Source organism: Kribbella sp. NPDC056345 (genome assembly GCF_042262745.1).
Lineage (GTDB): Bacteria > Actinomycetota > Actinomycetes > Propionibacteriales > Kribbellaceae > Kribbella.
Genome location: NZ_JBHJQQ010000002.1, coordinates 507,576 through 565,246, shown reverse-complemented (window position 1 = coordinate 565,246; position 57,671 = coordinate 507,576). Strand labels below are relative to the sequence as shown.

Annotated in this window: 44 protein-coding genes (1 of these 44 only partly in view); 21 read left to right on the top strand and 23 right to left on the bottom strand. The window is 67.7% G+C overall.

The features are described 5' to 3' along the window. Positions 1–598: the 5' portion of a Na+/H+ antiporter NhaA gene (gene nhaA / locus ACFCV3_RS08355; protein WP_376027533.1), read on the bottom strand. It extends 1,283 nt beyond the left edge of the window; 598 of the gene's 1,881 nt are visible here — the first part of the coding sequence; the start codon lies at positions 596–598; its stop codon lies off the left edge, out of view. A gap of 104 nt (positions 599–702) precedes the next feature. Between nhaA and ACFCV3_RS08350 the strand changes: the two genes are divergently transcribed. Genes ACFCV3_RS08350 through ACFCV3_RS08340 form a run of 3 tightly spaced genes read left to right on the top strand, consistent with a single transcriptional unit; the run spans position 703 to position 3,262 of the window. Continuing rightward, positions 703–1,404, top strand: coding sequence for a GAF and ANTAR domain-containing protein (locus tag ACFCV3_RS08350; RefSeq protein ID WP_376027530.1), 702 nt, complete (start codon positions 703–705; stop codon positions 1,402–1,404). Between the two features lie 17 nt (positions 1,405–1,421). Then, positions 1,422–2,558 carry an ROK family protein gene (locus ACFCV3_RS08345; protein WP_376027528.1) on the top strand — a complete coding sequence of 379 codons (1,137 nt, stop codon included), beginning with the start codon at positions 1,422–1,424 and terminating at the stop codon, positions 2,556–2,558. A gap of 32 nt (positions 2,559–2,590) precedes the next feature. After that, positions 2,591–3,262, top strand: a complete 672-nt coding sequence (locus tag ACFCV3_RS08340; protein WP_376027526.1) for a GNAT family N-acetyltransferase — start codon at positions 2,591–2,593, stop codon at positions 3,260–3,262. On the opposite strand, the gene ACFCV3_RS08335 is transcribed toward ACFCV3_RS08340, so the two are convergent. Continuing rightward, positions 3,206–3,748 (bottom strand): CGNR zinc finger domain-containing protein, encoded by a 543-nt coding sequence (locus ACFCV3_RS08335; protein ID WP_376027524.1) that lies wholly within the window; start codon positions 3,746–3,748, stop codon positions 3,206–3,208. The two genes, ACFCV3_RS08340 and ACFCV3_RS08335, sit on opposite strands and share 57 nt — an antisense overlap. A gap of 221 nt (positions 3,749–3,969) precedes the next feature. On the opposite strand from ACFCV3_RS08335, the gene alr reads away from it, so the two are divergent. The 5 genes from alr (at position 3,970) to ACFCV3_RS08310 (ending at position 8,467) form a co-directional block, all read left to right on the top strand. Continuing rightward, positions 3,970–5,106: an alanine racemase gene (alr, locus tag ACFCV3_RS08330; RefSeq protein ID WP_376027521.1), complete on the top strand. Its 1,137-nt coding sequence runs from the start codon at positions 3,970–3,972 to the stop codon at positions 5,104–5,106. After that, positions 5,103–6,071 carry a D-alanine--D-alanine ligase gene (locus ACFCV3_RS08325; protein ID WP_376027519.1) on the top strand — a complete coding sequence of 323 codons (969 nt, stop codon included), beginning with the start codon at positions 5,103–5,105 and terminating at the stop codon, positions 6,069–6,071. Before alr ends, ACFCV3_RS08325 begins: the two co-directional genes overlap by 4 nt. Further along, positions 6,068–6,694: a M15 family metallopeptidase gene (locus tag ACFCV3_RS08320; RefSeq protein ID WP_376027517.1), complete on the top strand. Its 627-nt coding sequence runs from the start codon at positions 6,068–6,070 to the stop codon at positions 6,692–6,694. The genes ACFCV3_RS08325 and ACFCV3_RS08320 overlap by 4 nt, the downstream gene beginning before the upstream one ends. Before the next feature lie 88 nt (positions 6,695–6,782). Beyond that, positions 6,783–6,944: a hypothetical protein gene (locus ACFCV3_RS08315; RefSeq protein ID WP_376027514.1), complete on the top strand. Its 162-nt coding sequence runs from the start codon at positions 6,783–6,785 to the stop codon at positions 6,942–6,944. Then, positions 6,944–8,467, top strand: coding sequence for an N-acetylmuramoyl-L-alanine amidase (locus ACFCV3_RS08310; RefSeq protein ID WP_376027513.1), 1,524 nt, complete (start codon positions 6,944–6,946; stop codon positions 8,465–8,467). Before ACFCV3_RS08315 ends, ACFCV3_RS08310 begins: the two co-directional genes overlap by 1 nt. Here the strand turns inward: ACFCV3_RS08310 and fdhD are convergent. The 6 genes from fdhD to ACFCV3_RS08280 are packed head-to-tail and all read right to left on the bottom strand — an operon-like array spanning position 8,457 to position 15,576. Continuing rightward, the gene (fdhD, locus tag ACFCV3_RS08305; protein ID WP_376027512.1) at positions 8,457–9,281 is read right to left on the bottom strand and encodes a formate dehydrogenase accessory sulfurtransferase FdhD; all 825 of its coding nucleotides are present in this window, start codon (positions 9,279–9,281) and stop codon (positions 8,457–8,459) included. The genes ACFCV3_RS08310 and fdhD overlap by 11 nt on opposite strands. Continuing rightward, positions 9,269–10,498, bottom strand: coding sequence for a molybdopterin molybdotransferase MoeA (locus ACFCV3_RS08300; protein ID WP_376027510.1), 1,230 nt, complete (start codon positions 10,496–10,498; stop codon positions 9,269–9,271). The genes fdhD and ACFCV3_RS08300 overlap by 13 nt, the downstream gene beginning before the upstream one ends. Then, a complete protein-coding gene (locus ACFCV3_RS08295; protein ID WP_376027508.1) occupies positions 10,495–10,722 on the bottom strand; it encodes a formate dehydrogenase subunit delta in 228 nt (75 codons plus the stop codon). Before ACFCV3_RS08295 ends, ACFCV3_RS08300 begins: the two co-directional genes overlap by 4 nt. Continuing rightward, positions 10,719–13,535, bottom strand: coding sequence for a formate dehydrogenase subunit alpha (fdhF, locus tag ACFCV3_RS08290; RefSeq protein ID WP_376027505.1), 2,817 nt, complete (start codon positions 13,533–13,535; stop codon positions 10,719–10,721). Before fdhF ends, ACFCV3_RS08295 begins: the two co-directional genes overlap by 4 nt. Beyond that, entirely contained in the window at positions 13,532–15,085 is a 1,554-nt protein-coding gene (locus ACFCV3_RS08285) for a formate dehydrogenase beta subunit (RefSeq protein ID WP_376027503.1), read from the bottom strand. The genes fdhF and ACFCV3_RS08285 overlap by 4 nt, the downstream gene beginning before the upstream one ends. Further along, positions 15,082–15,576, bottom strand: coding sequence for an NAD(P)H-dependent oxidoreductase subunit E (locus ACFCV3_RS08280; RefSeq protein WP_376027500.1), 495 nt, complete (start codon positions 15,574–15,576; stop codon positions 15,082–15,084). The genes ACFCV3_RS08285 and ACFCV3_RS08280 overlap by 4 nt, the downstream gene beginning before the upstream one ends. 311 nt (positions 15,577–15,887) lie before the next feature. Here ACFCV3_RS08280 and ACFCV3_RS08275 point away from each other — a divergent pair, with 311 nt between their 5' ends. After that, on the top strand, positions 15,888–17,168 hold the full coding sequence (locus ACFCV3_RS08275; RefSeq protein WP_376027499.1) for an FAD-dependent oxidoreductase: 1,281 nt from the start codon (positions 15,888–15,890) through the stop codon (positions 17,166–17,168). Here the strand turns inward: ACFCV3_RS08275 and ACFCV3_RS08270 are convergent. Both ACFCV3_RS08270 and ACFCV3_RS08265 read right to left on the bottom strand, forming a co-directional pair. Beyond that, entirely contained in the window at positions 17,128–17,559 is a 432-nt protein-coding gene (locus tag ACFCV3_RS08270; protein ID WP_376027496.1) for a MerR family transcriptional regulator, read from the bottom strand. The genes ACFCV3_RS08275 and ACFCV3_RS08270 overlap by 41 nt on opposite strands. A gap of 10 nt (positions 17,560–17,569) precedes the next feature. Beyond that, positions 17,570–18,601, bottom strand: a complete 1,032-nt coding sequence (locus tag ACFCV3_RS08265) for an aminotransferase class V-fold PLP-dependent enzyme (RefSeq protein WP_376027493.1) — start codon at positions 18,599–18,601, stop codon at positions 17,570–17,572. A 58-nt stretch (positions 18,602–18,659) separates the two neighbouring features. Here ACFCV3_RS08265 and ACFCV3_RS08260 point away from each other — a divergent pair, with 58 nt between their 5' ends. Next, positions 18,660–19,703, top strand: a complete 1,044-nt coding sequence (locus tag ACFCV3_RS08260; protein ID WP_376027490.1) for an aldo/keto reductase — start codon at positions 18,660–18,662, stop codon at positions 19,701–19,703. A gap of 44 nt (positions 19,704–19,747) precedes the next feature. Here ACFCV3_RS08260 and ACFCV3_RS08255 read toward each other — a convergent pair whose 3' ends face one another. Then, positions 19,748–20,872, bottom strand: a complete 1,125-nt coding sequence (locus ACFCV3_RS08255) for a peptidoglycan-binding protein (RefSeq protein ID WP_376027487.1) — start codon at positions 20,870–20,872, stop codon at positions 19,748–19,750. Between the two features lie 134 nt (positions 20,873–21,006). On the opposite strand from ACFCV3_RS08255, the gene ACFCV3_RS08250 reads away from it, so the two are divergent. After that, entirely contained in the window at positions 21,007–21,174 is a 168-nt protein-coding gene (locus ACFCV3_RS08250) for a hypothetical protein (RefSeq protein WP_376027485.1), read from the top strand. Here the strand turns inward: ACFCV3_RS08250 and ACFCV3_RS08245 are convergent. Beyond that, positions 21,171–21,617, bottom strand: coding sequence for a GNAT family N-acetyltransferase (locus tag ACFCV3_RS08245; protein ID WP_376027483.1), 447 nt, complete (start codon positions 21,615–21,617; stop codon positions 21,171–21,173). The genes ACFCV3_RS08250 and ACFCV3_RS08245 overlap by 4 nt on opposite strands. A gap of 15 nt (positions 21,618–21,632) precedes the next feature. Next, positions 21,633–22,346, bottom strand: a complete 714-nt coding sequence (locus tag ACFCV3_RS08240; RefSeq protein WP_376027481.1) for a siderophore-interacting protein — start codon at positions 22,344–22,346, stop codon at positions 21,633–21,635. 121 nt (positions 22,347–22,467) lie between these two features. On the opposite strand from ACFCV3_RS08240, the gene ACFCV3_RS08235 reads away from it, so the two are divergent. Then, a complete protein-coding gene (locus ACFCV3_RS08235) occupies positions 22,468–24,480 on the top strand; it encodes a penicillin acylase family protein (RefSeq protein WP_376027479.1) in 2,013 nt (670 codons plus the stop codon). Here ACFCV3_RS08235 and ACFCV3_RS08230 read toward each other — a convergent pair. The 4 genes from ACFCV3_RS08230 to ACFCV3_RS08215 are packed head-to-tail and all read right to left on the bottom strand — an operon-like array spanning position 24,468 to position 38,768. After that, a complete protein-coding gene (locus tag ACFCV3_RS08230; RefSeq protein ID WP_376027477.1) occupies positions 24,468–24,977 on the bottom strand; it encodes a hypothetical protein in 510 nt (169 codons plus the stop codon). The two genes, ACFCV3_RS08235 and ACFCV3_RS08230, sit on opposite strands and share 13 nt — an antisense overlap. Beyond that, a complete protein-coding gene (locus tag ACFCV3_RS08225; RefSeq protein WP_376027475.1) occupies positions 24,974–38,035 on the bottom strand; it encodes a hypothetical protein in 13,062 nt (4,353 codons plus the stop codon). The genes ACFCV3_RS08230 and ACFCV3_RS08225 overlap by 4 nt, the downstream gene beginning before the upstream one ends. Beyond that, positions 38,032–38,385: a hypothetical protein gene (locus ACFCV3_RS08220; RefSeq protein WP_376027473.1), complete on the bottom strand. Its 354-nt coding sequence runs from the start codon at positions 38,383–38,385 to the stop codon at positions 38,032–38,034. The genes ACFCV3_RS08225 and ACFCV3_RS08220 overlap by 4 nt, the downstream gene beginning before the upstream one ends. Continuing rightward, on the bottom strand, positions 38,382–38,768 hold the full coding sequence (locus ACFCV3_RS08215) for a YbaB/EbfC family nucleoid-associated protein (protein WP_376027470.1): 387 nt from the start codon (positions 38,766–38,768) through the stop codon (positions 38,382–38,384). The genes ACFCV3_RS08220 and ACFCV3_RS08215 overlap by 4 nt, the downstream gene beginning before the upstream one ends. Positions 38,769–38,886: 118 nt before the next feature. Between ACFCV3_RS08215 and mycP the strand changes: the two genes are divergently transcribed. Then, complete coding sequence (gene mycP, locus ACFCV3_RS08210; protein ID WP_376027467.1) at positions 38,887–40,194, top strand: type VII secretion-associated serine protease mycosin; 1,308 nt, start codon at positions 38,887–38,889, stop codon at positions 40,192–40,194. A gap of 50 nt (positions 40,195–40,244) precedes the next feature. Here mycP and ACFCV3_RS08205 read toward each other — a convergent pair whose 3' ends face one another. Both ACFCV3_RS08205 and ACFCV3_RS08200 read right to left on the bottom strand, forming a co-directional pair. Then, on the bottom strand, positions 40,245–40,544 hold the full coding sequence (locus tag ACFCV3_RS08205; RefSeq protein WP_376027464.1) for a hypothetical protein: 300 nt from the start codon (positions 40,542–40,544) through the stop codon (positions 40,245–40,247). Between the two features lie 46 nt (positions 40,545–40,590). Next, the gene (locus ACFCV3_RS08200) at positions 40,591–40,905 is read right to left on the bottom strand and encodes a hypothetical protein (protein ID WP_376027462.1); all 315 of its coding nucleotides are present in this window, start codon (positions 40,903–40,905) and stop codon (positions 40,591–40,593) included. A gap of 152 nt (positions 40,906–41,057) precedes the next feature. Here ACFCV3_RS08200 and eccCa point away from each other — a divergent pair, with 152 nt between their 5' ends. The 3 genes from eccCa to ACFCV3_RS08185 are packed head-to-tail and all read left to right on the top strand — an operon-like array spanning position 41,058 to position 46,863. Then, positions 41,058–45,002, top strand: a complete 3,945-nt coding sequence (eccCa, locus tag ACFCV3_RS08195; RefSeq protein ID WP_376027460.1) for a type VII secretion protein EccCa — start codon at positions 41,058–41,060, stop codon at positions 45,000–45,002. Positions 45,003–45,044: 42 nt separating this feature from the next. Continuing rightward, the gene (locus ACFCV3_RS08190; RefSeq protein WP_376027458.1) at positions 45,045–45,386 is read left to right on the top strand and encodes a hypothetical protein; all 342 of its coding nucleotides are present in this window, start codon (positions 45,045–45,047) and stop codon (positions 45,384–45,386) included. 1 nt (position 45,387) lies between these two features. Then, complete coding sequence (locus ACFCV3_RS08185) at positions 45,388–46,863, top strand: hypothetical protein (RefSeq protein WP_376027456.1); 1,476 nt, start codon at positions 45,388–45,390, stop codon at positions 46,861–46,863. A 67-nt stretch (positions 46,864–46,930) separates the two neighbouring features. Here the strand turns inward: ACFCV3_RS08185 and eccB are convergent, their stop codons facing one another. Both eccB and eccD read right to left on the bottom strand, forming a co-directional pair. Continuing rightward, positions 46,931–48,355 carry a type VII secretion protein EccB gene (gene eccB / locus ACFCV3_RS08180; RefSeq protein WP_376027455.1) on the bottom strand — a complete coding sequence of 475 codons (1,425 nt, stop codon included), beginning with the start codon at positions 48,353–48,355 and terminating at the stop codon, positions 46,931–46,933. Between the two features lies 1 nt (position 48,356). Beyond that, a complete protein-coding gene (eccD, locus tag ACFCV3_RS08175) occupies positions 48,357–49,721 on the bottom strand; it encodes a type VII secretion integral membrane protein EccD (RefSeq protein WP_376027452.1) in 1,365 nt (454 codons plus the stop codon). Positions 49,722–49,877: 156 nt separating this feature from the next. On the opposite strand from eccD, the gene ACFCV3_RS08170 reads away from it, so the two are divergent. From ACFCV3_RS08170 to ACFCV3_RS08150, 5 genes are all read left to right on the top strand, one after another. Further along, positions 49,878–50,498, top strand: coding sequence for a hypothetical protein (locus ACFCV3_RS08170; protein WP_376027450.1), 621 nt, complete (start codon positions 49,878–49,880; stop codon positions 50,496–50,498). After that, positions 50,495–51,082 (top strand): hypothetical protein, encoded by a 588-nt coding sequence (locus ACFCV3_RS08165; RefSeq protein WP_376027448.1) that lies wholly within the window; start codon positions 50,495–50,497, stop codon positions 51,080–51,082. The genes ACFCV3_RS08170 and ACFCV3_RS08165 overlap by 4 nt, the downstream gene beginning before the upstream one ends. A 21-nt stretch (positions 51,083–51,103) precedes the next feature. Then, entirely contained in the window at positions 51,104–52,423 is a 1,320-nt protein-coding gene (locus ACFCV3_RS08160; protein ID WP_376027446.1) for a serine/threonine protein kinase, read from the top strand. 64 nt (positions 52,424–52,487) lie between these two features. Next, positions 52,488–54,728 carry a fibronectin type III domain-containing protein gene (locus ACFCV3_RS08155; RefSeq protein ID WP_376027444.1) on the top strand — a complete coding sequence of 747 codons (2,241 nt, stop codon included), beginning with the start codon at positions 52,488–52,490 and terminating at the stop codon, positions 54,726–54,728. Positions 54,729–54,793: 65 nt separating this feature from the next. Next, on the top strand, positions 54,794–55,594 hold the full coding sequence (locus ACFCV3_RS08150) for a hypothetical protein (RefSeq protein WP_376027442.1): 801 nt from the start codon (positions 54,794–54,796) through the stop codon (positions 55,592–55,594). Here ACFCV3_RS08150 and ACFCV3_RS08145 read toward each other — a convergent pair. Together ACFCV3_RS08145 and ACFCV3_RS08140 are read right to left on the bottom strand one after the other, a co-directional pair. Next, entirely contained in the window at positions 55,591–56,031 is a 441-nt protein-coding gene (locus ACFCV3_RS08145) for an SRPBCC family protein (RefSeq protein ID WP_376027439.1), read from the bottom strand. The genes ACFCV3_RS08150 and ACFCV3_RS08145 overlap by 4 nt on opposite strands. Positions 56,032–56,202: 171 nt before the next feature. Beyond that, the gene (locus ACFCV3_RS08140; RefSeq protein ID WP_376027438.1) at positions 56,203–57,624 is read right to left on the bottom strand and encodes an AAA family ATPase; all 1,422 of its coding nucleotides are present in this window, start codon (positions 57,622–57,624) and stop codon (positions 56,203–56,205) included. Positions 57,625–57,671: the final 47 nt, after the last annotated feature.

Genomic DNA, 57,671 nt, shown 5'->3' with positions numbered 1-57,671 from the left:
GCAGCGGCATCAGGTCGATGTTCTCGCTGTAGACGACGGCGATCACGACCAGTGCCAGCAGGTCGTCGACGACGAACACGGTCAGCAGGAACACCCGGACGCGGTCCGGAACCCCGCGGCCGACCAGCGCGAGCAGGCCGAGTGCCAGCGCGGTGTCGGTCGACATCGCGACACCCCAGCCGTGCGCGGTGTCCGTGCCGAGGTTGAAGGCCAGGTAGATCAGCACCGGCGCAGCCATCCCGGAGACGCCCGCGAGCACCGGCAGCACGAAGCGGCTGCGGTCCCGCAGGTCGCCGAGATCGAACTCGCGCCGCGCCTCCAGGCCGACGACCAGGAAGAACAGCGTCATCAGACCGCTGTTGATCCACTCCCGCAGGTCCAGCCCGAACGCATGGTGACCGAGCTCGAACGAGAGGTCGGTCCGCCAGAAATCGTCGTACGAGGTTGGGGCCAGGTTCGCCCAGAGCAGGGCGATCAGGATCGCCGCCGCGAGCACTCCGGAGCTGCCGGCCTCGGTGCGCAGGAAGCTCCGCATCGGAGCCGCGAACTCCCGCCGCCAGTTCGTCCGGCCACTCAGCAGGGCCGGGAAGTCCGCCATGAGGTAACCCTACTGCCGCAAACCTGGGTCCAGGCTGCATGATGTCTCCTGCGGACGCCTCCTGCCCGGGCAGTCCGGCGTACCAATGACTGTTGGGAGCCCCGTTGACCGAGCAAGAGCTCACCGCCGCCTCGGCGGATGCGTTCGCGCAGCTGGCCATCGAGCTGCATGATGCCCCTGGGGTCGAGGAGACGATCGATGCGGTCGTCCAGTTCGCGCTGCAGGCGCTGAGCTGTACGTACGCCGGTGTCGCGCTGTACACGCGGGGCGGCAGCCCGGAGATCGCGGCGGTGACCGATCCGGTCGTGGCTGGTGTCTACGATCTGCAGCTCCGGAGCGAGGTCGGCCCGCTGGTGACCGCTCTGCGGGACCGGACCACGATCCTGATCCGCGACACCGAGACCGACGGCCGCTGGCCGGAGTGGACCAGCAAAGTCGCCGCACTCGGTGTCCGCAGCTCGCTCGACGTCCCGCTGGCGACCGGTGACGCGGCCCGGCAGACCGTCGGCGTACTCGGTCTTTACAGCCCCACCCCGGACGCGTTCACCGAGGACGACGAGGCGATCGCCCACATCCTCGCCCGGCACGCCTCGGTCGCCGTCGCCTCGGCCCGGCACGAGGAGACGATGGCCCAGGCCGTCGACGCCCGCAAACTCGTCGGCCAGGCGATGGGCATCCTGATGGAGCGCTTCGACGTCGACGGCGACCGCGCCTTCGCCATCCTCAAGCGCTACTCCCAGGACACCAACACCAAACTCCGCGACGTCGCCCAGCAACTCATCGACACCCGCAAACTCCCGCATTAGCGCCCTAAGCTGTCGGGATGGGGAGTTGGCAGCCGTTGGTGGGGCCTTCCCGGCAGGTGGCGTTGGAGATCCTGCTGGATGGGCCGCTGTCGCGTGCTGAGTTGTCACGGCGGGTGGGGTTGTCGCCGGGGAGTCTGACGCGGTTGACGAAGCCGATGGTGGAGTCCGGGCTGCTGGTCGAGGTTTCGGCCGGGCCGACGGATGCGCGGGTCGGGCGGCCGTCGCAGCCGCTTGATCTGGACCCGGCGGCGCATCATTTCGTCGGGATCAAGTTGACCGGTGACCGGGCGATCGGCGTACTGACGACGCTGCGGGCCGAGGTGATCGCGAGTCTGGAGCGGCCGCTGACCGACCACACACCGTCCGCGGTGGCTGCCCTGGTTCTGGAGCTGACTGACGATCTCGCCACCCAGGCTCCACGCCCGATCAGCGGGATCGGGGTCACGCTCGGTGGTCGGGTCGTGGACGGGACCGAGGTCCGGTGGGGACCGTACCTGGACTGGGTCGACGTGCCGCTCGGTGAGCTGCTCGCGGCTGGGACCAGTACGCCGGTCGTGGTGGCGAACGACCTCAATGCGCTGACCGAGGCGACCCACTGGTTCGGGGCCGGCCGCGGTACGGATCGGTTCGTGCTGATCACCATCGGCGCCGGCGTCGGCTACGGACTGGTCGTCCACAACAAGACCATCGAGAGCCCGGACACCAGCATCGGCCTGATCGGCCATCACCCGCTGATCCCCGACGGGCCGCTCTGCGACCGCGGGCACCGCGGCTGCGCGCTCAGCCTGCTCACCGTCGGCTCGATCACGACCCGGGTCGGCGCCGCGCTCGGACGGCCGGTCGACTACGAGGAGTGCCTGGATCTCGCGGCGAAGGGTGACCCCGGGGCCGAGCCGGTGATCAGCCAGGCCGGGTTCGCCCTCGGGAAGCTCATCGCCGCCGCCGCGAACTTCACCATGCCCCAGCTGGTCGTCCTCGGTGGCGAGGGTGTCCGGCTCGCGGAGGTCGCGCGGACCGAGCTCCTGGCCGCCCTGCACGGCGATCGGCACCCGTCCGGCGCCGAGCTGCCGATGGTCCTGCAGCCCGCCGACTTCACCGAATGGGCCCGCGGCGGCGCGGTGATCGCGATCCAGACCTTCGTCCTTGGTAACTGACTAACTCGGAATAAGCAGTTACACTCACCCTCATGGATCCCGTGAGGCGATGGATGGCGGGCTGGCGGCTGTGCCGCGGCCTGGAACAGCCGGTCGAGTACGACGACGTCCTGCTCGCGCAGCTCGGCCTGCCCGGGCGTGAGCGGGAGATGTTCACCCTCACCGACAACCCGGCCCTCATCGACCGCCTGGCCCCGGCCGCCACCGAAACCACCTGGCTGACCGTCCCCACCCAGTACGGCGACGCTGCCGCCGCACGAATGAGCGCCGCCGGACTGCAGCCGTTCGCCGAGCAGAAGGTGCTGATGTCGATCGCCCTGCACGACCACCCGCAGCCGGTGACACCACCGCCGTACGAGCTGTCCGTGCACACCGACGGACCGCTGGACCACGTGCAACTGCTGACCCCGGACGGCACAGTCGCCGCCCGCGGAATGATGGCGACCGTCGGCACGGACGCGGTCATGCACGACATCCACACCGACCCGGACCACCGGCGCCGGGGCCTCGGCAGCGTGGTGATGGGCGCGCTCAGCCGGCGAGCACTCGACCGCGGCGCACACGACGGGCTACTGATGGCGACCGAGGTCGGCGTACAGCTTTATCGTTCACTGGGATGGTTGCCGGAAGCAACCATGGTGACGGCATCAGGCAGTGCGAGCACGGTGCGCAGCGACCTTGGTGCGGTTCTGGCAAGCCGTTGAGCAGAACCGCTGGGTGCGGTTCCGGGTCGAATCCAGGAACAGATCGTCACACCGCTCGGCCGCACACCGCCGCAGCCGCTCCGAGTCGTGGCTGCCGAGCAGCATCGCCACCGCGGTAGCGAACTCGGCCAGCCACCCGGTCGCCACCGAAACCCCCGGCGACGCGAAATGCAGATGCCACAGCTGCCCCGGCTCCCGGGTCAGCTGCGGAGCCGCCTGAGTGCGGCGCAGCAGGTCGTTGACCAACTCGACGGCTCCGTCGACATCCGGCAACAGGCTCAGCGCGTCATACAACTGCCGCGCGCCCGTCTCATATTCGTGGAGCTCAATCGGGACGGTTCGGTTGGTGGTCAGCCGCAGCACCCCGCGGACGGCCTCGTCGTCCGGCGGCGTGGCCGGGCGGCCCTGCCGTGTAGGCGCACCGAAGACGTTCGCCAGCGCGATGGCCGCGGCGAGCGACGCTGCGAGGTGTTCGGTCGGCTCCACGACGCCCAGTATCCGGCAGCTGCACACAGCCACCCAATCTCACCCTGCGTAGCGCAGCTATGGTGAAACGCAGCGGATACAAGCCTTGGAGAAGGTTTTCGAGGCGAAGGGTGAACCTTTGATAGGGAGCAGAGCGTCAGACCAGAGTCGTACGTCAGATCTGCGCAACATCCTTCCGTGATCCGATGAACTGATGGTTGCCAGCTACAACAATGAGGAATATGAACTTGGTCCAGGCCCGGCAGCGCCCGGCGCCCGCGGGTATCGCCGGTCTGTCCGAGGCCGTAGTCGACCTGTCGGCGGTCCGGGACAACGTCCGGACATTCCGGCGACTGACTCCGCATGACGTGATGGCGGTGGTCAAGGCCGACGCGTTCGGGCACGGCGCCGTACCGGTGGCCCGGGCCGCCCTCGACGCCGGGGCGACCTGGCTCGGTGTCGCGCGGGCCGACGAGGCCCTGCAACTGCGGGCCGCCGGCCTGACCGCCCCGATCCTGACCTGGCTGTACGACGCCGCCGAGCTGATGCTGCTCGGCGACATGGACGTCGATGTCAGCGTCTCCACGGTCGCCGAGCTGCAGCGGGTCGCCTCGGTCCCGGCCGTCAAGAACGTGCACTTGAAACTCGATACCGGTCTGCACCGGGCCGGCAGCACCCCCGACCAGTGGATCGAACTGACCCGGGCCGCGGCGCACCACGAGGCGCTCGGGGCGCTCGTCGTCCGGGGAATCTGGTCGCATCTGTCGCACGGCGACGATCCGAACGCCGTCCAGAGCCGGAAGCAGTTGCAGCTGCTCCGGACCGGGGTGGTGCTGGCCCGGCGCGCAGGACTGAATCCGAGCACGATCCACCTGGCCAACTCGGCCGGGGCGATCACCCTGGACGCGCCGGACTGTGACGTGATCCGGATCGGCGCCGGGCTCTACGGTATCGACGAGACCGGGATCGGTCTGCGCCCGGCGATGCGGCTGATGAGCAAGGCCTTCCAGGTCCGCCGGATCGGCGCCGGCGAAGGCGTTTCGTACGGACATGATTTCACCGCCGAGCGCGAGACCACCGTGCTGCTGGTGCCCCTCGGGTACGCCGACGGGATTCCGCGGGTCGCGGTCGAGCAGGCTAGTGTGCTGTGCCGCGGGGTCCGGATGCCGGTAGTCGGCCGGATCGCGATGGACCAGTTCGTCGTCGACGCCGGCGACCTGCCGGTCGACCCGGGCGAGCCGGTGACGATCTTCGGAGACGGTTCGCACGGCGAGCCGACCGCCAAGGACTGGGCGGACTGGGCCGGAACCATCCCGCACGAAATCTACTGTGGCATCGGAACCAGGGTGCCGCGTCGCTATGAGGAGGCAACTCGATGAAGGTCGCGGTCGTGATGGGCGGCGCCAGCCCCGAACACCACGTGTCCCTGGCCAGTGGCAAGGGGATCGCCGACGCGGTCGCCTCACTCGGTCACACCGCGGTCCCGCTCGTCATCGACCAGCAGGGCGACTGGGCCAACGGCCTGCACGAGGCGATCGACCTGCTCCGCGCCGTCGACGTCGTACTGATCGGCTTGCACGGCGAGTACGGCGAGGACGGCCGCCTGCAGGGCTTCCTCGACCAGCTGAAGGTCCCGTACGTCGGCAGTGGGGTCACCGCGAGCGCGGTCGGCCTCGACAAGCACCTGACGAAGGCGGTGCTGCGCGCGCACGGCATCCCGGTCACTCCTGGTGTGCGGTTGTTCGGCGCGGAGACCAGTGACGCCGAGGCCGCCGTACAGAAGCTGAAGGAGGCCGATGTCGAGTTCCCGGTCTTCGTGAAGCCCGCCAACGGCGGTTCCAGCTTCGGCGTCGGCCGCGCCACCGACCTGGCCTCGCTGGCCGACGCGGTCGCCGCGGCGGCCGAGCTCGATCCGCAGGTCCTGGTCGAGAAGGAGATGGTCGGCCGCGAGATCGACCTCGCCGTCCTGCAGTTCCCCGACGGCCATGTCGAGGTCGGCCCGCCGCTGGAGATTCACAGCGACCCGGCCCAGCCGTTCTTCAACGCGACCGCCAAGTACGACGCCGAGAGTGCGACCGAGTTCGTCGTACCGGCGCCGTTGACTCCCGAGCTGGCCGAGCTGCTGAACCGGACTGCGCTCGAGGTGTTCGAGGTGCTCGGCTGCAAGGGTCTCGCCCGGGTCGACTTCTTCGTCCCCGCGGACGGCAAGCCGGTCGTGAACGAGATCAACACGCTGCCCGGCTTCACCCCGGCCTCGCAGTTCCCGCGGATGTGGGCCGCGGCCGGATACACCTACGCCGACGTGGTCGACGTACTGATCAAGACGGCGGTCGCCCAGCCGTGACAGTACTGCTCAGCGACGAGCGGATCACCCGCATCGAGGCGGTCGAGAACGGCGAACCGGTGGTCGAGCTGGCCACCCGCGGCATCCAGACACCCGGTACGGCGTACTCCCGGGAGGGCGTGGCCGACCGGCTGGTGATTGCGAACGCGTTCCTGCCGTCGGGGATCCAGCTGCACGTGGTCGAGGGCCTGCGGCCGCTCGAGTCCCAGCGCAAGATCTACGACGGCTATTGCGCCGAGCTCCGCTCGTTGCACCCTGATCTGGACGAAGCCGAGATCCGGGTGCTGGCGAGCCGGTTCGTCTCCCCGATCGAGGTCGCCCCGCACGTGGCCGGCGCTGCCGTCGACCTGACCCTGGTCGGCGCCCATGGTCCGCTCGACCTCGGTACGCCGATCGACGCGACGCCCGAGCAGAGTGACGGAGCGTGCTTCTTCGCGGCCACCAACATCAGCCGCGAAGCCCGCACCAACCGCGACCTCCTCGCCGACGTCCTTACCGCGGCCGGCCTGGTCAACTACCCCACCGAGTGGTGGCACTGGTCCTACGGCGACCGCTACTGGGCCTACGCCGACAACCAGCCCCACGCGATCTACGGCCCCATGCCCTGGCCTGACCCTCAGTGAAGGCCATTCCACCTGTATTTGATTGATTGCTCAGGTGACCGCCTGGCTGGTCCCATGTCTCCACCGGTTTTTCATCGTTGGAGGAACTATGACCCCGCCCAGGTTGTCCCGCCGCAAGATTCTGCTGAGTATCCCGGCCGTGGCGCTGGCCGCGCAGGTCGGGCTCCCGGCCGCTCCCGCGAGGGCGTTGAAGAAGAAGCCTGAGTGCCTGGCCGACCTGATCGAGGCCGACCCGACGGTGCTCCGCTGATGGCCAGCATCACCTGGCTCGCCGACGTGCTCCGGGCGGCCGGCGTACAGGTCGTCGAGGAAGGCAACTGGAAGGCTCGTGGGGTGTCCGGGTCGTTCAACCCGATCGGCGTGCTCTGGCACCACACCGCGGCGACGTCGAGTCCGTCCAACCCGCATCCCGCGCTGGGCATCTGCATCAACGGCCGCTCCGACCTGCAGGGTCCGCTGTGCCAGGCGCTGGTCGACTACAACGGCGTGTTCCACGTCATCTCGGCCAACCGCGCGAACCACGCGGGCGCGGCCCGGGCCAGCGGTCCGATCCCGGCCGGTGACGGCAACACCATGCTGATCGGCTGGGAGATCGACTACAACGGCGTCAACCAGCACATGACACCGGCGCAGTACGACGCATCCGTGAAGGCGACAGTCGCCGTACTGCGGCAGCTCGGCCGGGACGCGAGTTACGTCCGCGGGCACCGGGAGACTTCGACTACCGGCAAGATCGACCCGTCGTTCATCGACCTGGACGCGTTGCGGGCGGAGATCGCCCAGCAGCTCGCGGGTGGCGGTGGCGCCGCTGGTCAGGCGTACCGGTATCAGGACCAGCAGCACGTGGCGGCGGTCGGTACTGGCGGCACGTTGGTGAACCTGATGTGGTCGCCCGCAACCGACAAGGTCGTACAGGACTGGGGTTCGAGCAACCTGGCCGGGAAGCCGGTCGGGTTTGTCCACAACGGTCAGCAGCATGTGTTTGCCCGCGGCAAGGACAACACCGTCCGGCACTGGTGGCAGGCGGGGACCGGCGCACCTGTGCTCGACCACTGGGGCACCGAAGGACGCGTGCTGTCGAACCCGACCGGGTTCGCCTACAAGAACCAGCAGCACCTGTTCTACCGCAACCCGGACGGGAACCTGGAGCACAAGTTCTGGGACCAGGGCACCGATCAGATCACCACCGGTGTCTGGGCCGGCGGACCCTTCGTCGGCAACCCGATAGCCTTTGTGCACAAGGACCAGCAGCACATCTTCGGTCGCGGACCGAACGGCGAACTGAAACACTGGTCGTGGGCTCCGGGTGGCAATCCGGCGTTCGACAACTGGGGTGTCACGAGCGGTGTCACGTCGGACGTGACCGGGTTCAGCACCGGCGTACAGGCGCATGTGTTCTTCCGGAACGCCGACGGGCAGCTGCAGCACCGGTTCCTCGACGGTACGACGGTCCTCGGCGACATCTGGACCGGCGGACCGTTCGTCGGGAACCCGCATGCGTTCGCGCACAAGAACCAGCAGCACGTCCTTGCCCGCAAGGAGAACGGCGACCTGGTCCACTTCTACTGGTCGCCCACCATCGACCCGCCCGAGTCCGACAACTGGGGTGCCATCGGCGTGGTGACCGACGACCCGGTAGGCCTCTCCACCGCCGACGCCCACCACGCCTTCTACCGCATCGCCGACGGCACCCTCGAGCATCGCTACTTCATCGACGCCGAAGCCCGCCAAGCCACCGACAACTGGGGCGGCTCCTTAGCCCTCAGCTCGTGATGCGGGCGGCGTGGGTGTAGGCGTTGAGGGAACCGTTGCGGATGAATCCGGCGAGGGTCAGGCCGGATTCGTCTGCTAGGTCTACGGCTAGGGAGCTGGGGGCGGAGACGGCGCCTAGGACGGGGATGCCGGCCATGACTGCTTTCTGGGCCAGCTCGAAGGAGGCTCGGCCGGAGACGATCAGGATGAGGCCGCGGGCTGGGATGCGGTGGTCGAGGAGGGCCCAGCCGATCACCTTGTCGACCGCGTTGTGGCGGCCGACGTCTTCGCGGACTGCGAGCAGGTCGCCGGTCGGGGTGAAGAGGCCGGCCGCGTGCAAGCCGCCGGTACGGTCGAAGACCTGCTGCCGGGTTCGGAGTACGTCGGGCAGTTCGGCGAGGACGTCGTACCGGATCGTGACCTCGTCGTCGGCCGGGGAATGCCTTGTTTTCAAGCGGACTGCGTCGAGTGACGCCTTCCCGCAGACGCCACAGGACGAGGTGGTGTAGAAGTTCCGCTCGACCCCTGTGACCGGCGGCGGTACGCCGGGGGCCAGGCTGACGTCGAGCACGTTGTACGTGTTGCGGCCTTCATCGTCGAGCGAATCGCAGTAGCGGGCCGCGCGGATGTCGTCGACGCTGCCGATCACGCCCTCGGTGTGCAGGAAGCCGTGCGCGAGCTCGACGTCGTGGCCGGGCGTGCGCATGGTGACGGCGAGCGGTTTGCCGTCGACGCGTAGTTCGAGTGGTTCTTCGACGGCGAGTGAGTCGGGTCGGCTGCGCTGGCCGTTCGGTCCCATCCGGATCACCGGGCGCCGAGCGATCAACCGCCCCACGGTCGTACCCCCGGATCCAGCGGCAACAACCGCGCCGCAATAGCCTCAGCCGGCCCAGGATCCACCACAGCCAACGCGTCCGCCCCAGCAGCACCCCGCAACATCGCCGACCCCCCATGCCCCACCGGTACGGCGCCCTGCCCGGTCACCCGAACCGGCACCAACCGAGTGCTATGCGGATGACAAGCAACCCCACCCGGGATAGGCGCAATCGGCAGCGTCTGCAACGGCAACCCCCGGAGGCGGTCGATTGCCGCCACCCCCAACGTCAGAAACGCACTCAACGCCGCAAACGGATTCCCCGGCAACCCAACCACCAACCGCCCATCCCCCAACCGGGCCAACGCCTGCGGATGCCCCGGCCGGCAATCCACCCCATCCACCACAAGTTCGGCCCCCACCTCCGCCAACACCGCCCGCAAATGATCAGCAGGCCCAGCAGCCGAAGACCCAGACACAAGAATCAAGTGGGAGGCACCGGTGGAGTGCTGGTTTTGGAGGGCTTCGAGGAGGGCTTCTCGGGTGTCGGGGAGGTGGAGGATCGGGCCTGGGTGGGCGCCTGCTTGGGTTATGAGGGTGGGGAGCATGGGGCCGATGGCGTCGCGGACTCGGCCTGGGCCTGAGGGGCCTTGGTGGACTAGTTCGTTGCCGGTGATTAGGGCGGCTACTACTGGTTGGGGGATGACTGTCAGGCGGTTGAGGCCTAAGGATGCTGCTAGGCCTAGTACTGGGCCGTCGACCACGATGCCTGCGGGGAGGACGACCTCGCCGGCTTGGCATTCCTCGCCGGCTCGGCGGATGTGCTTCCCGGGTTCGGACGGTCCGCGGACCCACGAACCGTCCAGCTCGATGTCTTCGTCTCGTACGACGCTCGTGGCGCCTGCCGGTACTGCGGCTCCCGTGGTGATGCTGCAGGCTTGGCCGTCTGCGAGCTCGACTGACTCGGCGCAGTCGACCGCCACGTGTCCGATGACGCGCCACGGCCCAGCCCCGCGTACGGCGTACCCGTCCATGGCCGAGCGATCGACCGGTGGAACCGCGGCGGGCGATACCAGGGGGCTCGCGAGCACGCACCCCGCGGCATCCGCGAGTGCGCGCGAAACGGCCGGCTGCGGGCGGGCGACGAGGTGAGCGACCCGCCGAGCCGCATCCCATGACACGTGCTCGCGTCGTGGGCCGACCCTCGCACCGTCGGCCAGGTCGTTCGGCTGGGTCACTTCGCGGCTGCTTGGAGTTGCTGGGCTGCGAGGGCAGCTGCGGGGTCGAGGTCCTCGGCGCCGGCCTCGACGTGAGCGATCAGTGCCCTCTTCATCCGTGGATCCCACGCGATCCGCATGTGGTTCGCAATGGCGGTGGCTGCATCGGCCGTCGGCCGGTGCGCGAACTGGGCAGCGATCTCATTCGCCAATCGTACGTACGGCGGCACGGTGGCGCGGCTCATCGGGCATCACCGACGACGGCTGGTTCGCGAGCCTCGGCGATCGCAGTGGGCAGCAGATCCACCTGCACCGCGGTCACCTTGTACTCCGGACAGTTCGTCGCCCAGTCGGAGTTGTCCGTCGTGATGACGTTCGCACCGGTGACCGGGTGATGGAAGGTCGTGTAGCAGACCCCGACCGGCATCCGGTCGGAAAGCCTTGCCCGCAAGGTGGTTCGGCCGACCCGGCTCGACAACGCCACCGTGTCGCCGTCCTCGATCCCACGAACCTCCGCATCATGCGGATGCAGGTCGAGGATGTCCTCCGGGTGCCACGCGACGTTCGCCGTACGGCGGGTCTGTGCCCCCACGTTGTACTGCGACAGGATCCGCCCGGTCGTCAGAATCAGCGGGTACTTCCGCGTCGACCGCTCCGACGTCGGCACGTAAACGGTCTCCATGAACCGCCCCTTGCCCCGCGTGAACTCCTCCTCGTGCATGATCGGCGTACCGTCCGGGTGCTCGACGTTGCACGGCCACTGGATCGACCCGACCCGGTCCAGCCGCTCGAACGAGACTCCCATGAAGGTCGGCGTGGTCAGCGCGATCTCGGCCATGATCTCGGCCGCCGAGTTGTAGTGCATCGGGTAGCCCATCGCCTGGGCGATCTCGCAGACGATCTCCCACTCCTGCTTCCCGGTCTGCGGCGCCATCACCGGACGCACCCGGTTGATCCGCCGCTCGGCGTTCGTGAAGGTCCCGTCCTTCTCCAGGAAGGATGTCCCAGGCAACAAAACGTGCGCGAACTTCGCCGTCTCGTTGACGAACAGATCCTGCACCACGAGCAGATCCAACGCACCCAGCGCGGCAAAAACATGCTGCGTGTTCGGATCGGACTGCGCAATGTCCTCACCCTGGACGAACAACGCCTTGAACGATCCGTCGATCGCCGAGTCGAACATGTTCGGGATCCGCAGTCCGGGTTCGTTCAGCAACGGCGTACCCCAGAGCTTCTCGTACACCTCCCGTACGCCGTCGTCCGACACATGCCGATAGCCCGGCAGCTCGTGCGGGAACGAACCCATGTCGCACGAACCCTGCACGTTGTTCTGCCCACGCAACGGGTTCACGCCGACCCCGCGCCGGCCGATGTTGCCGGTCGCCATCGCGAGGTTGGCCATCCCCATCACCATCGTGGAGCCCTGGCTGTGCTCGGTGACGCCGAGACCGTAGTAGATCGCGCCGTTCCCACCGGTCGCATACAACCGGGCCGCCGCCCGCACCTCCTCAGGCGGTACGCCGGTAGTGTCCGCGACCGCTTCCGGGCTGTGCGCGGGATCGGCGATGAACGTCTCCCAGACCTCGAAGTCCTCACAGCGCGAAGCAACGAACTCCCGATCCACCAACCCCTCGGTCACCACCACATGCGCGATCGCGTTGATCATCGCGACATTGGTGCCGGGGGCAAGCGCCAGATGATGCGCAGCCTCGATATGCGGCGACCGGACCAGGTCCGTCTTCCGCGGATCCATGACAATCAACCGAGCACCCTGCCGGATCCGCCGCTTCATCCGCGATGCGAAGACCGGGTGCGCGTCCGTCGGATTCGCCCCGATCACCAGGATCACGTCGGCCTCGTCGACCGATTTGAAGTCCTGCGTACCGGCCGACTCACCGAAGGTCTGCTTCAGACCGTACCCCGTCGGTGAGTGACAGACGCGCGCACACGTGTCCACATTGTTGTTCCCGAAGACGGCCCGGACCATCTTCTGGACCGTGTACACCTCTTCATTGGTCGTCCGTGACGAAGTGATCGCACCGATCGATCCCTGCCCGTACTGCGCCTGGATCTCGCGCAACCGTCGAGCAGTAAACCCGATCGCCTCTTCCCAGGAGACCTTCCGCCACTCGTCCGCGATCGAATCACGAACCATCGGCTCCAGCACACGATCCGGGTGACTCGCGTACCCGAAGGCGAACCGGCCCTTCACACACGAGTGCCCCTCGTTGGCACCACCGTTCTTGTACGGCACCATCCGGACCAGCTCGTCACCGCGCAGCTCGGCCTTGAACGAGCAACCGACCCCGCAGTACGCGCAGGTGGTGATCACGGACCGGGTCGGCATCCCCAGCTCGATCACCGACTTCTCCTGCAGCGTCGCCGTCGGACAGGCCTGCACACAGGCACCACACGACACGCAGTCGGACTCGAAGAACGATCCGCCGGCCCCGGCCGCGACCTTGGAGTCGAATCCACGACCCTCGATCGTCAACGCCAGCGTGCCTTGGACCTCGTCACACGCCCGCACACACCGCGAGCACGCAATACATTTCGACGCCTCGAAATCGAAGTACGGGTTGGAAGAATCCGTCGGCAAGTCCATGTGGTTCGCGCCCGCTTCGACCCCAGATCCGTAGCGGACTTCCCGCAGACCGGTGACCCCGGCCATGTCCTGCAACTCGCAGTCACCGTTGGCCGAGCACGTCAAACAGTCCAGCGGGTGGTCGGAGATGTAGAGCTCCATCACCCCGCGTCGCAGCTTGCCGAGCTTCTCGTTCTGCGTGCGAACCACCATGCCCGGCGCGACCGGCGTCGTACACGAGGCCGGCGTACCGCGCATGCCGTCGATCTCGACCACGCACAACCGGCAGGACCCGAAGGCCTCCAGGTTGTCCGTGGCACACAGCTTCGGTACGTCGATCCCCGCTTCCTTGGCCGCGCGCATCACCGACGTACCGGGTGCCACCTGGACGGCGACCCCGTCCACCAGCAGCTCGATACTCGCCTCGCCCGGCCGGGCCGGCGTACCGAAGTCAGGTTCTTTCAACAGGCTCATGACCCGAAGTCCTTTCCGAAGTGGCGGACGGCGCTGCGCACCGGCAGCGGCGTGAGCCCACCCATCGCACAGAGCGAGCCGTCGGTCATCAGGTCGCACAGATCGCCCAGTACGACAAGGTTCTTCTCACGGTTGTCACCGGCAACGATCCGGTCGATCGTCTCCACCCCGCGCACCGCACCGACCCGGCACGGCGTGCATTTGCCGCACGACTCGGCGGCGCAGAACTCGAACGCGAACCGGGCCATCGCGGCCATGTCCACGGTCTCGTCGAACACCACGATCCCGCCGTGCCCGACCATCGCCCCGGCGGCCGCGAACGCCTCGTAGTCCATCGGCAGGTCGAACTGCTCGACCGGCAAATACGCACCCAACGGCCCACCGACCTGTACGGCGCGGACCGGGCGACCGGACGACGTACCGCCGCCGAACTCGTTCACCAGCTCGCCGAGCGTGATCCCGAAGGCGGTCTCGACGATGCCGCCACGGGCCACGTTGCCACCGAGCTGGAACACACTGGTACCGAGCGACCGCCCGACCCCGTACGCCGCATAGGTGGCCGCACCATCAGCCAGGATCGTCGGAACCGTTGCTAACGACAACACATTGTTGACCACGGTCGGCAGCCCGAAAAGCCCTTCCAGGGCTGGGATCGGAGGCTTCGCGCGAACCATTCCGCGCTTACCCTCGAGACTCTCCAGCATCGAGGTCTCTTCACCGCAGATGTACGCACCGGCACCGACCCGGACATGCAGCTCGAACTCGAACCCGGAGCCGAGGATATCGGCCCCCAGCCACCCCTCGGTCCGGGCGAGTTCGATCGCGGCCCTGAGCGTCGCCACCGCATCCGGGTACTCGGAGCGCAGGTAGACATAGCCTTCCGACGCCCCCACGGCGTACGCCGCGATCGTCATTCCCTCGATCAGCGTGAACGGGTCACCCTCGATCAGCATCCGGTCCGCGAAGGTCCCCGAGTCGCCCTCGTCCGCGTTGCAGCAGACGAACTTCAGGTCGGACTGAGCACCGAGCACGGTCCGCCACTTGATACCGGTCGGGAAGCCGGCACCCCCGCGGCCGCGGAGACCGGACTCGACCACGGTCTCCACGACCTCGGCCGGGGTCATCGCCAACGCCTGGCGCAGCCCCCGGATACCGCCGTACGACGTGTAGTCGTCGACGGAGAACGGATCGGTCACGCCGACCCGGGCGAACGTGAGCCGCTGCTGCTGCCGCATCCACGGCAACTGTTCGACGTCCCCGAGGCAGGCCCCCAGGTCCCGAGCACCCTCGAGCATCCCGCCGGCCACCAGCCCGTCGACATCCTCCGGAGCAACCGGCCCGTACCCGATCCGCCCGTCCGCAGTCTCCACCTCAACCAGCGGCTCGAGCCACAACATCCCCCGAGACCCGTTCCGCACAACCTCAATCGCCGGCGCGCCGTCGGCTCGCCCGCTCGCAGCAGCCAGGATCCGTTCGGCCACCTCATCCGAGCCCACCGAACGCGCAGCCGAGTCCCGGGACACGAAGACTCGCACCGGCGCCCCGCTCATCGGGCCTCTCCCAACAATGCATCCAGGCGGGCCGGCGTCACCCGTCCGTGCAACCGCTCGCCGACCTGAACCGCCGGCCCGAGAGCGCAGTTGCCGAAGCAGAACACCTCGTCGAGCGTGATCCGCCCGTCGTAGGTCGTCTCCCCGAACCCACAGCCGACACTCCGCTTGGTATGTTCGGCCAACTCGACCGCCCCAACCGATCGGCAGGCCTCCGCCTGGCAGATCGCCACCACGGTTCGCCCAGCCGGCGTACGGCGGAAGTCCTTGTAGAAGGTGACCACGCCGTGTACCTCGGCCACCGACAGATTCAGTACGTCGGCGATCACCGGCACGTCCGGCTGGTCGACGTACCCCAGCTCCTCCTGGACGGCATGGAGGATCGGGATCAGGGCACCGCGGAGCCCGCGCAACTCAGTCGCTATCTCCCGCACGCGCTGAGCACGTCCAGGAGCCGGAACGGAGGAAGCGGCCACTACCTCACTCGTCATGTATACAACATCCCGTGCTCAGCGAGCGGGGTCAAAGCAATGCTGCCTATGACGTGATAGACGCCGCCTATCAACTCCGAGCGAGTGGCCCGTGGTGGGGGTTATTTGAGTGATTGCGGTGTTCAGGTGCGTGCATCGCGGTGCCGGAGGAGCGGCCTCGATGCTTTCCATCGTGGCTGTTCCTCCGGTGCCGTGAGGTGCGTGCCTGGGCGCCGCAAGCGCCAAATAACGCCCGCCACGGGCCACTAAGTGCCCCGAGGTCTGCCCGATGGCGCGTGGAACCGGCAGGCCGCCGCGCGAGGGTTGAATCCATGGGTACGAGGGCTGTGATTGCGGGCGGGAGTATGGCGGGGCTGCTGGCGGCGAAGGTGCTCAGCCGCTGGTACGACGAGGTCGTCGTCCTGGACCGGGATGAGCTGCCACTGGAGGCGGTCCATCGCAAGGGCGTCCCGCAGAGCCGGCACGCGCACGGGTTGCTCGCCCGCGGGCATCAGACGATCGAGCGGCTGGTGCCCGGGTTCCGGGACGAGATGGTCCGGCGGGGTGCGGTGACCAACGATCTGCACAACGACGTCCTCTGGTACAACGAGGGCCGCCTACTCAAACGCGCCCCGTCGAACCTGACCGGTCTGCTGGCCGGTCGGCCGCTGATCGAGTCGGTACTACGCGCGAAGGTGACCGAAGTACCGAACATCGTCACGCGCCCCGGTACGACGGTCGACGGGCTGACCGCGGAGAGCGGCCGACTGACCGGCGTACGGATCAATGGTGAGCGTCTGGACGCGGATCTCGTGGTCGACGCGACCGGGCGGAGCAACCGGGGTCCGACCTGGCTGCGCGAGCTCGGGTACGACGCCGCGCCGGAGGACGAGGTCCGGGCCGGAATCATCTACACGACACGGGAGTACCGGCGGGTGCCGGGCGATGTGGATTTCACCGGCGTGATCTCCGGTCACTACCCCGAGAACCCCATCGGCTGCGGAGTCGGAGCGAACGACGGCGACCGCTGGCTGGTGACGCTGGTCGGGATGGAGGACAACCCACCGCCGGCCAAGCCCGGTGCCTTCGAGGACTTCGCGGCCCAGCTCGACGGACCGGAACTGCATCGACTGATCACCCGAGCCGAACCGCTGACCGCCCCGGTCCGCTACCGGATCGGTCCGAGCGTGCGACGCCGGTACGAGAAGGCCAGTCGCCTGCCCGAGGGTTTCGTCGCGGCTGGTGATTCGCTCGTCTGCTTCAACCCGGCGTACGGCCAGGGCATGACCATCGCCGCGCTCGCCGCCGAGCATTTGGCCGAGGTCCTCGAGAACGGCGACGACCAGCTCACCCGCCGCTACTTCACCGGCATGGCCAAGATCGTCGACACCGCCTGGGTCATGTCCGTCTCCAACGACCTGCGCTTCGACACGACCACTGGCAAGCAGCCGCTGGCCTCCCGCCTGCTCGTCCGCTACCTGAGCCGGCTGAACAAGGCAGCTACCACCGACGCCAGGGTGGGCCGTCAGTTCCTGGAGGTCGCCAATCTGCTCGCGGGACCGCCGTCCTTGCTCAAGCCGACGACGCTCTTGCGGGTCCTTCGCTCGAGCTAGCGTCTGCCCAGAGACAGCTGGCAGTGCCGGCGGCGACGTGCTCCTCGTAGATCGTCACCTTGTGGGTGATGACCCGCAGTGACTCCTGCAGGTCCTCGAGCTGCGCAGTGATGTACTCCTGGTGACTGCGGAGCAGATCCAGGCGGGCCTGCTCGTTGCCGGAGCCTTGGCGGACGAGCTCGGTGTACCGGCGGATGGTGTCGAGCGGCATCCCCGACGAGCGGAACTTGATGCACATCGCCAGCCAGTCGACGTCGTCCTCGCTGTAAACCCGTCGCCCGTTCGACTCCCGGCGTACCGGGTCGGCAAGGATGCCTTCCCGCTCGTAGAACCGCAGCGCGTGCACGCTCAGCCCGGTCCGCTCCGCCACCTGCCCGATACTCAGCCCCATGGTTGCGAGCCTACGTCGCCTTGAGCGCAGTCAGCGCCTGATGGACGTCGTCCCGGGTGGAGTAGATGTGGAACGACGCCCGCAGCTTCCCGTCCCGGACGGCCGCCCGGATGCCGGCCGCGGCAAAGGCTTCCTGGGCGCCGGGCCGACTGGTACTGACGATCGCGGAGTTGGACGGCGGCAGCCCGAGCCCGTCGCGGAACTCGTTGGCCAGCTCGAGGTTGTGCTTGTTGATGGTCTCGACACCGATCTGCTCGACCAGTTCGAGGGCCGGAGCAGCACCGACGAAGCAGAACCACGACGGCGACTGGTCGAACTGGCGGGCACCTTCGGCCAGCACCATCCGGTTGCCGTAGTACGACCCGTGCACGTCATCCGCGGCGTACCAATTGGCGGTCGACGGGCGGCACCGCTCCTGCAACCGTCGCGACAGATAACCGAGCGTGGCTCCACGGGGTGACATCAGCCACTTGTAGGTGTGCACGACGAGTGCGTCGATGCCGTCGACGGTGAGCGGCAGCCAGCCCATGCCCTGACTGGCGTCGATCACCACCAGCGCGTCAATCTTCTTGCTGGCGGCAACTACTGCCGCGAGATCCAGTACGGCGCCCGTCGACGACTGGACCGCGCTGACCGCGACCACGTCGATCCCCGGACGGATCGCGTCGAGCAGCTCGGATCCCGGGACGGCGATCACCTCGATCCCGCGGTCCTCGTGGACCTTCCAGGGGAAGACGTTCGAGGTGAACTCGACATCGTCGGTCAAGACTCGCGCGCCGTCCGGCAGTGCGGCCGCGACCGGTGCCAGCGCCGCCGAGACCGTGCTGCCGATGAACACATCCGCAGCCTCCGCACCGAGCAACCGAGCGAACGACTCGCGGGTGCGGGTGGTCGATTCGTCCCACGGCTCCCAGCTGGTCGCGCCTACCCGCCAGTCCCCGAGCGCGGCCTGCAGCGCTTCCCACGCCGGCCGCGGCGGCAGTCCGTACGAAGCGGTGTTCAGCCAGCCGGGCTCAGGGTTCCACAGCTCTTTGTAGTCCACGCCCCCACCTTACGGAGGACTTGACCTAGACAACGCTCTAGCTTCTAGCCTCCGTCCCATGCGCTATCGACCACTCGGCAAGACCGGTATCGAGGTCAGCACTCAGGCTCTCGGAACGATGATGTTCGGAGCGGTCGGGAACCCCGACCACGAGGACTGCATCCGGATCGTCCACGCCGCCCTGGACCAGGGCATCAACTTCGTCGACACCGCGGACATGTACTCCGCGGGTGAGTCCGAGGAGATCGTCGGCAAGGCACTGCAGGGCCGCCGCGACGACGTCGTACTGGCGACCAAGGTGCACTTCGCGCTGGACGACGACAACCCCCGCAACCGGCGTGGCAACTCGCGCCGCTGGATCATCCAGGAGGTCGAGAACAGCCTGCGCCGCCTCGGCACCGACTGGATCGACCTCTACCAGATCCACCGGCCGGACCACACGACGGACATCGAGGAGACGCTCTGGGCGCTCACCGACCTGGTCAGTCAGGGGAAGATCCGCGCCTTCGGTACGTCGACCTTCCCGGCCGAGGAGATCGTCGAGGCGTACCACGTCTCCGAACGTCGTGGGTACGGGAAGTTCCGGACCGAGCAGCCGCCGTACTCGATGCTGAGCCGCGGAGCCGAGCGCGCGGTCCTGCCGACCGCCCGCCGGCTCGGCATGGGTGTGCTGACCTGGAGCCCACTCGCCTGGGGCTTCCTGACCGGCAAGCTCCGCAAGGATCAGCCGATCGACCTCACCACCGGCCGCGCCGCCCTGGCCCCGCACCGCTTCGACCCGGCCCTGCCCGCGAACGCCGCCAAGTACGACGCGGTCGAGCAACTGATCGAGGTCGCCGCGGACAGCGGCCTGTCACTCCCCGAACTCGCGCTCGCCTTCGTCACCACCCATCCCGCCGTCACCGCAGTCATCAACGGCCCGCGCACCATGGAGCAGCTCGACGGCCTCCTCAAAGCCGCCGACCTCACCCTCGACGACAGCACCCTCGACCGCATCGACGAAATCGTCCCACCAGGCACCGACATCTACGACTCCAACGCCGCCTGGCAGTCCCCCGCCCTCACCCCAACCGCCCTCCGCCGCCCAGCTGGCGACCGCTGACCGCCCCGCCACAAGAACTGATATCCGGCGAAGTGGTTGGTGGGCTACTTGCCGGATTGGAGGGCGGTCCAGGTGACCGGGCCTACTACTCCGTCGACGATCAGGGCTCTGGTTCGTTGGTAGTCCTTGGCGGCGGTTTCGGTGGCTGGGCCGAACTGGCTGTCGATGATGACGGTTCGGCCGAGGGCCGCGGTCAAGGACCGTTGCAGGCGGCGGACCGCCGTACCGGTGGAGCCGTTGCGGATGGTCGGTTGGTCGCCGGCGGACAGTAGGGCGGTCCAGGTCTTGGCACCGATCAGGCCGTCGGCGGGGAGGCCGACTCGGGTCTGGAAGGCCTTCACTGCATCGGTTGTTGCGGCGTCGAAGGTTCCGCTGGGTTCGTTCGTACCACCGAGCAGGCACTGCGCGGACCGGACCGCACCACCGGTCGCACCTTGTTGCAGAGCTGGGTACGCCGTGAAGTCCAGGTTGGTGGATGCACAGGTCTGGGTGCTGTTCACGAACGCGGTCGCGGCCGCCTCACCCTTCGTGAGGGCATCGGTCTGGTTCTCGATCGGCACCGACGAGACGCCGGGGAACAGAATGTACGTGACGACCGCGCCGGACACGCCACCCGAGGACGGGTTCGGGTTGATCCCGAGCTGCTGGGCCAGCTTGTAGGACCCCTCGCCGATGATCCCGGTCGGGCCCTGATCACCCACGACGGCGTACGCGACCTTGTCCCCGTAGACGACCGCGGCCACCGTCGCACCGTCGATCCCGGCTGACCGGAAGTTCCAGATCGTGCTCGACAGCGGTACGACGATGAACGGCAGCCCGGCCGAGTTGAGCGGGCGGCCGTCGGACTGGTTCCACGAGGTGTTCGGCTGGAACGAGGGATCGGTGTTCTCGTTGCACTGCGTGGTGCGCTGACCGTCGCAGTCCACATCGAAATCGGCGGTCCAATGCACGGCGTCCCCGGACCGGCAGACCGCGACCGTACGCGATCCGCCGGAGTCGTGCGCATATTTCCCGTTCGACAACTGCGTCTCACACCCGCCGGCACGGGCCTTCAGCTGGGCCGCGGTCGGCCCGGCAAGCTCATCGGCTTGCGAGTCCTGGACCGGAGCCAGCAACGCCAGCCCGGCCACTGCCAAGGCCACCAAACCAACGACAACACGTCTGACCATCTCATCCTCCAGTGGGGCGGTACCGAAGAAACGAAGGTTTTCACCGAGGACGATACAGATGATGGTTAGTTATTAACAGAGGCTCCTCGTGGACACTGGGAGGAGGTCAGTACCTCTGAGGAGTGGAGAGTGCCATGAGTTTCGACAGACCCGGTACGCCGAAGGCAGGGCGTGAGCTCGACTCCGAGGCCGAGGCCGCACCGGAGAAGGAAGGCGTCGAGGTCACCGATCACCAGGTCGACCCTCCGGATCACCCCGGTGAGAAGTCAGCCGGACCGCAGCCGAATCCGCCGCGCCGCTAGGGCCGTTCGAACTGGGTGATCTCGACGCCTGGGCCCACTTCGATGCGGGAGCGCACTCGGTAGCCGCGTGAGGTGTAGAGGCTCACGGCCGGGGTGTTGAGACTGCCGGTGGAGACCCGGCTGACCGGGCGCGGCTCCAGTCCGTCGAGGTGGTCGAGCAGGGCCCGGCCGTGGCCGCGGCGGGCGTGGGCCGGGTCGACGATCAGCCGGCTGATCTCGACCATGCCAGGCTCGAGTTCGTAGGCGATCGCGCCGACCAGGGTTTCGCCGTCGTACCGGCCGAGCCAGTGTTCGGTGGACGCCATCAGCCCGGCCAGATCCTCCTGCAACGGCGGGATCCCGTCGAAGCCGATCAGCGCGGCCTCGACGGCGTACGCGGCGTGCTGAATCGTCAGCAGCCGCTCAGCAAGGGCACGATCCGTGAGGTCGAGTGCGGTGATCACCCGGGTCACGGTAGTTCAGGCGGCGCGCCAATAGCCAAGGGCTTTCACCCGATGCTTGGGCACCTCGAGCTCCTTGACGACGTACGACGTGAGCGCCCGCGTCATCCGGGTGTCGCAGGCAATCCACACGAAGGCGCCGGCCGGATCGTCGATCAGCCCCGGCAACTCGCTCTTGACCCCGTCGACGAACTCCTGGCTCGACAGATTGCGAACCTCATGCCACTCGGGATCGATCCGGAACGGCAGCTCGCGGTCGCCATCGTGCGTCGTCTCGAACCAGATCGTGGCGGGCAACTCAGGCGCCACCCCGAGCAGTGAGTTGATCGCGGGCAACGACGCCGGCGCACCGATCACCAGCATCCGCCCGGGCAGCGGATCAGGCATCGCGAAACCCGTCCCCTGAACGGTCGCGTCGATCGTGTCACCGGGCTGAGCCTTCAGCGACCAGTCGCTCGCGCACCCCTCGTGCAGCGCGAACTCCATGCTGAACGTGCCCTTCCCGACATCCGGATCGACCAGCGTGTACGCGCGCTGATGCGGCTTGCCGTTCTTGTCGAACCACAGCCGCACCCACATGGTCGGATGCACCCCGATCGCCGCGAGCAGCCCGCCGTCGGTGAAGTGCACCCGGCGATACCGCTCGGTGACGTCCTCGGCACCTGTCACGGTGAAGACGAAATCCTTCCCGCGGAAGAGCTTGAGGACCGCGCCTTCCCAGCCGTGCCCCACGGCGTACCTCCTGGCAATTGTCGTTGCGGCGGGTCGCATTCAGTCCATAGGTTGGCTGCGCGAGCCAGGTTTCTAAGTTAATGACGTAACTAAGGCTACCCTAACTTAAGCGAGGCAGTGCGTGAATCCTCAGGTGACCCGCGACGCGTACGGCGTTCCCCACCTGCAGGCCGGTGATCCACTCGCCCTCGTTCACCTCCAAGGCGCGACCACCGCCCACGACCGCGCCTGGCAACTCGAGTACGCCCGGCACCGCCTGAACGGGACGACCGCCGCCTTCCTCGGCCCGGACGCGCTGCCGTGGGACACCTTCGCCCGCCAGGCCCGGCTCGCGGACACCGCTCGCCAGTGCTTCGAGGCCCTCGACGACGACACCCGCGCGTGGGTCACGGCGTACGTCGATGGCGTGAACTCCGCACTGCCGTCAGCCGAGGCTCCCGAGTTCGTGCAGACCGGGCTGACGCCTGGCAAGTGGGAGCCGTGGACACCGCTCGGGATCTGGCTTGCCGTCCACATCCTGTTCGCGGGCTTCCCGGGCAAGCTGTGGCGCACCCATGTCGCGCAGCGGCTCGGCGAGGAGTACCTCCAGCTGTTCACGTCCGAAGGGCCGGGCGCGTCCGGCAGCAACGGCTGGCTGATCCCCGGTTCGGCCACCGTCACCGGCCAGGCGATCATCGCCGGCGACCCACACCGGTACGTCGAGCACCCGGGCGTGTACCAGCAGATCCGGCTCACCTGCCCGTCGTACGACGTACTCGGGCTGGCCGTGCCCGGCATCCCCGGCATCGCGCACTTCGGTCACGCCGGAAAGGTGGCCTGGGCAATCACCAACGCCACGGCCGACTACCAGGACCTGTACGCCGAACAACTCCGCCGGACCGAATCCTCGGTCGAAGCGCTCGGCGCCGACGGTTGGCAGCCTGCGTCACGGCACACCGAGGTCATCGAGGTCCTGGGCGCGGATCCGGTCACGATCGAGGTGATCGAGACCGAGCGCGGCCCGATCATCGTCGACCACGCCGGCCAGACCCTCAGCCTGCGCTACCCACCGCGCGTCCTCAAACGCCTCGGCTTCGAAGCACTCCCTCGGTTGCTTCAGGCAACAACTGTCGGCGAGATCGACGCGGCGCTGGAGGACTGGGTCGAGCCGGTCAACGTCGTCCTCGCCGCCGACACCTCCGGCGGCCTGCTGCATCGAGTCGCGGGTGTGGTCCCGCAACGCCACCAGGCCAACTCGCTGCGCGTCGTACCGGCCTGGGACGCCGCCTTCGCGTGGGACGGCTGGCTCCCGATGCCGCGGGAGGAGGTCACCGGTCCGGTCTCGATGGCGAACGCCCGCGAGATTGCCGCCCCGCTCGGCGTCGAATTCGCCGCACCCCATCGAACGCACCGCATCCAGGAACTACTGGCCGAGCGATCCGACTGGTCGGTCGGCGACATGCCGACCATCCACACCGACACCTATCTCGGTTCCGCCGCGAGCATCCTCGACCGGCTCCCCTCGGCAGGACTCTCCCCCGAAGCCGTTGCCCTACGCACCGAACTCCTCAGCTGGGACCGCCGGATGGACGCGGCCAGCACCACAGCCTCGACGTACGCCGCCCTCCGCAAAGCGATCATCGCCCGCCTCACCGACCGCTTCTCCATCCTCGAGAACCCCGACTGCCCCGAGATCTTCGCGCCCTACCTGGACACCCTCGCCCACGTCTCCTTCGCCCTGGAGAACCTCCTCGAGTCCGCCGACCTGGACATCGCCCCGATCATCCACGCCGCCCTCGAAGACGTAGCCACCGCCAAACCCCGCCCACCCTGGGGCGAAACCCACCAACTAGCACCCCTGCACCCCCTCCGCACCCCCCTCTTCACCCCCACCGAACCCCCCATCGACCTGGCCCTCTCCGGCGACCACCACTGCGTCTGGTCAACCTCCAGCCTCCCCGGCTTCACCGACCTCTGCCTACGAGCCTCCGCAGCCCGCTACGCCTGGGACCTGGCCGACCGCTCCACCAGCGCCTGGATAGTCCCCTTAGGTGCCTCAGGCATCCAAGGCCATCCCAACCACCACGACCAACTGCGGTCCTGGCTCCAGGGCGAGCTGATTCCCGTCAACGACGCAGCCCATCAGGGGCGGTAGGTGGCGAGTACGACCTCCAGGCGCTGCCGCCGGAATCGTCCCGGCTGTTCGTCACGGGTCTGCCGGCCGTCCTCCGTCCAGAACGCCCAGTCAGGTACGTCGTCCTCGCCCACCGGCACGAACTTCAGCACCTCGTCGACCGCGGCGGCGGCCCACCCCAGTCGCTCCGCCCGAGCAATCGGATCGTCGGTCGGCACCCGCGAAGCCAGCTCGTCCGCCAGTGCAAGCCATTGACCGGCGTCGATCAACTCCGACGGCTCCGAGCCACCGAACGCGCCCAATCCGGTCTCCCGTTCCGGCAGTTCGAAGTAGTACTCACGATCGGTGCCGCAGGACGAGCACTCGGTGTCATAGGCAAGCACCAGCTCGCCGATGTCGTCCTGGGCCAATCCATGCTCCCAGTTCATGCTCGTCGTCGCACATCCGTCACAGGGCACGCGCTCCAGCCACAGCAGGGCCTCGTCGTGGGTTCTTGCTACCGGCAACTGACCGGTCATGGGTTCACTCCGATCTCGTGGTCGTGTCCGGACACGTAGACCTCTCCTGGTATCGGGTCCAAGGTCCGTTTGCTGCCCGGGCGATCCGGCTGCTCCGGGTTCAATCCCAGCACCTGCACCGGGATCAACGTGACCTCGTAACTGACGTCGTACCGCACGGACACCATGGAGCCGCCTTCGAAGCGGCTGCGCTCCAACCGGACACCACGTACGTCGGTCGTCTGGTCGGTGATCTGCTCCCCGACCGACACAACCGGCCTGGTACCGACGCCAGGGAACGGGACGGTCGTACTACCGGACGCCGGCAGCAGCCGGCCTCTGGACACCGTCGTACTGGTCGTGCTCTGGGTGCGGTTCACCGCACCTAGCTCGCTGTCCGGGACGGCATCGGTCAGCACCTCCGGGTTCGACGGCACGACGCAGATGACGACGTCCACAACCCGCGACGCCTGCCCTGGTGCAACCAGACCCGGGAAACGATATCCGTCCTCCGTGGCCATCTGGCTGAACGCGGCATGCAGAGCGGACGGCGACAGGTAGTTCTCCAGCTCGGCAACGCGTAGCCGAGCGCCGTCCGGACCCAGCAGTGACCGATGCGCCAGGTCCGCCTTGATTGCTTCCAGCAACCGAGCACCGTCGTGTGGCCCGACCGCCTCGACGAAATACGTCTCGGGCAACTCCACCGGCTTGCCGTCACCGGTCCGGACGTCGGGTGTCGCGCGGGGTGTGAGGTACCCGGTCGGCACCAGCTGAATCAGGTGGCCGGTCAGCGCCACCGTCTCCGTGCGCGAAGTGCCAGGGCGCGTGTCGGTGGGTTGAAAGGCCTGACGGACACGGCCGCTCGTCGGCGCTGCCGTCGGGTTGTGCACAACCTCGATGTGCAGGATCAACCCACGTCGCAGCCGGGTCACACCGCCGAAGGTCGCCATTCGCTCCAGCCGGGTCTGCTGCTCCCCGAAGCTGTGGCTCACCGATTCCGCCCGGTCGGTCTGCACTGTGGGGTCCGCGCCACTCTCGAGCGATCCGTTGACCCCTCCACCGAGCGACCGACCACGACCACGAGTCGCGCTGCGATCGCCGTACAGATAGCGCTGGACGATACTGATGGTGGTCTTGCTTTCGCCCAGCTGTGCACCGCTGGTGCTGAGCTCGGCGCGGATCCGCACGGTGACCCGCTCGGGAACCAGGGTGCCGGGACGCTGCACCGGGAAGCTGCGGGTGAATCCGTTCGGCGCCAGCATGTCGTCCAGCCTGCCCCACCACCGTTTGCCCGCCAGGTCACCGAACCAGGCCTCTGCGATGGTCGGATCATGCTCGAACTGCACGCCTAGCCTGTTTCGGAGCACAGCCTGCACCGCATCGAGGACGGTCCCGTCCAACTCGGCCGCTTCGATCAGACTGGATCCGAGACTGTGTTTGTACTGCGGCGGCACGGGGACGATCGGCAGGTTCTTACCTTCGACGTCGAAATCGGCCAGGATGTCGTCGAGCCGGGCCCGCGCCGGGAAGAGCGGATTGATCCTGGGCACGCCGAGCTTGGCGAGCAGCCGGGCCGGTCCGTGCCGGTCCCACAGCCGAGGCAGACCGGAGCTCTTGGCGGGTTGAGGGCCATTCGTCAACGCGGCCCGATAGGCGCGGATCAGTGCGGTTGCAGTCCGCCGGTCCAGCGTCAACGAGCCGTTGAGGTAGCGCTCGACCGCGTCCGCGACCTGCTGCAGCGGCAACGCCAACTCGCCTTTCGCGTAGAACCCCAGCGCATCACGCTCCGCGATCTGGAACACCAAGTTGCCCGTGTCCGCGTGATCCGCCACCTGCCGGGCCCCGTCCGTCACGTTCAGCGAAAGGTCCGCAGCGGCCGCGAAGACATAGTGCCGGCCGACCTCGATCGTCAGCCGCTCCACGCCCCAGATGGCCTGGTCGGCTCTGGACGCCGACGTCGTACCGCCGATCGACGCCGACAGGCCGGCGCCCTGTGCCGCTGCTTCGTCGTTCGGGTTGCCGTCGACCGCGGCCGACTCCGACAGCGAGGTCGATCGCGAGCTGGACCATCCGGTCACCGTTCCATGGTTGCCCATGGCAAAGTTGATGTCCCCGGCCACACCGTCGGTCACCCCGATCAGAACCGCGTCGCGGACGACTCCGGTGATACCGAGGGTGTAGCGCTGCGAGGTCGGTCCGTGCCCCGAGACGATCACGCCGGTCCGGTACGGCGTCCCGGACCATTCAGGATGCGCGACCAGGTTCCTGGGGTTGAGGAACGCGGCCGCCAGCCGTCGAGCAGCCGGATCGCGCAGCAACTGCGCGGGCAACGCGGCCAGGAGATCCGGCGCTCGGAGGGCCAGCACGGTGGCCCGGTCGAGCACCGCCTGCCGGACCGGTCCCGGCGACGTACTGGCCTCGAACACGTCCTTGCTGTACGGCAGCAGATCGCTGTCGAGAAGGACTCGCGCTGTCCCGGTCCCCTCATGAAGAACTGTCTCGGCGCCCTGTCCGACCTCGGTGACGACCAGCCGGTGGGCGATCTCGAAGACGGCCAGCGGCGACGTGCTCTCCACCAGAGTGACCTGGTTGATCGTCCCGCCGCTGAGGAATCCGAGCGTCCGCCCGAAGGCCGAGCGGCTCCACGAACCTCCCGCCGATCCACCGGAACCGTCGTCATCGGTCGGATCCTTGATCCCCAGCGGCTTCGCCGCCCAGGGCACTGCCTTCGACCGGCTCCCGGGCCTGCCGGCGCTGTCCGAGCCGATGTTCAACGTCACCATCGCCTCGTCCGAGGTGATGCCGATGGGCCGTACCCCGTCGAGCTCCTGCATCAGGTTGATCCGCAGTGTCACCGTCTCGGTCGGCATCCGGGTACGAGGCCGGGTCAGGGTGATCGGCAACCCAGTTTGTACGGCGGCGTCGTACCCGGCCTCCAGGCGCTGGATCGAGAGCTGGGCAACGAGCTCTTCGAGGTTCAGGAGCTGGCCGTGCCGCTCCACTGGATCCTTCGTCAGCCGCGCCATGTCGATCGTGCCATCGGGCCGCAACGGCGGCAGGAAGCCCCGTTCGGTCAGGCCTCCGATGATGTCGGCGAGTGCCTCGCTTCCGCCGGTCACGTCCTGCACCAACGCGGGCCCGACTCCGACACCCGGCTGAGCCCAGGTCGGCAGCTCCAACTTGCGCCCGGGAATCAGCTCGGCGATCTGCTCCGGAGTCCGGCTGCCGGGCCGGACGTCACCACGGACCACGGTCCGACCGTTGCTATCGACAACCACCTGCCCCTGGCGATCACGCACCAGTGCTGTCTCGGCGACCGGCAGGCCGTGGTGGAAGGCGTCGTTCAACCGTAGCCTGACCAGGGCCTCGCTGTTGCCGGGGACTGCGCCGATCCGGTGCCCGCCGAGGACCAGCACCACCTTGTGCTCCAGCACCATCCGGTATCCCTGGGTCGGGCCGGTGAACCGGTGGACTCCGACCTGGATCGCCGTACCGCCCACACTTTGCGCTTCGCCACGCGACGCGGATTTGCCGATGCCGGCCTCGGCTTTGAACTCGGATGCATCATCCAGGGTGGCCGGCCCGACTTCGGGCGTGACCTTCCCGTCGGCACTCGTCCCGTAACCTGCTTGCCCGGACACAGTGGTGAAACCGACCCGCACACGCTCCTGCCAATGCGTCGCACTTTCCGCACCGACGAGTTCGGCTTCTTCGTAGCGGACCGTCGTCCTGATCTCGACATGCCCGATCGGTACGCCGTCGGCCTGCAACGGCTGGATGATCACGCGCTCGGTCGATTCGGCCAACCGTCCGGCCAGGTCATGGGTGATCGCTTCCTGGATCTGCTGGCGAACGTTCTCCGCCGCCTTACCCAAGCGTTGCAGGCGACCGCGGAAGACGGTCGTGACGGTGTCGGACAGCTCCTGCAGACCGGTGATCGAGCTGACCAGGGCATCGGGGAACCTGCCCTGCGGCTTCCGCCCGGATGTCTCGGTGGCGGTCGCGGCCGGGACCGTATAAACATGGGAGACCCAGCCACGGATTTCACCGGTCCGATCATCGGCGACGACGGTGCGCCAGCGGACGGTCTCCGGGGTACGGACATCGATCCGCCAGCGGCCCTCGCCCTTGTACAGCAGGGATTCCCCACGGTTGTCCTCGACCGCGCCGTCCTGCGCGAACTCGGCCGCGGTACCGGAGACCGCGAGGCTCCGGCCGAACGACGTACCGAAGCGCGCGCTGATGAATTCGCCGGCTCCCGCAAGCGTCGGGATCTGGTCGATGAGAAGCCGGGTGAGGTCGCGCAGCGACTGGTCGACGCCCAGACCGATCCGGCTGGTGGCCGTCGTTCCCAGGCGCCGACCGCGCTGCGGCATGACGCCGGCCATCATCTCCGACGAGGTGACCGGCGGTCGCAGGACCTCCTGCAGTTCGGAGACGGACAGCGTGATCCGCAGCTCCGCCGTACCGAACCGGAGTACGGCGCCCTCGGGTGTGACGAGTCGGCCGAACTCGGCACTCAGCCTGTTCTGCAGACTCGCGGCGGTGACCCGGTGCTCGACGCCCAGGCTGGCGAGCTCCTCGTTCACCCGCTCGGCGAGACTGCTGATCTGCGGCAGCGCACCGGTCGGCATCATGTTCGGCAGCGCGATCTGCGGCGGTGCCAGGGCAGCGATCGCCTGATCGTATTCGGCCCGCAGAGCGGTCAGCTCCGCCATCTGCTGGGGCAGTTGATCGGTTGTCGCCGCAAGCAGCCGCTCGTACATCGTCTGCAGCCGCGCCGCCTGATTTTCCGCCTTCCCATAAGCCTTGGCACGTTCCTGATGCCACCGCGCCAAGTCCCTCTGCTTGACAGACTCGGCAAGCTTCTCCCGGATCCTCGCGAAACGACCCTGATCGCGGTTCCGCCCAGCCGCCCGGGCCTGCCGCTCAGCCTTCCGCGCAGCCTTCTCGGCCTTTTTGGCAGCGTCCTCCTTGTCCGCGCGATGCGCTTTCAGGTCTGTCACTTGATGAGCCAGCCGATGCGCCTCCTGCCGAAGATCGACTCCGGCCAGCTCCGGAGGTCCGGCCCAGGGCGCCGACGGCGAGGTATGGCGTTGACGCTCGATCGCCTTGGCCAACCCTTCAATGTCCTTCCGAAGGAGCTCCTCTGCGGCGCGATCCTCAGGCCGCCCAGTCCGATCCGCCTCCGTCTTCGCCTCACCCCACAGCCGGGCCAGGAACCGATGCTCGTTGATCTGCGCCTCGATACAGGCATCGACAACGGCGCCGGTGATCTGGGACAGCACTTGCCGTACCCGGCTACCGACACCGTGTCCGTGGCGGTGCAGTGCATGGAAGGCGTGACTGATCTCGTGCACCCACACGCGGGCGAGTTGGTCGTTCGCCACGCCAGGCGCGATCCGCACGACGTGCGGATCGGCCGCCGTACCGGAATGCAGGTACGTCGCAGCCATCCGCCCACGCCGAACCCGGCCGACCTCGACCCTGAAGTGCTGCGCGTCGGCCTCGCCGGGACGAGCGACCACGAGTTCACCGACCCGCTTCGGCGCCGCCTCGAGCAAGCCGCCGAAGTCCTCCTTCTTCGTGCCGGACACCGCATCCAGTACGACGGATGTGTCGAGCACACCCTCACTTGCCGGGCGGCCGCCCCTGACGAACCGGGTACCACGCACCTCACGCCCGTAGTGCGGACCGCCGGGCGGTTTAGGCGCCGGGTTGAGCGCCTGCTGGATCGCACTGCGCGGCGGGGTGATCGTTGGCAGCGGGAAGCCGTTCTGCTGTCCCTGCTCCCGCCAGAGCTCATCGAGGACACCAAGACGCTCGCTGAGCTCCTGCTCAAGCAGACCGATCGAGTCCGGAGTCCCATGCTGCGCGTGGTGCTCCAGCGCATCGAGCGTGTCGAGTACCTGCTCCATAGCGACCAGCCGCTCGAACAGCTTGGGCTTGTGACCAGGCTGGCCGGCCAGCTCACGGACGGCCTGGTTGATCGCGTACCGGATCTGGTCGGGCCGAGTGGTGATGGCCGGCAGAACCACGGCCGGCGCGTCCTGGGTGCGGGCCAGAAATACCTCGGCTCGAATCGTCATCTGGGTGACGAGGTAGCGGACCATGGCTCGCTGTTCCAGGGTCTTGCGTGGATCGGCCTCCTGCTTGGCACGAGCAGCGGCCACCTCGTCCTTGCGATTCAGTTCGGCGCGACGGAAGCCGTACCTGGCGAACGGCGTACCGGCGATTGCTCCGACCGCACCCGCAACCGTGACCACCACGCTGTTCCAGGCGAGGCCGAGCTGCCAGTTGAGCAGCAGCGTGCCGCCGACCCCACCGATCGAGGCCAGGACCACCGGGATCGAGTAGATCAGGGGCGAGCGCTGGCCGAACGGGCGAGCACCGTCCGGCCCGTGCGGCGGCAGCGGGAATCCTGCCCGCTCCCCCGCCCGTACGCCGAGGTCCGGAGCCAGACCGGCGATGGCTTCGAGGAGGCGCACCCGCTGCTCGAGAATTCCGTACCAGGGCCGGAGATCGGCGACCGTCCGGGCGCCCTGGGCCGCCTCGCGCTCGACCGCGTCGTAGGTCTTCTGCTCGTCACTGGCCGCCTCTTCGAGGTTCAGGAACCGCATCTCGCCGAACGCACCCAGGACACCGGTGGGAAGGACCGGGCCGAGAGCGCCGATCAGGTGCTCGATCTGGGCGCCAAGCACTCGAGACAGTTCGGTCGGATCACTGACGTCCTTCGCCTCGTTCAGGAAGTACCGCCGGGCCGCCGACGAGATGCCGTCGATACCCTGGACAACGGCATGCACCCAGAACGGCGGCATCTCACGCCTTGTCTCGGCAGCGGCCGGATCGGCCGGCCCGCGCGGCGCCCGCGGGCTGGATTGCGGTTGCCCGGTAAGTACCGACAACGCGCGTTCAAGGCGGCCGTGGAGCTCCGTGAAGCTCCCCACGACCAGGTTGTCCAGCGAGTGGGGATCGGTCAGCCGCGCCTCGGTCGAGCGGTCGACCCGGCTCAGGCGGTAGTCCAGCTTCCTGGAATCGACCAGCTTCTCGGTGAGCCATTTCGCCAGTGCCGAGGCGCTGATCACCAGGAGCGACGACATGGCCGGGACACCGTGCCATTCCAGTACGCCGACCACCGCCGCCGTGCTCAGCGACGAAACGCCGTACCGGATCGTGTAGTTCCACAGGCTAGTTGCTCGTGGCAACTTTTTCAGCCCGCGCCGGGCACCGTGTACGGCATCGTCGAGCAGCCCGCGCAGGCCCTGGTTCCGCTGGTCCCGGGCGGCCCGGTCGGCGTCGTACGCCGGTTGCCGGCCGACCTCCTTGCGCCCGTCCAGCCACCGCTCCATCAGGCCGCCGACGAGCGCGTTGGTCAGCGCCGGCACGAAGATCCCGATGCCCATGAGCGGGTTGCCGGTGACAATGGCCGTCGTGACGGCGATCACCGTGTTGGTCAGACCGGTCCCGCGCAGTGCCTTCGCCTCGTACGCCGCTACGCTCGCCCGCTCGTCCTTCAGCGATTTGCCGGTGTCGAGCAGGACCGCCAGATCCCGCTCGCTCTTGGCGAGCAGCGTTCGGAGGATCTCGGCCGAGCGTTGGTCGTTGCGCAGTCCCATCTGCGTCAGCAGCTTCGTGCCATCGATCCGCTGCAGTGCCGCCTGCAGGAAGTCGATGCGCCGGAGGGCTTTCATCACCTCGCCACGGTGCCGCAGCTCCGCCCGGTCACCGATGTCCTCAATGATCTGAACGGCGTTCACCCGGGGTTGCGTCGCCGGCCCGAAGACCTTTGCCCCCTCGACAGTTGTTCCGCGGCCGAGTAGAGCCACCGTTTCGGCGATCACCCTGGCGAGCACCGGTGCGACATCACCTGGCCCCATCTGAGTGGAGAGGACCAGGGCCAGCACAGGCCCGTTGTGTTCGAACACCAGCGAAGACTCCGCCCACAGCTCGGTCGCTGTGTGGCCGACGCTCAACGTCAGCCGGAACTCCTCCGTGCCCGAGATCTTCACCCGGTAGATCCCGGGGCGATCCTCGATGGGGTTGGCGATTCGGGTGACGCGCTCGATCCCCGCCGCTGCCCACACGCCCGCGCTGATCAGCTCTCGCTGGGCGACGTCGTTCACGACGAACCAACCGAGGTTGTACGCGCCCCGGCCAAGGATCCCCCGCGCCAGCCGGCCCACGATGCCGGGGCGGCTCGATGGTGGCACCACCGGGGCCTCGGACAGCACGACGGGCGCCGCGATCTCGAACGGCAGCGAGGCGGCCAGCGTGTTGAGGTCAACGGCCGAATGCATCGTGACCGTGCCGTTCGGCGCGGTCAGCGAGACCGTGTAGCGGAACTTCTCGATCGCGCTGGTCGGGCTCGGGAGCTTGGTGAGCGCGAGTGTTGCGGTGTGCCCTGTCGCGATCAGCGCACCGAGGCGGGTCTCGAGCATCTGGAACGCGGCCGGGTCGAGTGTCACGCCGAGGGCCATCAGCCCCGACGTACCGAAGAAGCTCCAGCCCACCGGACGCTCGTTCATCAGCGGTACGCCGTCCAGCCCGGCCGCGGCGGCAATCGCGCGCATCATCGCCGGCACCGCGTCAGGGATCAGCTTGCGCAGCTCGGCGATGACAGACTCGCCTGTCATGACCGGGCCAATGGGACGCGCGATGACGTTCTCCCCGAACGACCGCACCCGACGCGTCCCCACCCTGCCGCCGTCGAGCTCCTGCCAGGCAGTGCTGTCCGACGTCTGCTGCCTCGGCCCGTGAATCCCTTGCTTCTCCAGCGATTGCTGAAGCCCTTCGATCTCCACCTGAAGGTTCCGCACGAACTGCAGGTCGTCCTTGTTCCCGGTCCGAGCAGCGATCACCCTGGCCACGTCCAGCAACCGCTGAAGGAACCGGTGCTCGTTCACCTGCGCCACCAGACAGGCGTCCTCGAACGGACCGGTGTGTCCCTCCGCCCTCAGCTTCTGGTTGGACATCTCCTTCAGCACATGACTGATCTCATGCACAACGGCCCGGGTGAACTGATCGGTGCGCAGACCCGCCTCGATCGTCGTCTCATGCGGGCTGCCGTCGGTGCTCAGATCGGTGTGGGCAACACTGTCGCCCTGGACACTGCCGAGGCGCAGCCGAAACGTCTTCCGCCCGAGGTTCGGTGTGTCAACCACCATGACATCTCCGAAGGTCTGCACCCGCCCCTTGATCAGACCGCCGAAGTCACTCTCCTGCGCCGCCTGCGCTGCCCCCATCAGCTCCTGCTCATCGGCCGGTGGCCGCCCGGTCTCCCGGCTCGTCCCATCGAACCCCGGCTGGTTCGGCGCATTCACCCCGGTCGGCTTAGGGCCGATCCGTAGGTTCGACATGTCGTACTCGGTGATCTCGATGCCCTTGGCAATGATCTTGCCGCCGGCGAACTCCACCTTCGCCTTGACCACCAGGTACTGCAGGTTGCTCTGCTTCGCCTGCACCTCCATCGCTGCGATGAGATCGGCCGCGGTGTGGATCGGCCTCGCCAGCTCCGCCCGGACCGGACGCGTCGAGTACCGCGGCGGTCCGTCGTACTCGGCGTGTGAAGGAAGCTCGACCCGCTCGACGGCAAACCCGTCCAGTACGGCGACCGGCTCCGCGGCGCGGCCATCGACATCCGCACGGATCTCGGACAGCAGGCTGTTCAGGTACTCCTCGTGGCCCTGGAGATAGCTCACCAGATCCAGACCCTTACGCGAGACCAGCCTGCCGAAGATCCCCTTCGCCTCGACGACGACGAAACCCTGGATCTCCCGGGTGACCTTGTCGACGCGGATGTAGAGCTGGTCCATCCGCCCGGAGCCGCCGTTGTTCTGGAAGAACACTCGATAGACGTCCTGCGTCAGGTGGTTCGGGTCGCTCCGCAGCCAGCGCAGCATCGACTCCGCGAACGCCTCGCCGACCCGCTCCCCCCAGATGGACGACCGCTTCCCGTCGGTCGACTTCACCATCGGTCGCTCCGCGAGAATCGCATCCCGCTCGGCCTCGGTCAGGCTCTGCCAGACGCGGTGGTCGTTGGGCGTCATCCAGAGCTCGACCGGATCCTGATCAGTCGTGGTCGCGCTGTCGTTCCACAACTCGGCAACAGACTGCCTCGAGGCGAGCTCGGCCGCAGTGAACCCGAAACGCGAACTACTGAAGAGAGCGACGACCTTGCTGAGCACGGTGCCCGCAACAACCTCGACATCCTTCGGAACGAAGTTGCCCTCCGCGTCCATCGTCACAGCGGGGACGTCGACTCGGAGAACCTGTCCATCCGACGTACGCGCCGGAAAGTTCTCCCGCCCCGGCCGGTTCTTGCCGTGGAGCCGGACCTGACCAGTGTGCTTTCCCGTCCGCGGCCGCTGGTAGTAGTGCTCCCGCAGCACCTTGGCCAGCAAAGTCAGTCTGCCGTGTCCGTCCCGGGCGTTCAGCATCTCCAGGAATCTCAGCTGCGCTTCCAACGGCAGCCCGTTCCGCCCCGCCGGCATGCCGGCCGATACCTCGACCATGCCGATCTCCTGCGTCCCCGCAAGCTCCTGATGCGCCTCGACCCGCGCCTGCACCCACTCGTCCAACAGCGCCAGTTCTTGCTCCCGCTGGTCCGCCACTGCCCGATCCTCAGGCAGCCCACTCTGCTCAGCTGCCTCCCTGGCCTCCGCCGCCTGATCCGCGACCAGTCGCCGGACATCCTGCTCGGCCTCGATACACAGATCCTCCGTGTGCTCGTGCGTGTGCTCGCCTGCCTGCGCCCGCATCGCCTCCCGCACCGCATGCCCGATCTCATGCACCCAAGCCCGAGTCCACTGCCCGCGCTTGACCCCAGGGTCGATGCGCGTCCGATGCAGTCCGCCGTCCTCCGCAACCTGGGTACGCGCCGCGTTCTTCCCTTCGACCGGCTTCACCTCAAGCGTGAACTCGTACGTCTTCCCATCCTTCGCCTGCGCCACAACCCGATCCCCAACCACCACAGGATCCGCTGTCAGCAACCCGCCGAAGTGCTCCTTCGTAGCCCCCTCCGCAGCCGCCAGAACCTCCGCCTTCTCAGGCACCACCTCCACCGGCCCTCGAACAAACCCCGGTCCCTCCGGCGCATGCACAACCTGCGCCTCCACCTCGTGCGGATCAGCCGGCACCTCATCCGCGTTCTCCGCGCCAGGCTGCGTTTCCGCTACCGACTGATCGGCGTTCGCGTCGTGGTCGGCGACCTCCTCGGCGGTCGCATCGTGCGATGGTGAATGAGGATCCTCGTCGAGCGATCCGCGTTCCTCGGCCTCCTGGCCCTGCTCGAGCCCGTCCTGCTCATCCTCCGGCGACGCCTTCCGGGATCGGCTTGCGTCCTCGACCGGTCCCGGCTTGCTGTCGCCCTTTCCACCCTGCTCAGACCCGGCAGTTCGGTTGCCCTGAGCAACCCTCTGCTCGGCGCCGATCAAGCCACCTCCGTGGTTGGCCCAGCCCTGACCAGGTAGCAGGGCACCGTTCTGCTCCGGTCCGGCCTCGACCGGTGCATCCACACCTTGCGGGCCGCCCTGTACGTCGCCACCCTGCGAAACCGTGTGATTCGCCGGAGCCCCCAGATCCTGCGCGCCGCCCTCCACATCTGGCGCAGCCTGCGGACCTCCGTCGGAGGCAGGTGCTACCGACCCTTCCCCCGCGGCAACCTCTTCCGCAGCTGGAGCCTGATCGACCAGATCGTCCGTTCCGGTGGACGGCTGATCGCTTGTCTGCGACGTGTCCGACTCCGCACCGGGATCACTGACATCGTCGGCCACTGGCTGCTGTGCATCATCGTGATGCCCCGCGGCGCCCGGCCTCGTCGTGCCGGGGTCACCGGCTTGCGTCGTACCTACCGACTTTCCACCCAGACCGTGGTCGCCACCCAGGTGACCATGCCCAGTTCCCGTAGCACCCTGCGCACCCCCAGCCAACCCAGGCGCTGCAGCCGACGCCACGTTCCCGCCCGTGGATGACGCCTCGCTCCCGGTCGGAGCCTGCGCCCCCTGCGGACTCGCCACCTCCCCTGGCGGCGGACCCGGCGGATTCGTATCCGGCGGGTCCGAAACCAGATCCGTTGTGGTTGCCTCTGCCGTACCCGTCGAGTTCCCGTTCTCAGAGGCAGGTGTCAACGCGCGAGTCAGGCCTTCACCGGCGACATGGCCGAGATCATGCGAAGCCACCCGCGTTCCAGCCAGCAAACCAGCCCCGAGCCCTTGCTCGACCAGAGCCTTCACATAGTCCTGGGTCCAGGGATTCTTGCCATCAGCAACTGCTTGCACAAAGGTCCCGGACACCGGCGACGTGATCCCGTTGCTGACCATGGCCTCGACGGTCCGGCCCACCGATTCGGAGATCTCTCGCGGCGCGACGATCCGAGCCGGCCGCGCGATCGCTCGCCCCAGCGGAGCAACGACCGGCGTCAGCGCCACACCGAGTGCAGCCGACGGCGCCGACAGCCACACCTGCCGCCAGTCGATTCCGTCCGGCCTGGCGTTGCGCGCCAGGTCGAGCAGATTCCCGGTGAGGGTGATGGCCGGCTCTTCGAGCGCCTGCCCTGCCACCGCAGCGACGAACTTGGGCATCCTGCTCACGAATCCGGCCAGCCTCGAGGCTATCGACGACACGAAGCCGACGAGCCTCGCCGCCATCTCTGACAGCTGCCGCGCCCGGACCCAGCTCCCGAACGGCTCGGGAATCCCGAAGCTCAGGGCGAACGCTACCCCGTTGGCCATCAGCTCCGCATAGATCTGATTCTTGATCTGGATAATGCTCCGGCCGTACTCGGCGGACAGGGCGGCGAGATTCCGCATCCCCTTGACCAGCTCGCCGATCCCGTTCCCGGGCCCGTTGAGGCGGATGTCGATCTTCTGCTGGAGGAGCAGTCCGTAGATGTCGCGCCATGGTCCGGTCAGCCCCGTGTTCGCGGTGGTTGCTGCTGCGACCTTCTGCTCGAGCAGACCAGCGGCCTCGTTCCAATGAGCCTCGAGGCGGAAGGCTGCGTCCTCGTCGACCCAGATCGGGAACGTGGTGTCGATGGCCTTGCGGAGCCAGGGCCACAGGATGCTCGTCGGTTCGGGTATCACGGCAAGGTCCGGTTCGCTCCCGGAACCTTCATGGCGTCACCCATCGCTCCGAAGGTGGCGACGTACCGTGCGACGATCGTGCGGCCCTTTCCGACTGCTTGCACCACGGTCGGACTCACGTTGGCGGCACCGGAGCTCAGATCGGGCTCGGCCAAATTGTAACTGTCCCGGAACTGCTTGCTGACATCATCGAAACCGGTCTTCGCAACGATCTCGTCCTGCCTGATCGCGGAGCTCAACCGGGACCATTCATTGGTCCAGTCATCCATCGGCTGCTGGATCGCGTCGAGGACCTTGCTGGTGGGGCCGGGCAACATGTGCATCCTGCTGCTGAGGCCCGCGTCGCTCATACCGGCCGCCCGGTGCTGCGCATCTGCTCGAGGTGGGCCAGCCACGGGCCGAAGGCAGGATCATCGCCGATCGCCAGGGACCCCGGCGGGGAGCCTGCAACCAGTACCTCCAGGGCCGCATGGCGTGCCCGCGTCCGTGCTTCACCGACTGCCAGGACGATCTCCGCCGCCAGCTCCTCGGGTCCGAGCTCCCGGTACACCCGCGGGTCCAGCACCAGCTCGGTCAGCTCACCCTGACCGGTCACCGTGGCCTCGATCAGATCGTCACCGGCGGTCGCCGTACCGGATGCTTCAGCCGCCGCGAGCTGTGCTTTCCTGGCGTCCTGCTCAAGCTGTTCGATGTCGGCCAGCAAGCCAGGTCGGGGTGTACGGGGATACTCCATCCTGAGCCTCCGGGGTATGGGTGCGCGAGGTTCAAGAGTCGGCGCCATCTCCCACGACCTGCAGTCGCTGACCTCTTCCTGCCAGCGCTCAGGAGCGCCGGATCCGGAGGACACCATCGTGACTGTGAAGAGAACACATGCATGCGCAATCGGTCGTCCGCAACGCATCGCCGCCGGCACGATCGCCGGCTGGCTGGCCATCTGCGCCTTGGCCGTCCCGGCTGCACACGCCGGGCCTCCGCGTGGGGCCTGCAGCAACCCTGAACCAGGGCGCCCTGCCATCAGACCGTTGCCCTGGGCACAGGATCTTCTGGAGCCGGAACGGGTGTGGCCCCAGACAATCGGGGCCGGCGTGACAGTGGCAGTCATCGACTCCGGTGTGGACGCCGATCAGCCCCAGCTCCGCGGCAGGACCTTGCCCGGTCGCGACTTCTATCTCGTCGGCCAACTGCCCGGCAACTACGACTGCGCATCACACGGCACCGCGGTGGCCGGAATCATCGCCGCCGCTCCGACGACCGGCATCGGCTTCCATGGCGTTGCGCCAGGAGTCAAAATCCTGCCGGTCCGCGTCACTGACCGCGAGGCCGCCGAAGGAGAGTCCAGCCGGACAGTGGATCCGGATGTGCTGGCACGCGGCATCGTGTACGCCGTCGACCAGGGCGCCAAGGTGATCAACCTGTCGATGGCAGGCAGCCAGAACCGCCGACAGGTTCGGCAGGCCGTCGCCTACGCAGTGCGCAAGGACGTAGTGGTCGTCGCATCCGTCGGCAACAGGCAGAGCAACCAGGCTGAGTCGCTGCCGTCGTACCCTGCATCCTACCCAGGCGTTCTGGGCGTAGGAGCGATCGACATCGCGGGTGCTCGAGCCGGCGGTTCGCAAGCAGGATCGTATGTGGATCTTGTCGCGCCAGGTGACGGCGTACTGTCCACCAGCCGGGTGACGGGCCACATGTACGTCAGCGGGACCAGCTTTGCGGCCCCCTTTGTTTCAGCGACGGCCGCCCTGGTCCGCGCCGCCTGGCCGAAGCTCACTGCTCCGCAGGTGATCGAGCGCCTGCGCGCGACCGCAACTCCAGCGCGAGGAGGGGCGGGCAGTGCGGCCTACGGTGCCGGAATCGTCGACCCCTATCGAGCCGTTACCGAAGGGATGCCCAGTCGGACGGTAGCCGTCCCGGCCGCCGCTCCCGCAGTGCCGGATGTCCAAGAGCTCGCCGCCGCCGCATGGCGACAACGGACCGGCGACGGCGCGCGGGGAATGACCATCCTTGCTGTCGCGACTGCGGCTCTCCTGACGGTGCTCGGCGGGATTCTGGTAGCAGGGCGGCGGCGAGGATGGCTTGCAGGACGTGCGCAGATCGGCCTGCCCTCCGGAAAGCCTGTCGTCGAGGAACTGCCGGAGAATCTGTTCAACCGGCAAGCCTGAACGCGACGGAGCCTCGGTCGACCATCGACCGAGGCTCCGTCATCGTCGGGCTAGAGTCCGCTGAGGATCCCGAAGATCTGCTGACCCGCCCCGCGAGCCATCTCGTCGACATTGCTCCCCTGCTGGGCCAATGCCAACTGGTGATGTGCGTTGTCCTCGACGCGCAGGTGCCGGGCTCGCACCACTTCATGAGCCGCGTCGAAATGCTGACTGGTCCAGTCGTACGTGCCCATCCGTTCCAGGCCGACCACGTTGTTCTGACTTCCAGTGATCTTCGCCTGCGCCCAGTTCTGCTGCTCGGTCACGTTCTCCGGCAGCAGGACATGGTTGACGTAGAGCTCCATGCCCATTGCGGCACTCCTTTCTGTGCTTCGGCCTTTCGGCCCTCGGACTCTGTCAGCCGTTCAGGTTGATCAGCAGCGCGCTCCGCGCCGCTTCTGCCGTGCTGTTGTGCAGATGGCCGATGTAGTTACCGGCATCGGCCTCTGCCCGGATGTCGGCGATGTTGCGGGTGGTCCCGTCGCCGATTCCTTCATTCGTCTGGAACATCGCCATCAGAGGCGCGTCACGGATCGCATTGCTGGCGTCCATGATCGTGTTGTCACTGCCTCGAAGGTTGTCCTGGTGCTCGTCGGCGAACACGTCGAACTGCGTTCCCATGCCGTGAATGATCGAATCGCCGAAACCCTGGATAAAGGGTGCGTTGGCCATCCTCGGTCTCCTTTCTGATCGGTTGTCCGACCGTTCCACGCTAGGAGCCAGGCACGATCCGGACCGCGCCGCGGCACCTTCCTGCCAAGGCCTGCAGGGAACTTCGCTCGCGAGCGACGATCGGCACAGCGTTCCAGGAGAGGTGGGCGAACATGTCGACGATGGTGGTACGACGGCCGGACCGGCGGCCGGGACCGGATCTGCCCGGTGGCGAATTGTTGCTGTCGGCACCTCCTGAGGTTCCCGAACCGGGTGGCCGGCAGTGGGCCCAGGCCCTGATGGTGCTGCCGATGATCGCGATGATGGGCGCGATGATGCTGATGTTCTCGGGCAGCATGAGCGGCGGTCTGCGCTACGCGGTCTACGGACTCTTCGGCGTCGCGTTCGTCGGCATGATCGTCGGTGGTCTGATGATGCGATCCGGGGGCGGCGGCAAGGCAGAGATGGGTCACGCCCGACGGACCTATCTCCGCGGACTCGCCCAGCATCGGACCCGTCTGACCAGATCCGTCGACAGCCAGCGCGAAGCCCTCCAGTACGTGCATCCGGAGCCGGACAGCCTCTGGGCGTTGGCCGCGAGCCACCGCTTGTGGGAACGCCGGCGCGACGACGAAGACTTCGGCGTGACCCGGATCGGAGTTGGTCCGCAGGCTCCGGCCATCGGCATCGTTCCGCCGGATACCCAGCCCCTGGAACGCCTGGAACCCCTGTCCGCATTGGCATTGCGGCGCTTCGTGTCGACCTACGTGACCATCCCGGAGCTCCCCGTCGCCGTCGCCATCACCGGGTTCGCGCGCATTCACCTCACCGGTGATCGCGAGCGGACGAACGGGCTGGTCCGCGCCATGCTGGCCCAGTTGGCGACGCTTCATGCACCGGACAACCTGCGGATCGCCGTGGTCACGGATGTGGATCAGGAGTCCGAGTGGGACTGGGTCAAGTGGATGCCCCACGCACTCCATCCCGAGCGGACCGATGCACTGGGTGCGGCCCGCCTGATCGGTCCGTCGATCACCGCCGTCGAGGCCATGCTCGACGATCTGCTCACCGGCCGTCCACGCTTCGATTCCGACGGTGGATACAGCCCTGCCGGGGTACACATCGTCGTCGTGCTTGCGGGTGGAGATGTCACGGGCTCGGATCACCTGTTGGCCGATCGCGGACTCGACGGCGTCACGGTTCTCGATCTTGTCTCCAGACCACCGCGGTCACTGGATGCAAGCGCGATCGTGCTCGACGTAGCATCCGATCGCGCCTTGCACGCCGAAACCATCGACGGCGACAGCCTGCTGGGCCGAGCCGACGAACTGTCGGTCGGTGCCGCGGAGGGACTGGCGCGGCAACTCGCTCCGTTGCGCCTCACTGCCGGAGTGCACAGTGACCAGCCACTGACCGCCGACCTCGGACTGGGTGAGTTGCTGGAGCTCGGGGATCCGTACGAGTTCGACCCCACCGAAACCTGGGTCCAGCGTCCGAGCCGCGACCGGCTGCGCGTCCGGTACGGGCTCCGTGCCGACGGGCTGCCGATCGAGCTCGATCTGAAGGAATCCGCACAGGAAGGCATGGGTCCACACGGCCTGCTGATCGGCGCCACCGGTTCCGGCAAGAGCGAGCTGTTGCGGACGCTTGTCCTGGCGCTCGCGATCACCCACCCACCGCGGTCGCTCAACTTCGCGCTGATCGACTACAAGGGCGGTGCAACGTTTGCCACCTTGGACAAGCTGCCACACACGAGCGCGGTGATCACCAACCTGGCCGACGAATTGGACCTGGTCGACCGGATGACCGACGCGATCAACGGCGAACTGATCCGCCGGCAGGAGCTGCTCCGCGACGCCGGCAACTTCGCCTCGCTGCGCGACTACGAGAAGGCCCGGCTGGCCGGCGCCCCCCTGCCCGAGGTTCCGACCTTGCTGGTCGTCTGTGACGAGTTCAGCGAACTACTCAGCGATCGGCCGGACTTCATAGACCTGTTCGTCCAGATCGGGCGGGTGGGCCGATCCCTGGGAGTCCATCTGCTGCTTGCCAGTCAGCGGCTCGACGAAGGGCGGCTGCGTGGCCTGGACGCACATCTGTCGTTCCGTATCGGCCTGCGAACCTTCTCCGACATGGACAGCCGCACCGTGCTGGGTGTGAATGACGCCTTCCTGCTGCCACGGGCACCAGGACACGGCTTCCTGAAGGTCGGGACCGAGCAGATGGACCGGTTTCGCTCCGCGTACGTCTCCGGCGTCCACCGGCGCCCGACGGCAGATCAGCTCCCGGTGTCTCCGGACAACTCACTGGTCCTGCAGGAGTACGTCAGTGGATATGTGTCTCCGCCGGCGGAGCTGGAGGCGCCGGAACCGCACCGAACCGACGACGCATTCGACCCGAGCGTCGGCGAGACCTTGCTGGACATCCTCGTCGGCCGGATGGCCGACCGAGGTGACCCGGCCCATCAGATCTGGCTGCCACCGCTGGGAGCGTCGCCCTGCCTGGACGAGGTGCTCGGATCACCACGTCTGGACACCGAGCGCGGTTTCGTTGCCGGCGACCTGCGACTCGCCGGCAGCCTGTCCGCGCTGGCCGGGGTCGTCGACCGCCCACTCGAGCAAAGGCGCGATCCGCTGTTGCTCGATCTGTCAGCCGGCGGTGGGCACGTCGCCATCGCCGGCGGTCCGCAGAGCGGCAAGAGCACCACGATTGCGTCGATCATCTTGTCGCTGGCCCTGACACACACGCCGACCGAGGTGCAGTTCTACTGCCTCGACTTCGGTGGCGGCGTGCTGGGTGGCTTACGTGGCCTGCCCCACGTCGGCGGCATCGCCGGCCGCCAGGACGTCAACGCCGTTCGGCGGACGGTCTCCGAGGTCTCCAACATCATCGCGCAGCGCGAGCGCGACTTTGCCCAGCTGGGCATCGACGGCATGAGTGCCTATCGCGACGGGCGCCGGGCCGGGACCGTTCCACCGTCACCGTACGGCGACATCTTCCTCGTCATCGACGGCTGGGGAACGATCCGCAACGACTTCGAGGACATCGAGCTGTTGCTGGCCGACATCGCTGTCCGCGGCCTCGGGTACGGCGTTCACCTGATGATCAGCACCGCCCGCTGGTTCGACGTACGGACCAATGTCCGCGACCTGTGCGGCACCAAACTGGAGCTCAAGATCGGTGATCCGATCGATTCGTTCCTGGATCGGCGCGCCGCACTCCTGGTTCCGGACAAGTCGCCTGGCCGCGGCATCCTCGCGACGCGGCACCAGTTCCTGGCCGCCAAGCCGCAGATCGCCGGCTCGGAAGGCATGGCGGCGGTGGTCGAGCACATCGCGGCGGCCTGGAGCGGCGAACCCGCACCTCCGATCCTGTTGCTGCCGGGCGAGGTTCCGTTCGAGCAACTCGACGGCGCGAGCAACCGTGAGGACGGCCTCGCCGTCGGTGTGGCCGAACGGGACCTGTCGCCGGTCCGGCTGAACTTCGCCGAGGATCCCTGCCTGATCCTGCTCGGCGACACCGCATCGGGGAAGAGCGGATTTCTTCGGACGGTGGCGAGGAGGGTCCAGGAGGTCTACACACCGGCCGAGGCGCGGATGCTGGTGATCGACCACAGACGGAGCCTGCTCGGTGGCATCGAAGGCGATCATCTACTCGGGTACGGAAGCAGCCAGCAGTCGACTCAATCGCTCGTCATCGAGGTCAGCCAGGCGCTGGCCGAACGACTGCCTGGGCCGGACGTGACGCCTCAGCAGTTGCGAGAGCGGTCCTGGTGGCAGGGACCTGAGCTGTTCGTCCTGGTCGACGACTTCGATCTGGTCGCCACCGCGGAAGGGCATGCCTTGATGCCGTTGCTGCCATTCATCCCGCAGGCCGCCGACATCGGTCTGCACGTCATCGTCGCCCGACGGACCGGCGGCGCCGCGCGGGGCTTTTTCGAGCCGATCATGGCGCGCCTTCGCGACATCGCCTCACCTGGCCTGCTGCTGTCCGGAAGCCGCGACGAAGGCCCGCTGCTCGGTGGGCTCCGGCCGCAACAGTTCCCACCAGGCCGGGGCCGCCTGATCAACCGGCAGGGCGTGGCCCAGCTCATCCAACTCACTCTGCCCCCTACTACCTGATCGCCGGCAAAGGCGCAGGAACACCGAAGAAGGGAGTACCCGATGGAGATCGAACGCACCGAGATGAAGAACATGGAACTGTTCGGCTCGACGGCGGACGCCTACGTCGCCGAGGCCGGCCGACTGGCCGGAGCTGCCCGAGCACTGCGCGCCGCGCCTCAGGGCGTCGGACAGTTGAACAACGCGATGGAGATGCTCCAAGGTCTTGCCAAAGCCCGCGGGACGGCGGCGGACGAGGTCGACAACATGGGCACCGGAATGATGTCGTGGAGCGGCATTACCCGACGGATCCAGAACATCCATCTCGACACGCACAGCAATGCGACGAGGATGCTCGGCGACGTCATCAACGCCTATGGCGATGTCGACGGGTTGGGTGCCTGAGATGCCCGGCCCGACGTATGAATCGATGGTGTTCGGCGCCGACCCGAAGACGCTGGCGCAGAAGTTCGTCGACATCATGACCAGCGAGGCAACGACGATGGCGGCGCTGGATGCCGAAGCCAAACTGTGGAGCGATGCGGTCGCCCCCCTGAACGCTTCGGTGGCGCAGATCCGGAGGGTCGTCAACCTGCTGCACGACAACTGGTCGACGACCGGCGTGGCGGACCTCTACGGTGCGACCGTCGAGCGCAGCACGAAATCGATCAGCGACAGCGCCGACAACATGAGCGGCGGCCCGGCCGGAGGGCCGTCACAGGCCGCCGGTCCTGCATTTGCGGTCGGGGTGGGTACGTTGAGGTCGAACGTGGAAACGGTGAAGACTTCCGCAATCAATGCGAAGGCGGTAGCCGACGCCTACTCGCCTTCAGTCGACCTGGGCGGAGGCAACGCACACGAGGAGGCACAAAAGCAGCTCGCCGACATGATGCTGGCCGTCGCCCGGCAGATGGATCAGCTGAGCGCGCAGTACCTGCAGTTCGTCCAGACCGGAGTGGCCGTGGCGGCCGGAGTGAAATGGACCGGCCCGCACAGCGATGTTTCTGGTGGGGGGTCGCCCGGAACCGGGCCGGGGGGTACGCCGACGACGGCTCCCGGGACAGCACCTGGCGATGCGCCCGGAGACGCACCCGGAGACGCGCCGGGAGACGCACCTGCCGGCAACGAGGCGCCGGCCGACGAGGGGGCCCCTGCCGGGGAGCAACCGGGAGGTCCGGAGTTGTCAGGGATGCCGCCGGCGACGGCCACACCGCCGCCGCTCACGCCGTTGCCGCCAGTTACGCCGAAGCCACTCACGCCCATCACACCGCTACCGCCTTTCGTTCCGACGCAGATGAAGCCGTTGGCCCCGATCGGCTCGGTCGGTTCGGCGCGTTCGCCGTTCGGAACCGGCGGTCTCGGTGGCGGAGCAGGCGGAGCAGGCAGAGGCGGGATCGATGCGCCGAAACCGGGCGCGCTCAAGGGCTTGGATCAGCGACTCGGGCAGATCCCGTCAGTGGCAAAGACTGGGATGGCCGAATCCATCGGGAGTGCGGGCACTGCTCCCGCTCTGCCTGGGACTACCACAGGCGCGGCCGGAGGAGCTACCGGTGGGGCGGGCGGCATACCGCCGATGATGCCGCCGATGGCCGGTGCCGCCGGCGGGGCCGGCGGCCGGGCGGGCAAGCCTGGCGCCGGCACAGTTCGGCCGAATGGACGAGAACGTCACCGGACCGGTGGTCCGACTCCCGGCGTACCGGACCGGCTGCGAGGCAAGTCGACCAAGTCTCGAGCACTCCCTGGTGTACCGGTCGCCAAGACCAGCCGGCCGAAGCGGGACGAAGACGGGGTGTCGCAGAGCCTGCAGGTTCTTGACGAGGAACTGTGGACTGTGGACCCGGCAGTCGCGGACGAGCAGTCGAGACGTCGCCCGGCCAACTGACCACCGCCGTACGACAAGATGCCCCCGGCCACCACGGCCGGGGGCATCTTGCGGTGCCAGGAGCGGATCAGGGCGTCGCGCGCATCGCCCGTGGAGGATCGAGGGCAGGGCCTTGGGGAATTCGGCTGACCAGAGCGGCGGGGAGCCGGACTCCGGTCGCTCCTTCGTAGCCCAGCAGCGACAGGACATCCGGATCGGCCAGGGGGTAGGCACGGCCCATGTCGGTGACGAGGATGAGGGTGCCACTCGGGGCACGGTCGGAGGACATCACTTCGGTAAGAGCGGCGGCACCCGGAGGAACCACGACGCGGTCGGCGAGAAGAGTCCCTTCGGGGCCTCGTTTGGGGGTGACCATGGCGGGGTCGCGTGGGGGGAGGGTGGCGTTGACGAGGATGGTGGGGATGGTGGCGCCGGGTCTGTAGACGGCGCAGATCGTGCTGTTGTCGGCTGGACGGGCGAAGGTGGGGCGGGTTGCGGGGAGACGGCCGTCGGCGCCGGCGGGCACGGCGTCGGGCGGTGTCTGGACGCGGCCCAGGGAGGTCGGATTGAGTTCGAGGGGGCGCGGGGCCTTGCCCGCGTAGGCCTTTTTCAGGGGACCGTAGGTGAGCTGGATGGAGTACTGAAGGTCGGTGAGCAGCAGTAGGCGGTCGCGATCCGCCAGGTAGTACTGGCGAGCGCCTGCGCTGCCGACCATGAAGAGTTCGCCGATCTTGGTTTTCCGGTTCGGGATTGCGGTGGACGGCGCGCCGATGCCGGCGATCCGGAGGGGAGTCACGGGCTGGCCTTCGGGGAGGCCGTTGACGAAAGCCTGTCCGACTCGCGCCCAGCCTTCGCCGCCCAGGGCAAGACCGGCCTGCAGCGCGACTGCTTTGTCGAGCTTGTGGCGGTAGCCGTCGTTGATCATGTACTGGTCGCGGGTGCCGATCACGGTGACGAGGAGGGCGGTCGACCCGAGCGGCTGTGCGGATGCCGGTTGCGAACCGACCAGGAGGACGGATTCACTGGTTGGTTCTCCGGTTGGATCGATCATCGGTTGCGAGCACAAGGTCCAGGCGCCGGCAAGCAACTGCTTGGCGGGCGGCAGCGCGTCGGGCGCATCGACGATGCCGATCCGTGGGCCCCTGGGAGCGTCGCGGAGCGAGCGTTGGGATACCCGGCGGCTTTCGACCTTCTTGCCTAAAGCAAGTAACGCGGACGCGTAGTTGGCGACAGGATGGAGCCGGCCGCTCAGGTAGACGTAGCGGGTACCGGTCTCCTTCTCGATGATCACAGCGTCACCGGCCCGCCAGGCCTTGTTGCCACCAGGTACGACGAGGCCGTACACGAAAACGCCGGCCAGCGCCACGATCGCGATGACCGCGCTACCGATCGCGGCCAGGAAGGGACGACGAAAGGGTGGCTGCTCGGGATCGGTCTCCCGGGTCACCAGCGCGGACACCATTCGCTGGCCGAGAAACTGGTGTGACTGCAGTTGATCCTTACGCGTGGCCATCTCAACCGCCCCATCCCCGGAGCCGGCCGTAGAGGCCGAGTACTCCGCACACAATCGGTATCAAGGTCAACATCACCAGGAGGTCGAGGATCTCCGCCGCTCTGCTGAAATAGGGGCTCGGTGGCCGTTCGCTGTAGCGCAGACCGATCACGATCGATCCCGCCGCGAGCACCACACCGACCGGTACGACAAGGTCGACGGCAATCACGCCGATGATCAGTGCGGTGATCCCGACGGCACCGGCAACCAGCCAGGTCAGACGTTGCTTGACAATCGGGTACAGCCGGGCGCGGATCAGACAGAGCGAAGTGAGCAGAGCGGTCAGGATCGTGGCGGACCGGCCGTCCTCGCGTGCCACCAGGACCAGACACACGCTGCCGGCGATCGCCGTGGCCGTGAGCATTCCGGTCAGCAGGTCGTCGGCCCGGACCACCGCGCCGTAGACATGAGCACGTGGCGGCTGCGGGTCATCGCGGACCAGATCGGCCGTGGTGCGCGGCAGGATCGGCATCGGGACCCTGCCGAGCCGGATCGCGAGTGGCCCGAACATCGGCGACACCGCGATCAGTGCGGACGCACAGATCGCGGCGACATCAGCGCCGTTCAGGGCGTCCGACGTACCGGTCCAGCCACTCAGAATGCCTACCAGTCCGGTAGCGACGCCGGTGACGAACAGAGCTGCTCCATCGACGACGCCGACCAGACAGATGGCCGCGACCAGGAACAGTGCGGCGGACCCCGCGAGTACTTGGGGCGCTCCGAGGGCGGGCCAGCGCCCGTCGCCGCCGAACAGCAATGCCCCACCAAGGAATCCGGCCGGCAGCGAGAGGCCACCTGTCACGACGCCCGCGCCAGAGTCTCCGACCGCGCGAGCCAGCACGACTCCTGTTGCTGCTAGCAACAATGCGAGCAGCAACAGGCTGCCGCCCGGACCGGACCAAGGAGCGCCCTCGTGAAGAAAGGTGAAGCCGAGCACACTGATCGCCAGCGCGGCGGCACCAAGGCCTGCCATTCGCGTGTGCGCCGGTCCCCAGGCCGCTCCCAGCCGACGGGATCCACCGGCGATCGCGTCCACGAGATCGTCGTACTCGAGCTCCGGCCAATCCGTCCGCCGAGGAACCAGATACAGGATCTCGCCGTCCCGGACGCGGTGCGAGCCGACCGTCCGCCCCAGGCTCAGCTCGGCGCCATCCGCCCGGCGCAGTACCCAGCCTCCATCGGCGACGCCCTCGTCGGCGAGCTGCTCGCCGGCACGGACCAAGAGGCCGGGTAGTACTTCGGCGACGGAGGCCTGTTCCGGTAGCGCCAGGTCGAGCCGACGTCCTGGCGCATCAATTGTCACCCGGACCAGTCCGGTGATGTTCATCGGCGTTCTCCCAATCCTCGCGCCGTTGTCTGCACTCGACTCAGTCTTGGCTCGGGTGCCGGCGTCGCGCGCGCTGCGGCAGGTTCATGCCGCCCGGGGCATCGGCGGCAGATCGGTTCCTACGGTGTGGAGGACGAGACGACGAGGAGGTCAGCCGTGCCGCACGAAGCTTTGATCCTGCCGATCGGACATGATCTCGGTGCCCGATCGGCGGCGCCCGACGTTCGGCTGCAGCAGGTCCGGGTGGGTACGGAAGTGATGGAGCTGACCAGCTCCGAGTACGTCGTCTGGTTGCTGGCCCACAGTTTGGACGAGGACGCCCCGCTGACACAGCGATCACTGGCGGAGGCGGGAGAACGCTTCGGGATCGGCCGCGCCGAAACCACCGCGACGATCGAGCGCTTCGTCGGTGACGGCCTGCTGGCCGAGGTCGTGCCTGGCGGAGAATCCGCGCTCTCGTTCGCACGCCGCCATCGGCTGACTCCGCTGTTGTTCGGGCTCGGACCGGACCCCGACAACGTCGGGATGCTCCTGATCGGCTTGCTAGGTCAGCCGCTGGCGCAGGTATCGACGCCGCTGTACGACCTGTGGACCTGGGCACATCTCAGCCCAGAGTTGTGGCAGGCCTGCGAAGTCGCAGCGGAGGTCGCTCGACAGCAGGGGGTCACGGATCCCGAGGAGCTCGATCCCGAGCTCGTCCTGGGCGGTGTGCTCGGCTCGTTGCACGGTCTGTTGCGGGTTCGTGCGGCGTACCTGGATCGGGGGACCTCCGGATGACCACAGTGATCTTTCCCGTCGGCCACTACACCGGCGCCCTACCGGCGGCCATCGGTGGACCCAACCACGTCGTCCGCGTCGGCATGAAGCAGCACCGCCTGACCGATGCCGAGTTCGGGGCCTGGATGCTGGCCCATGGCCCTGCCGAGCCCAATGCCATCCCCTGGACCCGGAGGCGGATAGCTGCCGAAGCGATGCGGCTCGCCATCGACATCGACCCGGACCTGCTCGGCGGCCTCGAAGCCCGCGGACTGGTGTTTCCCGTCGATCCCGCAGACCCGGGAGTGGCAGAAGTCGCACGGGCATATCGCCTCGAGGCCCTGATGATCGGCCTGGGAGACACCGTGGAGCACCCTGGCCACCACCGGATCGGAGTCCCAGAAGCCGGAGTGATCGCCGTACTCGATCCTGACAGTTATGAACTGTGGCAGTGGGCGGCGACGACGCCGAGCCTTTGGGCGTACTGCCAGCTCCGGTCATCAGTCGCCGCGAACGAGGATCCGCGTGGCGCGGCCGATCGGGTGTTCCAGGATCTGCGGACGCTGATCGTGCATGGGTGCGGTTATCTCGATGTGGTGCGCTGAAGGGGTGCGAGGATGACTCTGATGGCTGAGATTGCACCTGATTCGCTGATTCCGCGGGCCACCGGGCCGGTGGCGCGGATCTTTCTGATGCCGCCGCGGGACAGTGGGCCGCCGACCATTGTGAAGGTTTATCCGCGGGGGCTGGATCGGCGGACTTTCAATGCGGTGGAGGTTGAGCAGGCGAAGCTGGCGGGGTTGCGGGTGGCTTCTTCGGTCTTGCTGGCTGATGGGGTTGAGGAGCTACCGGACGGGCGGACCGGGGTGCGGATGGAGTTCTGTCCGCAGTCGCTGGTGGAGCTGGCTGGGGGGCGGGGGCTGCCGATCGGGGATGTGGTGGTGCTGGGGCAGATCTTGGGGTCTGTGCTGGCGGAGGCTCATGAGGGTGGGCTGGTGCATGGTGGGGTGACGCCCAGCAATGTGCTGGAGCGGCCGAACGGGCAGCCGGTGCTGGCGGATTTCGGGATGGCGTTGCGGTTGCGGTTTCCGCGGGACCTGACGGGAGCGGCGGCGTACACGGCTCCTGAGGTGTTGCGGGATGGCGAGCTGTCCGAAGAGGCTGACGTCTACGGGCTCGGCGCGGTGCTGTACCTGGCGTTGACCGGGCAGTCGCCGTTTCCGACGCGGCCGGGTGAGACGCCGGACGACGTCGTACTGCGGGTGTTGCGGGAGCCGGCTCCGGAGGTGTCGGGGCGGGATGTGCCGCCGGCGTTGACGGCGTTGTTGCGGCGGATGCTGGCGAAGGATGCGGGGACGCGGCCGGACGCGGCTGCGGTGGTCCGGGAGTTCGAGACGTTGCTGCGCGGTACGACGGATGCCGCGGACGAGCTGGATTTCGACGACTTCCGGGATGAGCTGGCGGCCGGGCGCAGTGTGCCGGTGGCGACCGCCTCGGCTCAGCGTGCGCGACGCCAGTGGAAAGCGCCTCGTAAGGAGGTGCTGATCGGAATCGTCGCGGCTATTGCATTGGTGGTGCTGGTGCCGATGTTGCTGCGACCGGGCAACGAAACTCCGGCGACGCAGCAACCACCTGCCCCGTCGGCGCCGCCCGCCTCACAGGCGCCGCCGGTGACCGAGACGCCGCTGATCCAGCTGGAACCGCCGCAGGACAAGGGCACCACGGTGCTGCTGAAGTGGTCGTTCTCGAAGCCATTGACGTACGCCGTCTTCGTCGCGGAACAAGGCGCGAAGGCACCACGGGCGATGTACCGGGGAAGTGGGACCGCGCTGACTGTCCAGGTCAGTCCAGGACTGAAGTACTGCTTCGAGGTCCAGGGCACCGACGGACGTGAGGTTTTCTACAGCAAGCCGCGCAGCATCCGGGATGCTACCTGCAAGAGCTAGTGGACGCAGTCTGGACCGGTCCTGGACCACGCACCCATACTCTGTGAAGGTGAGGCGACCCTCGATGAAGCTGACGAAGCTCTTCCGCCGCTCCGACTCGCCGGAAGGCAGCAAGGGCCGCGCCGGCCTGGCCGCTGTGGTGGCAGGCTGTGTCGCACTGACCAGCGTGGTCGTGCTGACCGGCGCCGGCGACCCGAATTCGGGATTCAAGTTCACGCAGTCCGGTCACTGGATCTACAACAGTGCGATCGGACGTGTCTTCCACCTGGACAGCGCGACGCTGAAGGTCGATGCCCAGGTCCCGTTGACCACCGGTACGCCGGGGGCCCAGGTCGTGCAGACCGACACCGACGCGTATGTGCTGTCGAAGTCCCGGATCGACAAGTTCGGCAAGTCCGACCTGAGCGTGGCGGAGCCGCTCGACGCACCGACCGGGCAGGCGGTCGGTCTGGAGGCCGCCGGGTCCGCCTTCGCGATCTATCAGGAAGAAGGCCGGGTGATGCGCCTCGGCAAGCAGCCGGCGACGGCGTTCCTGGGCGTGCCGCTCGGGGATCCGGTGGTGACGTCGGACGGCACGCTGTGGGTGCACCGGGTCGAGGACGGCGGTCTGTGTCAGCTGCCGCTGACGGTGGACCGGATGTCCTGCCCGGCCACGGTCCAGAAGGGGCACAAGGGTGCGCTGACCGTGATCGGCAACAAGGCCGTGTTCGTCGATCTGACCGCCGACCGGGTGACCGACCTGACGCCGGACGGGTTCGGGTCACATGTCGACCTGAGCAACGACGTACCGGAGTCGGCGGTGGTCGCCGCGAACGACGTCGACGGGCGGATCGCGTTCCTGGACCGCGATCAGAGTGCCGTGCTCCTGATCGGGCTGCCGGACAAGCCGGGGCAGAAGGCGGACGCGCCGATCGTCACCAAGCTGCAGAAGGGCAACTACGACAAGGTTGCCTCGTCCGGGCACGGCCTGGCGGTGCTCGGCCGCAAGAGCTCCGACCTGGCCACCGTCGACCGCGACGGCCACGTCGGCTACCGCAAGATCGAGAGCCACAACGAAGACGACAAGGTCAAGCACGAGCCGAACCTGTTCCGCGGCGACGACTCCAAGGTGTACGTCGAGAGCGGTAAGGGCGACCAGGTGGTCGTGGTCGATGAAGACGGCAAGGCCGAGCCGGTGAAGATCGCCACTGACGACGACGGCATCACCCACAAGCCGACGAAGCCCCCGACACCCCCCAAGCCGAAGCAGCCGGACAACAAGCCGGACGTGCCTGTGCACACCCAGGAACCGCCGGAGAAGAAGGACCCGCCGCCCGCGAAGGTGGATCCGCGGGACCGCGACAGGCCCGACGTACCGGAGAAGAAGGATCCGCCGCCGAAAATGGATCCGCCACCGAAGAAGGACCCGCCGAAGAAGCCGACGGTCCAGGCCGGTGTCCCAGGTGCGCCCAGCGGAGTGAGCGCGAAGCACGGGACCGACGGGCCGACGGTGAGCTGGCGAGCGGCAACGGCGAACGGTGCCCCGATCACGGCGTACGTACTGAGCTGGTCGGGTGGTTCGAAGACGGTCAGCGGCAGCACCCGGTCGACGCTGATCACGGAGCTCGCGGGCCGGACCACGGCGTACACCGTGACGATCCGGGCACGGAACCGGGTCGGCCTGGGGCCCGCCGTACGGACGGGCCAGATCAAGAGGCAGTACGCCGAGGCCGAGTCGCCGCGCGAGATCGTGGTGAGCAAGGACGGTACGTCGGGACAGCTCACGCTGGCCTGGGACCGGCCGACGATGGGTGACGGGGTGTTCGTGCGGTACACCGTCAGCATCGGGTCCGCCACCGCCAAACCCCGGGTGAACACGACCACCACCGAGGCCACGGTGACCGGGCTGAAGGACGGTACGAAGTACCTGTTCTACGTCCGCGCGATCACCAGGGCCCCGAACGGCGACCTGCTGAGCGGCAAGTGGACCAGTCTCACCGGGTCGCCGCTCGGCAAGGACGAGCGGACCAAGCGGGTCGTCGCCTCCCGGGGCGCAGGCACCGAGTACGACGACTGCCAGCCACCGGAGTGTGCCTTTATCCAGGTGCGGATCGAGAACCTGCGGCCGAACACCCGCTACACGATCGTGCCGTACGTCGACAACAAGAAGTTCAACCCCGGTGCCACCCTCACGACCGACGGCGAAGGGCACATGCTGGTCGACGACCGGTTCCCGTGCGGCATGGTCGGCAAGCAGGTGTATGTCCTGGTGTCCCGGTCGGGCGAGACGTACAAGTCCAACACGTTCACCTGGAAGTCTGGCTAGCGTCCCGGTGCCTGCGTAGGTTGGCGTGCGACCGGCAGGACCACGCCCATCTTGCGGAGGCACCCATGACTGGAAAGCTCACTCGACGACAGGCACTGCTGCTCGGCGGCGGTGCCGTCGCCGCGTTGGCCTCGGCCGGCACCGCGACGGCGGCCGGGGCCTGGATCCGGCTCCCCGTGGTGACCGCGAACATCGGCCGGGACAACCTGGGCGCTCGCGAGGCCGCGATCCGGGACGTCCGGAACGCCGACCCCGGCAACCGCCCGTTCGTCGGCTGGCAGGAGATTCGCGAAGGTGACGACGGCGAGCCCGCGATCATCTCGCAGTACTTCGGGGATCTCTACCAGAACGCCTTCTTGCACCACGAGAGCTCGTACCGGGTACCGATCTCGGTCCCGCAGCCGTGGACCGTGATCAACTCCCGCGCCACCTTCGTGCACGGTGGCATGCAGAACATCACGCCGCCGCGCTGGATCAACGAGGTCGTCGTCCAGCACACCGCGGACCCGGCGCTGGTCTTCACCCTGATCGACAGTCACTACATCTACGGCGCCTACAACGGCCCGCAGGAGGTGTCCCGCCGCGACGAGTGGGACCTGCACAAGCAGCGCCACCGCGAGCGGGTGATGGCTCATCACAACAACGGCCGCCTGGTCATCTGGACCGCCGACACCAACAACCCCAACTACGGCAACGCGACCGGTCAGGCCGGCGAGCGCAAAGCCTTCGCCGGCGGTATCGACCGCATCAACTGGCTCCCCGGCGACGGCTCCGTCGAGCTAGAGCTACTGTCCACCAAGGTCATCCCGATGCACGTCGACGGCCACGACGCCCGCGCCGCCATCTTCCGGATCCGCTCCGTCTAGGGCTCGCTCCGCTGCTCGGCCAGGAGTTTGAGGCGGTGCAGAGTCTCGGTATTACGGGCCGAGAGCAACAAATCTGCCGCCTTGTCCGGCAGCAACGTGGCCGGGCCGCGGACCGCCTTCTCCGTCATCACCACCCGGCAACCGTCCGGGCCCTCGGTGACGCAGAACTCCACATCACCCTCGCCCACCGGCCACGCCCGGACCCGCAACCGCAGTCGCCGCCCGGCGTCGTACTCGACAGATTCAGTCGTGTCGTCGATCAGCAGCGGCCAGGCCCCGACCGAATGATGGATGATCCCGCCGGGCTCCGGCCAGGGCGCGTCCACATCACGCACCCTGGACGCCCCGACCACCCAGGCCGCATACCGCCACCCATCGGTCAGGATCGCAAACACGTCCTCAGCCGAAGCCGCCACCACACACTCGTTCTCGCTCACCTACCCCCAGTACCCCGCCCTACTCACTCAGCACGAAGGACAGCACGTAGCCGCCGACGCCTCCACCCCCGCACGCCTACACGCCGCCCCGAAACAGGCGATCCAGGCACTACCTCCTGTCGTTCGTGCACCCGCCAAAAGTACTGCCGCTGCGGAGCAGTGTCCGTTTGCTCAGGAGACTCCAGCTGCGGCTTGGACGTCGTCTGGGAGGAGTTCTCGGAGTTCGGTGGTGGTTGGCATGCGGCCGAGGAGGCGTAGGCGTTGGGACTGGGCTTTGCGCATGCCTTCGACCAGGCGGCGGGCCTCGCGGGCGTTGCCGAAGTTGGGGCCGCCGGCGATGCGGTCGAAGTACGACGTCAGCGGCGCACCGGCCGCCGGATCGAGCAGGTAGTCGCCGCCGGCGACCATCCGGTCGGTGATCAGGAGCAGTTCCTCGGCGGAGTAGTTCTCGAACTCGATCGTCTTCGAGAACCGCGATCCCAGGCCGGGGTTGGCGGCCAGGAAGTCGGTCATCTCGACGGTGTACCCGGCGACGATGATGGCGATCTCGTCGCGGTGATCCTCCATCAGCTTCACCAGGACGTCGATCGCCTCCTGACCGAAGTCACCGCCGCTCCCGGCCGAGCGTGACAACGTGTACGCCTCGTCGATGAACAGCACCCCGCCGAGCGACTTCTCGAACACCTGCGAGGTCTTCTCGGCCGTGTGCCCGATGTACTGCCCGACCAGGTCCCGCCGCGAAACCTCGGTGAACCCACCGTCCGGCAGCACGCCGAGCGCCTTCAGCAGCTTCCCGTACAACCGCGCCACGGTCGTCTTCCCGGTCCCCGGCGCCCCGGCGAAGATCAGGTGGTGGCTGACTGCGCCAACCGACAATCCCGCCGTACGACGCCACTCGTTGACCTGGATCTCGTCGACCAGCGCCCGCACCTCCGCCTTCACTCCCGGCAACCCGACCATCTGGTCGAGGTCCCCGAGCAGCTCGTCGATCGGACCACTCGATGCCGCCGTCAGCGGGCTCGCCTCGATCACCTCGACCGCTGCACCAGCCGCGATCTGCACAGCGGGTTCGGCCGTGTTGGACGGTCGCAGGCCCTCGATCGTCCCGCCGCACCCGGGTCCCACCGTGACCGCGGGGCCACGGGTGTCGTGCACGCTGACCCGCCGGATGACCGGCGTACTCCCGTGGGCGACGCCGATCCCCTCGGCGCCGGTGTTCGCGATCTCGAGGTCGGTCAGCGACGGCCGGCTGTACTGGTAGACGTAGATCCCGCGTCCGCCACACCCGCTCACCGCGCCGCCAGTGACCGCCGGATCGGCACCCAGCGCAAAGACCATGCCGTCACCCGACACGTCGCGCACCACCGTCCCGGTGATCTCGCCGCCCACGCCCTCGACGATGATCCCGGTCGCGGCACCATTCACGGTGCACTGGTCGATCCGCAGCCCCGGCCCCGCGTGCACACTCACCGCGGGCCGCGAACCACCACTGATCGTGCAGCCCACCAGGCTGAGCGCCGTGCGCCCCGGCCGAAACCGCAGAAAATAGGCCGCGCCGGCCGCAAAATAGGTGCGGGCCCGCGCAACCGCCACCCCCCCGCGCGGGGGGCCCGCCCCCCCCCCCCCCCCCCACACCACCC

Excerpts from the sequence above, each read along its gene's own strand:
- ACFCV3_RS08295 (WP_376027508.1), bottom strand. The coding sequence starts at position 10,722 with ATGAGCCGCGCCACCGTGCCGCCGTACGTACGATTGGCGAATGAGATC.
- ACFCV3_RS08325 (WP_376027519.1), top strand. The coding sequence starts at position 5,103 with ATGAAGGTCGCGGTCGTGATGGGCGGCGCCAGCCCCGAACACCACGTG.
- ACFCV3_RS08285 (WP_376027503.1), bottom strand. The coding sequence starts at position 15,085 with ATGAGCGGGGCGCCGGTGCGAGTCTTCGTGTCCCGGGACTCGGCTGCG.
- ACFCV3_RS08215 (WP_376027470.1), bottom strand. The coding sequence starts at position 38,768 with ATGGAGTATCCCCGTACACCCCGACCTGGCTTGCTGGCCGACATCGAA.
- alr (WP_376027521.1), top strand. The coding sequence starts at position 3,970 with ATGAACTTGGTCCAGGCCCGGCAGCGCCCGGCGCCCGCGGGTATCGCC.
- ACFCV3_RS08190 (WP_376027458.1), top strand. The coding sequence starts at position 45,045 with ATGGAGATCGAACGCACCGAGATGAAGAACATGGAACTGTTCGGCTCG.
- ACFCV3_RS08260 (WP_376027490.1), top strand. The coding sequence starts at position 18,660 with ATGCGCTATCGACCACTCGGCAAGACCGGTATCGAGGTCAGCACTCAG.
- ACFCV3_RS08220 (WP_376027473.1), bottom strand. The coding sequence starts at position 38,385 with ATGAGCGACGCGGGCCTCAGCAGCAGGATGCACATGTTGCCCGGCCCC.
- eccB (WP_376027455.1), bottom strand. The coding sequence starts at position 48,355 with ATGGCCACGCGTAAGGATCAACTGCAGTCACACCAGTTTCTCGGCCAG.
- ACFCV3_RS08315 (WP_376027514.1), top strand. The coding sequence starts at position 6,783 with ATGACCCCGCCCAGGTTGTCCCGCCGCAAGATTCTGCTGAGTATCCCG.
- ACFCV3_RS08200 (WP_376027462.1), bottom strand. The coding sequence starts at position 40,905 with ATGGCCAACGCACCCTTTATCCAGGGTTTCGGCGATTCGATCATTCAC.
- ACFCV3_RS08310 (WP_376027513.1), top strand. The coding sequence starts at position 6,944 with ATGGCCAGCATCACCTGGCTCGCCGACGTGCTCCGGGCGGCCGGCGTA.
- ACFCV3_RS08205 (WP_376027464.1), bottom strand. The coding sequence starts at position 40,544 with ATGGGCATGGAGCTCTACGTCAACCATGTCCTGCTGCCGGAGAACGTG.
- fdhF (WP_376027505.1), bottom strand. The coding sequence starts at position 13,535 with ATGAGCCTGTTGAAAGAACCTGACTTCGGTACGCCGGCCCGGCCGGGC.
- ACFCV3_RS08255 (WP_376027487.1), bottom strand. The coding sequence starts at position 20,872 with ATGGTCAGACGTGTTGTCGTTGGTTTGGTGGCCTTGGCAGTGGCCGGG.
- ACFCV3_RS08150 (WP_376027442.1), top strand. The coding sequence starts at position 54,794 with ATGACTGGAAAGCTCACTCGACGACAGGCACTGCTGCTCGGCGGCGGT.
- ACFCV3_RS08160 (WP_376027446.1), top strand. The coding sequence starts at position 51,104 with ATGGCTGAGATTGCACCTGATTCGCTGATTCCGCGGGCCACCGGGCCG.
- ACFCV3_RS08185 (WP_376027456.1), top strand. The coding sequence starts at position 45,388 with ATGCCCGGCCCGACGTATGAATCGATGGTGTTCGGCGCCGACCCGAAG.
- ACFCV3_RS08345 (WP_376027528.1), top strand. The coding sequence starts at position 1,422 with ATGGGGAGTTGGCAGCCGTTGGTGGGGCCTTCCCGGCAGGTGGCGTTG.
- ACFCV3_RS08340 (WP_376027526.1), top strand. The coding sequence starts at position 2,591 with ATGGATCCCGTGAGGCGATGGATGGCGGGCTGGCGGCTGTGCCGCGGC.
- eccCa (WP_376027460.1), top strand. The coding sequence starts at position 41,058 with ATGTCGACGATGGTGGTACGACGGCCGGACCGGCGGCCGGGACCGGAT.
- ACFCV3_RS08270 (WP_376027496.1), bottom strand. The coding sequence starts at position 17,559 with ATGGGGCTGAGTATCGGGCAGGTGGCGGAGCGGACCGGGCTGAGCGTG.
- ACFCV3_RS08280 (WP_376027500.1), bottom strand. The coding sequence starts at position 15,576 with ATGACGAGTGAGGTAGTGGCCGCTTCCTCCGTTCCGGCTCCTGGACGT.
- ACFCV3_RS08275 (WP_376027499.1), top strand. The coding sequence starts at position 15,888 with ATGGGTACGAGGGCTGTGATTGCGGGCGGGAGTATGGCGGGGCTGCTG.
- ACFCV3_RS08165 (WP_376027448.1), top strand. The coding sequence starts at position 50,495 with ATGACCACAGTGATCTTTCCCGTCGGCCACTACACCGGCGCCCTACCG.
- ACFCV3_RS08155 (WP_376027444.1), top strand. The coding sequence starts at position 52,488 with ATGAAGCTGACGAAGCTCTTCCGCCGCTCCGACTCGCCGGAAGGCAGC.
- ACFCV3_RS08250 (WP_376027485.1), top strand. The coding sequence starts at position 21,007 with ATGAGTTTCGACAGACCCGGTACGCCGAAGGCAGGGCGTGAGCTCGAC.
- ACFCV3_RS08230 (WP_376027477.1), bottom strand. The coding sequence starts at position 24,977 with ATGACCGGTCAGTTGCCGGTAGCAAGAACCCACGACGAGGCCCTGCTG.
- eccD (WP_376027452.1), bottom strand. The coding sequence starts at position 49,721 with ATGAACATCACCGGACTGGTCCGGGTGACAATTGATGCGCCAGGACGT.